Consider the following 56,766-nt stretch of genomic DNA (forward strand, 5'->3'; position numbering starts at 1 on the left):
ATTTCCGTTTTAACAGAAGGGGGCATATGAACTCAATTTTTGATAAACTTATAACCAGAATGACCGAGGCTAAACCCGTAAATTACAAAATGATTAAATGCGAACTAAATACATAATCCTATTAAAATATTACGATGGGATTTCAAAATGGCGGAGATTTTTTTATCGAGGAAAATTCAGTCATTAGATCTTTCCTATTTTACTAACGTTTCTGGTGAAAAAAGCCTGAATGCCTTCTTTGGGCTTGACTCATTAAAATTAAAGAGAATTGAAGGGTATGATGAAAAAATTTCAAAATACATTTTGCGTCACACTATGCTTATGCCTAGAGATATCATAAATATTGGTAATATATATTGTGAAAAGAAAAAGTATGACTCAAAGGATGTAGGAAATGAAGAAATTTTACGAAGGTCCGTTAAGCACGTTGCTAAAAATATTGCTGATGAACAAATGAACATATGCGCCATTTTAATATCTACGAAGTGGATTTATAGCGGTGTAGTCGAAAGTGGCAATTTAAACATCTATACGGATACAGATACAATTAATTCTATTAAGTATAATCTATGTACTATCGTTCAAAAAATAGGTCAAGACAGATTTACCGATCGAGATATAAAAAGAATCTTAAATAATATCGAAAAATATGGCTTTCATGTCCGCGAGAACCCGTTTAATGCGTTGTTTTTAGCGGGGTTACTAGGTTACGTTCAGATAGATTCTGAAGGCAATAAATCAGAAATATTTTTCTCAGAATCAAGAATATCCAATTATATTTTGCCATTATATTTAAAAGAATTTGTTTTTCGTTCAAGTTTAATCGACTATTTAGAAATTAAAGCCATAGGGGTTCCAGTATATGCATAGTATTAAATTTAAAAATTGGGAAGAAGCTAAATTAAATTTAGTAAAAAAATTATTAGCAAGTTCAGGAAAATCAAGTATCCATTCCTTTTTATTTAGAGGACAGGCTAACTCCACCTGGAAATTACTGTCATCATTTGATCGGATGGAACGTGATAAATCGAAATACGACATTTTACTAAAAAACTTCCAGGAAATTTGTCAAACATATAATTACAAAGATGAACTATTTCCGAGGCAAGACACAGAACTGATTGCCGCTTACGCCCAGCATTATGGATTGCCTACTAGATTATTAGACTGGACAACTAGTCCCTATTTCGCCGCTTTTTTTTGCATTTTCTACTGCATTATCAATAAAAACAAAAAATAATTCATGTACGGTGTATGCCATAAATAAAGATTCTGAGTCACTTAGAAAACATAAGGGGCTAAAATTCATAACCCTTTCAAGTAACAAGTACAACTACAGAATGAAAAATCAATTGGGGAATTTTACATTATCAGAACATACTGAGGATTCCATTGACGATTTCGACATTGCCCTTCAAAAGTCAACAACAATCAATGATTTAATATGGAAAATCGATATCAATTATGTTGATAAACTTGATCTAGAAGAAATTTTATCAGATTTAGAAATCATGGGCATCACTCATAGTATCGCTTATCCAGATATTGAAGGTTATATTGAAGAAGCAATTTATAAAACTCAGTTATCCAAATAACCTTTTATGAAATTTAGTTTTGAAATTACGTCTTATGAAAAAATCAATCCTGATTTTTTATTTGATTTTTTATTTGATTTTTAGCGATATTAATATTCAAAATCTGAAATAACCGCAGCGGATATGTATTGTGCCAGACTATCTAGTTGCCCAAAAATTAACACTTCCCAAAAAACTTTAATCCTTCTCCTGTACCAAAAAGATTACGCACATCCCTTCCCCATACTCCGTTTAAAACCATAAATTTGCCCCGCAAAACGTATATATCCATATGAGTTTCAGAACCGAATATGATACCATGGGCGCGGTACAGGTACCGGCCGACAAATACTGGGGCGCACAAACCGAACGCAGCCGCAACAACTTCAAAATTGGCCCCGAGGCTTCTATGCCAAAGGAAATTATCGAAGCATTTGCTTACCTTAAAAAAGCCGCTGCTTACACCAATACCGATTGCGGCGTACTTCCCGCCGAAAAACGCGATATGATTGCCGCCGTTTGCGACGAGATCTTAGCCGGCAAGTTGGATGGTGAATTCCCCTTGGTGATTTGGCAAACCGGCTCGGGCACGCAATCTAACATGAATGTGAACGAGGTGGTGGCCAACCGTAGTCATGTTTTACAAGGCAACGTTTTGGGCGAAGGCAAAACCTTTATACACCCCAACGATGATGTAAACAAATCGCAATCATCAAACGATACTTACCCAACGGCAATGCACATTGCTGCTTACAAAATACTGATTGATGTTACCATCCCCGGGATAGAAAAACTGCGCGATACCCTGCAGGCCAAAAGCGAAGCTTTTAAAGCAGTGGTAAAAATTGGCCGCACCCACCTGATGGATGCCACGCCGCTTACCCTTGGCCAGGAGTTCTCGGGTTATGTATCGCAGCTTAACCATGGCCTGAAGGCCTTACGCAATACCTTCGAGCACCTGAGCGAACTTGCCCTTGGTGGCACCGCAGTAGGTACCGGCATCAACACGCCAAAAGGGTATGATGTAAAAGTCGCCGAATACATCGCCCAATTCACCAACCTGCCGTTCATCACTGCCGAGAATAAGTTCGAGGCACTGGCCGCTCACGATGCTATCGTAGAAAGCCACGGCGCTTTAAAGCAAATAGCGGTATCGCTGATGAAGATTGCCAACGATATCCGTATGCTGGCTTCGGGTCCGCGCTCGGGCATCGGCGAGATACATATCCCCGATAACGAACCTGGTTCATCCATCATGCCGGGCAAGGTTAACCCAACCCAAAACGAGGCGGTAACCATGGTTGCGGCACAGGTAATGGGCAACGATGTAGCTATCTCTATCGGCGGCAGCAACGGCCATTACGAACTCAACGTATTTAAACCGGTTATGGCAGCAAACTTTTTGCAGTCGGCCCGCCTTATTGGCGATGCCTGCGTATCCTTTAACGACCATTGCGCCGTTGGCATCGAGCCGAATTACGAAGGCATCAAAAAACACCTTGCAAATTCGCTGATGCTGGTAACCGCACTTAACCCGCACATTGGCTACGATGCTGCTGCAAAAATTGCCAAAACCGCGCTGAAAGAAAATAAATCGCTGCGTGAAACAGCTGTTGGCCTAGGCTACCTTACCAACGAGCAATTTGACCAGTGGGTGCGCCCCGAAGATATGATAGGCGGGCTGAAATAACAGATGCCCCCCAGCCCCCTAAAGGGGGAGCAGAAATTGCACAACACAACCCTCTCCAGCAATTGCGGAGAGGGGCTTTTATTTGATATGCAAAAGTCCTTTCCCCCGTATTTTATTGTCATCCTGTTAGCTGTGTGCTGCCTGCCAAATGCTGCTTGCAGGTTTAACCCCAATATGCAGGGGCCGGGCGTAGCTGCGCTGCAAGGCGAATGGCAGCAGGATACCACGGCACTACAGAAAAAGTTGCTTAATTACTCCTTGTATCACTTCCGGTTTAGTTGCGATTCGTTCTTTGTAAGCGTTAATTCTTTCAGTAAAGCCAATGGCGGCTACCCCGATAGCTGCGTAAAGAACGGGCGCTGGGGAGAATACGCTAAAGGCGTGTACACGCAAAAGAACGATACCCTACAGCTTAAGGGCCTGTTTTGCAATGCCAATTTCAGCTACAAAAACGAGGGGGGCTGTTTTCGCTCCGGCAATTACGAGGAAGTTTTTAAGCTGAGCCAAAAAGCCGATTCGTCCATTCAATTTTCACCCACCTCAAGTGTTATTCCTTTTAATGCACGCTTAATAAAACGCATTACCTGTAATCCAAAACCGCTATAAAAATGAAAAACATATTCAAAACACTGCTGCTGGCAGCCGCATTTTACCTGCCTGTTCAATGCATGGCATGGGGCACACAGGGGCACCGCATTACCGGGCAAATTGCTTACAGTTACCTTACGCCAAAAGCCAAGGCAGCCATCAAAGCCATACTGGGCGATGAGTCGTTGGCGCTGGCCGGCAACTGGGCGGATTTTGAACGCTCAAACCCCGAGTATAAATTCACAGAGGTTTGGCACTATGTAAATTTGGATAAAGGCTATACGCTGCCCGAGATTAAAGCCTACCTGGCACAGGATACCGTTACTGATGCCTACACTAAACTGAATTTTTTGATTGGCGAACTAAAAAAGAAAACCCTGGGCAAAAATCAGAAAGCCTTTTGCCTGCACATGCTGATACACCTGGTGGAGGACATACACCAACCCATGCACACAGCGCACAGCTTTGATAAAGGCGGTAACGACGTACACGTTACCTGGTTTAATAACCCTACCAACCTGCACACCATCTGGGATTCGCAGCTGATAGATTTTCAGCAAATGAGTTTCACAGAATACGCAGCTGAGATAAACCACACCACTGCTGCGCAACGCGCCGAGTGGCAAAAAGCCCCTATCTCGCAATGGCTATATGAATCGAACGCTATTTGCCAGGATATTTACGCTTACAGCAAAGATGGCGACAAGATAAGCGGCTACACCTACAATTTTAAATTCATAGCCACTGTAAACCAACGCCTGCTACAAGGCGGCGTAAGGCTGGCGGGCGTGTTGAATCAATTGTTTAGTTAACGTTAGAAAGGTTGGAGCAGTTGAAAAGGTTAGAAAAGTTGAAAAAAGCCAGAAGCGTTTGCCTTTATTGCTTCAACTTCTCTAACCTTTTTAACCCTTTTAACATGTAAAACCCTTTTCAACTTAAATGAAGCTACTAATGATTTGCCTGGGCAATATTTGCCGTTCGCCGCTGGCGGAGGGTATTATGCAGCACCTGGCCGATAAGGAAGGCTTGGATTGGGAAGTCGATTCGGCAGGCACTGGCCATTGGCACGTAGGCTCACCGCCGGATAGGCGCTCCATCCGCGCAGCGGCCGACCAGGGTGTAGACATCAGCAAACAGGTTTGTCGCTTGTTCCGCACAAGCGATTTCGATGAGTTCGACCTGATATTGGTAATGGATAAAAGCAACCTCAATGATATTTTAGCAAAAGCACGCAATAACGCCGACCGCAGCAAGGTGAAGATGCTATTGGGCGATAAGATAGTGCCAGACCCTTATTACGATGATGCCCAATTTGCGCCGGTGTTTAAATTGATTGAAGCCGGTTGCAAGGAAATCATCAGACAATATAAAAACAAGTAATTCGTATATTTGGGAGTACCGGTTAAAAATCCATATACATGAAAGCACTTATTTTAAGCATCATTCTCGCATTCGGCATCGTAACCGTTAATGCCCAGCAGATAAACAGCGTTGATAATGTAACCGCGCATTACATCGGCCTGAAAGAGGCCCTGGTAAACAGCAACGCCGAACTAGCCAAAAGCAAATCTGGCGAATTGCTGGCTGCGTTAACAGCATTCCCTGTAAAAACGCTCCAGCCCAAACAGCAGAAAATACTTGCCACTTACCTGACTAAGTTGAAATACGACAGCCGCCACATCAGCGAAACTACGGTTATCGACCATCAGCGCGAGCATTTCCAAAGCCTGTCGAAAAACATGTATGCACTGCTATCAGGCCTCAACCTAAACAGTTCGCCGCTTTACCAGCAATATTGCCCCATGAAAAAGGCCTACTGGCTAAGCGAAAGCACCGATATCCGCAACCCGTATTATGGCTCGGACATGATGGAATGCGGCAAGGTAACCGCTACACTGAAAGCAGGGAAATAAGCTAAGTTGAGCTTAATCCAAATCTTATAACGTAAAAAAGCGGCGACTGCCGCTTTTTTACGTTATCTACAGCGCGTCATTGCGAGGCACGAAGCAATCTCTACGAAGGACAGTCCTACATGCAGATCGCTCTGCCTACCGGGAGATTGCTTCGTTCCTCGCAATGACGATAGGTGAGTGTTGCATGTGTACGACTAATCTATCCACTCAAACCTGGTATAAGGCACCAGCACCTCAGGTATCTTGATGCCGTTCTCGGTTTGATTATTTTCCAGCAATGTGGCTACTATACGCGGCAGGGCCAATGCGCTACCGTTAAGCGTGTGGGCCAATTGCGTTTTGCCCTCTGCGTTGCGGAAACGCAGTTTGAGGCGGTTACTTTGGAAAGTTTCGAAGTTGGATACAGACGATACTTCCAACCAACGGCCCTGGGCGGCGCTCCAGGTCTCCATATCGTAAGTAAGAGCGGCCGTAAAGCTCATATCGCCGCCGCAAAGGCGCAGTACGCGGTATGGCAAGCCAAGTTTTTGAAGCAATCCTTGCACGTGCGCACTCATCTGCTCCAGCACATCGTAAGAAGTATCGGGGTGTACTACCTGTACCAATTCTACTTTATCAAACTGGTGTAAACGGTTCAACCCGCGTACATGGGCACCATATGAGCCTGCCTCGCGGCGGAAGCATGGCGTATAGCCCGTGTTCCGTACAGGCAGTTCATCGCCTTTCAATATCACGTCGCGGTAAAGGTTGGTAATGGGCACTTCGGCGGTAGGTATCAGGTACAGGTTATCCTGACCAACAAAATACATCTGCCCTTCTTTATCGGGCAATTGCCCGGTGCCAAAGCCCGATGCTTCATTCACCATCAGCGGCAACATTACTTCTTCGTAACCGGCTTTTTCGGCTTCATCCAAAAAGAAAGCGATAAGTGCACGCTGCAATTTGGCACCCTTGCCCTTGTATACGGGGAAACCCGCGCCGGTTATCTTAACGCCCAGTTCAAAATCTATCAGGTTGTATTTGGTTGCCAGTTCCCAATGCGGCAAAGAGCCGGTCGGCAAAGCAGGGATGGCACCATGCTCCAATACCACTTCATTTTCCTCGGGCGTGATGCCTTTGGGAACAGATGCATGCGGCAGGTTGGGCAGTAAAACGATCTTGTCCTGCAGTTCCTGCTCAACCGCGCCAAGCAGTTCGCTCAACTGTTTGCCTTCTTCTTTCCATTTGCCGGTGTTGGCTTTAATGGCTTCCGCTTCTTCTTTTTTGCCGTTGCGCATCAGTTCGCCAATTTGTTTGGCAGCTGCGTTGGATTGGGCCGAAACGTTGTCCAGTTGCGTTTGAGTTTGGCGGCGCTTATCGTCAAGGCCAATTACCTCATCTACCAATTCGGGCTGTTTGAAATTTTTTACAGCCAAACGTTCTAAAACCTGTTCCCTGTTATCGCGGATATAACTAACTTGCAGCATTATTATAATTTTAGGCAAAGATATAACAGTTTGCAGTTTGCGGTGGGCAGTTTGCAGTTTTTTTGAAACTAAAGCCATTGCTGACTGCCAACTGAAAACTGTTAACTGAAAACTGAATGCCCGGCAAACTCTACTTAGTACCCACCCCTATAGGCAACCTGGAGGATATGACCTTCCGTGCTATCCGCGTATTGAAGGAGGCCGACCTGATACTGGCCGAAGATACCCGCACCTCTGCACCCATGTTGAAGCACTTCGATATACAAAACAAGGTATTTGCGCATCACCAACACAACGAGCACCAAAGCAGTAACGAAATCATCAAATTCCTGCTGATGGGGCAAAACGTGGCGCTGATATCTGATGCGGGAACCCCCGCCATATCCGACCCGGGATTTTTCCTGGTGCGCGAGGCCCTCAAGTTCAACATCGCGGTTGAATGCCTGCCGGGTGCAACGGCTTTTGTGCCGGCACTGGTCAACTCCGGCTTCCCTACAGATAAGTTTTGCTTTGAAGGCTTTTTGCCCTTAAAGAAAGGCCGCCAAACGCGCTACAAACAATTGGCAACCGAAGAGCGCACGCTGATACTTTATGAATCGCCGCACCGTTTATTAAAAACGCTGGAAGAAATGGCCACCTTTTGGGGTGCCGACCGCCAGGTGTCCGTATCGCGCGAGCTGACTAAAATGTTCGAAGAAACGGTACGCGGCACGGTTACGGAGGTAAAAACCTATTTCGAAACACATCCGCTGAAGGGCGAGTTCGTGATGTGCGTGGCCGGAGCCGCACCGGTTGAGCCCGATAAGAAAAAGCGGAAATACCAGGACGACGAAGACGAAGATTAAAAATATACCGGCATGCACACTTACCTGCAAAGCGCACGCAAACAATTCGAGTATTATAAATCGGTAGGCGAACGGGCCATGGCCCAGGTTAACGACGGTGCTTTATTTTGGCAGCAAAACGCCGAATGTAATAGCATCGCAACCATTATCAAGCATCTACAAGGCAATATGCTATCGCGATGGACGGACTTTTTAACCACCGATGGCGAAAAGCCCTGGCGGCAACGCGATGCCGAGTTTGAGAGCGATACGCATAGCCGCGAAGATTTACTAACCAAATGGAACGAAGGCTGGATTTGCCTTTTTGACGCGCTCGATTCGGTTAATGAAAGCAACTGGCACAACGATATCTTTATCCGCGGCGAAAAGCATACCGTGGTGGATGCCATAAACCGGCAGCTGGCGCATATCCCCTATCACGTTGGGCAAATCGTGTTTATCGACAAGTTGCATGCTGGCGAGGACTGGGCGTCGCTTACCGTACCGCGCGGCAAGAGCGCTGAATTCAATGTACAGAAATTTGCCGAAGAAGCGGCAAAAAAAACCTCCTGATGAAAAAAAACCTCCTCTTATCTATATCCTCGGGCCTATTGCTTTGGCTTGCCTGGCCACCAACGCCTTATACTACGATCCTGCTGTTTGTTGGTTTTGTGCCCATGCTGCTGGCCATGGAAAACATCATTCAATCCAATTCCACAAAAAAGGGAAAGCACATTTTCAACACCACCTTCATAGGGTTTGTGATCTGGAACACGCTGTGTGTTTACTGGGTGTATAATTCGCTTAAGATCATCGGTCCGGTAGTGGCTGTGCCCATTTCGCTAATACCGTATACATTGGGGCCTGCGCTGATGAGTACGGCCTGCTGGCTCTACTACCGCCTGCGTTTAAAAACCAACCGCACCGTGGGCCTTATTGGCCTGGTTTGTTTTTGGATAGCCTACGAATACCTGCACCAAAGCTGGGATCTCAACTTCCCCTGGATGACGCTGGGCAATGGCTTCGCTGTATCGCACCAATGGGTGCAATGGTACGAGTACACCGGCGTTTACGGAGGCACCATTTGGGTATGGGCGGCCAACATCCTGCTATTCTTAATTTATGTGGGCATCCGCGAGGCACAAGCCAAAAAATTGCGCATGAGGCTCATCATCGCCCTTGCTTTGGTACTGGTGATACCCATGGGCATATCAATAAATAGGTATTATGGGTACGAAGAACAGGTAAACCCAGCCAACATTATTGTTGCCCAACCCAATATCGACCCTTATGAAAAGGGGGGAACTATCCCGGTGTTTAAGCAGATTGAAACGCTTACCAAACTTTCCGATTCGCTGGCACAGCCCAACACCGAGTTTTTTATCTGGCCGGAAACCGCTATCCCTGATTATATTGACGAGAACCACATCCTAACCAATAATTACTACTTACAGGTGAGGCGCTTCTTGGATAAATACAAAAACGGCAACGTACTTACAGGCGGCGAAACTTACCGTATGTATGATACCCGCGCAACCAAAACGGCTTCGCCTATCCCTGGCGGCGGCTTTTGGGATCATTACAGCTCGGCTATCAATATCGAGAATTCGGCCAAGGTGCAGTTCTATCATAAATCGCGGCTGGTACCCGGCGCCGAATCTTTGCCTTTCGGCAATGCCTTGTCGTTCCTGAAACCTGTTTTTGAGCACCTGGGCGGTGCAACAGGAGCATACACCATGCAGGCCGAACCGGGCGTGCTCTACGCCCAAAGCGGTGTTGGCGTAACACCGGTTATCTGCTACGAATCCATATGGGGCGAATGGGTTGCCAAATCGGTTAGGCAGGGTTCGCAATTCATCGCGATAATTACCAACGACGGTTGGTGGGAAAACACCTCGGGTAAAGACCAGCACCTGGACTACGCCAAGCTGCGCGCTATCGAAACCCGCCGCTGGGTATGCCGCTCGGCCAATACGGGCATCTCGGCATTCATCAACCAGCGCGGCGATATAGTGCAGCATAGTGCCTGGTGGGTACGCACGGCCTTAAAGCAGGATATCAACCTCAACAGTGATATTACTTTTTATGTAGAATACGGCGATTATTTGCCAAAACTTGGTAGTGTTTTGGCTGTGTTGGGGATATTGTTTTTGTTGGCAATTCAAATGAAGTCAGGTATTTTAGCGAAAAAATAATCTAATATGAGGCGCTTATACAATTTTAAAATAAATTACCTACAGCTTTTTGCGTTCACAATGCTTATTTTGTTGTCATCCTGCACAAACCAAGACAAAGCGGAATCGTTAGCAAAAGACTACCTAAAAAGCAAATTGAACGACCCGGATAGTTACAGTGGCGTTAGCTTCACGACATTAAAACCATCATATGAGAGTTATGAGAACAGTGGAACATCTGAATATAAAAGGCTAAAAGCAAAGCTTTCTAATGCCGATAGTGTAATGATGCATTATTCCTTTATTGCCGATGACTTGGAACCATTCGGACCCGAAAAGGAATATAAAGCAGCAAGAAAAACTGAAGCCTATTGGAAGAAAAAAAAGGATAGTATTATAGTTGTAATTGATAGGAATGCTGAAAATTATCATGGCAAACTAACCGGATACGAACTTAACCATAGTTTTAGGGCAAAAAACAGCTTTGGTGCGGTTATGTTAAAAAACGCTACTTTTTATTATAATGAAACCCTTTCTGAGGTTTTATTTGCAACCGGCATTGATTAATCTCAAATTTGTTTTTTTCATCATCGTCCGTAATTTATAGAACCTACATTCTCCAGAGAATCTACTACTTATTATTCTCCGCCCTGCGTTTTATGGGGTTTTGATGAGTGTTACTATTGGTATCAATCTGTCGGTAAACCAATACCACTATCTGATTGGCCAACTGCTTAACCTCCGTCAGCTCTAATGAGTGGCGGTTTTGAGTTGATGGAAGAATGATTTGCCGCCTGCAACGATAGCCGGGTTTAATAAAACGCGTATCTCGTCAACCAGGCCCGAATCCAGCAGGGCAGCAGCAAAATCCGCCCCGCCTACTATTTGGATATCCTTGCCTGCGGCGGCCTTCAGCTTCGTGATTTCTGTTACCAGGTCGCCATTATTGATGGTAGTATTTCCCCAGCCGGACTCTTTGAGGGTTTTCGAGAATACGATATGAGGCGTTATCTCCGCCAGCTTTGCGTACGCTACTTCGTGGTAAGAAAACTTCTCCGGCTCGGCCAATGCCCTCTTCCAATAGTTGCGGTATTCTGCCCACATGCAGCGGCCCAGTAGGAACAAATCTACGCTATCCTTCAGCATGCCGAACAAATCGTCCCAGGTATCATCGTCATCCGGCTGCATCCAGCTCATGTCGCCGTTCTTGCCTTCTATATAGCCATCGAGCGAGGCGTTCATTGATAAAATCAGCTTTCTCATTATATTGGTGTTTAATGATGTAAATATCAGCATGTAGGAAATTGTTTAGGGGACGCGATAACGACAATTTGGAGGTGGATTTACGACTGCAAGGTTACTTTTTGTTAGTGTAACGTATTAATGGCAAACTTTATGAAAGCCAAGTTATTTGTACTCATCCTGCCAATGATAGTTGTTAGCATTTTCATAAGTAGCTGCGACTACTACAACCATAAGCTAAAACTTCATAACAAATCAAAGGAAATCGTTACTGTAGGACATACAGACAGGGAATTACCCGACGAGATGAATAATGTGGAATATTACATTGCTGACTATAGCGCAATTATGCCGGATTCTACCTACGATATAGTTATTGCCGGAAAAGACAATGCCTGGCATTGGTACATTGACCACAGCCCCAGGAAAAAGTTATTTGTTTATGTTTTCTCGGTGAAAGAAATCAGTCAGTACCGAGGCGATGTTATGGGAGACATCATCCGAGCAGGCAAGTATTTGAAGCGTTTTGAGTACACCGAACAAGAACTCATCGACCATAACTGGACAATAACTTACAACGGTAATTAATTCTTTAGCTTGGCGGCTCTTCTGATGGGGTGCTGAAAAAATTTCTCCGAAGGAGTCCTGTGGCAGCGTGACGAACTCATCAACGCAATCATTTAATCATTAAAACGGCGAAGCATTCTTGAGCGCCTTTAAAAACGATTAAACTACGAAAAATCATTGGTCACTGTCCGTTCCGCTCGATGATAAATTGCAGCAAATCGTTGATGGGTTGTTTGATGATTTTGCCTATGTGAACATCGTTGGCTTCGCAAACGGCTTTCAGCTCATCGGCAAATACGTAAGCTATCGAACCTACGAAGTTGCATTTGAACTTATTGTACTGCGGATACGATTTTATATTGGTATCTACAAACTCCTGGAAAAGGTTTCTCAGCAAATCCTGCACGTAAGTAGTATCGCGTATATCAAACAGGAATTTTGAGAATGTGGCCAGATAGGTGTTTGCAGACGGCTTTTGGTACACGTTTTTAATCACTACCTCTTTATCCAGGTGATAGGCATCGTTGAACAGCGTGCTGATATCCGTCGGCATTCGACCGTACAGAAAATCGGTAATCAGCGTTTTGCCTATGATGGTGCCCGCACCTTCATCGCCTAAAACGTAGCCGAGGCCGTGTTGGCCATCATGGATTTCCTCCCCATCGAAAAAGGAAATATTGGAGCCTGTGCCTAATATACAGCAAAAGCCTTTCTCGTGCCCGCAGGTGGCGTATGCCGAAGCCAAAAGATCGCTATCTACGCTGATGTATGATTTCGGAAAAAGTGCCGTGAGCGCGTTAGAAATAATTTCGTGCCTGTCGGGACTGGAACAGCCAGCGCCAAAAAAGTATATTTCGCTTATCTGGGGGGCATAGGGTATCAGGTCGGCTATCTGCTCCTGTAGTATTTTGGTTATCTCTTGCTGATTAAGGAAGTACGGGTTCAATCCAACCGAACGGAAGGCCTTTGGTTCGCCTTCTGTATCGGAAAGCAACCAATCTGTTTTGGACGATCCGCTATCTGCTACTAATATCATGTGCTAAGTTCTTCGAGCGCCTCGTAGGTAAGGGGTTTGTGAATAAATTGCGCTACGTGCCTGCTGTTGAGCGAAAGATCCATGTCGGTAGGATCCAGCGATGACGAAAGCATAAAAATCTTTACCGGGTGCTCCGGGTCGGGTTCAAGCTTATCGTATTCTTCCAAAAACTCAAAACCCGTCATGCCGGGCATCCGCACGTCTAAAAAAATAACGTCGGGTTTTAACGAGCCGTTTTTTAAGGCCAATAACGCATCGCCGGGCGATTGCTGGATGATGATCTTTTCCGCAAAGTTGCCGCTCTCTAAAATCTTGCGCGTCACAAAATTGTCGATATAGTTATCGTCAATCAGCAAGCAAAGTTTATAGCGGACAGGCATGTCCAAAAATAATCTTTTAAAGCAATTAAAGCTACTTTATTGAATATTTATACTGTTAGTTATCTGCTTTAAAGTAACCTCGGCCATTTTGCTCTGGTACTGCGCCGAAAAGAAGGTAGACTGTGCATCCAGGTAGTTCCTTTGCGCCTCGCGTATCTCCAGCGGGGTAATGTTGCCCAGGCGGTATTTCTCTAAGGATATCTCCAGGTTTTTGCGCGCCAGGTCTACATTAGACTCCCCTATTTTTATCAAATCCAACCCCGACAAATAGGAAACATAAAAACTGCTGATCTGCGCTTCAACTTCCTGCATGGTCTTCTTATAATCCAGGTCGGCATTATCTATCTGCAATTTGGCATTACGCTCCCTGCGCCACTGGTTAAGCCCGTCAAATATGTTTACCGATGCGACCACGCCATAGGCAAAGCCATGTGCATTCTGTTGCAGCGTAAAGCCCGCGGGGGTTTTGTTGCGGGTAAAGGTATAGCCCGATGTTAGCCCCACTGTAGGGTAGCGCGTGCTGCGTACCTGTTTCAGGTTTATATCGGCCAGGCGCTTGTTTATCTGCGAGGATAGTATGCCCGGGTTTTGGGTTTGTGCCTTACTCAGTATATCGCCCAATACCAGCGAGCGGTCTACTACGATGGTGTCGCCCACGGTAAAATCGGTTTGCAGATCGCGCACCAGCAGCTGGTTCATCTGTATCTTGGTATTTTTGAATTGCTGCAGCTGGGTAATCAATGCGGCGGTATCGGTATTCAGGTTCACCTGTGCATTGTACACATCCAGCCGGGAAACACGGCCTACAGTAAACTTATCGTTGGCGTAGCGCACCTGCGTACGCGATATATCTATGGCCCCGCGCAGGGCTTTTATCTGCTCATTTTGGCTGATAAGGCTGTAATAGGTATTGATAACGCTGGCAACAGTGCTTTGAATGGTATCCTGCATGCGTATGGCACCGAGCTTATCCAGCTGTTTCAGCTGGTCATAAGTGGCAAACATGGCAAAGCCGTCAAAAACTGTCCAGTTGAGGTTTACGCCATAGTTCAAATTACTGTTATGAGCGTTTTTGATATCGTTCACCGTACCGTCGCTGCGGGTTTGCTTGGTGGTTTGCACGCTGCTGTTTTGGGTAAGGTTGCCCGTTACCGTAGGCAAAAAGCCGGCGTTGCCCAGTGTAACGTTATTACCCTGTATGGCTGCGTTGTTTTGCGATAGCCTGATGTTGTAATTATTCTTCAGGGCTATTTCTACCGCATCTTTCAGCGTAAGTAAGGGGGCATCCTGTGCATGCAGCCCGGTAAAAGGCAGCGTGCAAAAAATTAAGCCCATTATATATTTGATTTTCATTGCTGCTTAATGTTTGGGGACGATAATGTGCGTTGGATGGATGGCCTTAGCCTCTTCTTCGGTTTCTTCATCAGGGTCCTTACGCGTTTTAGAGCCTAACACCATATACATGGTAGGGATTACGTACAAGGTAAGTACCAGCGAGAAAAGCATCCCCCCGATGATAACGATACCCAGCGACATACGGCTTTTTGCACCGGCACCCAAAGCTAATGCAATAGGTACGGAACCTAACACCACGGCCAAACTGGTCATTAATATGGGGCGCAGGCGCGATGTTGCGGCCTCAACCACGGCTTCGTATTTATTCAGGCCATGTTCCATGCGCTGGTTGGCAAACTCCACAATCAAAATACCGTTTTTGGTTACCAGCCCCACCAGCGTAATGATACCTATCTGGCTGAAGATATTGAACGTTTGATCGAACAACCAGAGCGACAGGAAGGCCCCCGAAATGGCCAGCGGCACGGTGAGCATCACAATAAAAGGATCTACGAAGCTCTCGAACTGGGCGGCAAGCACTAAATAGATCAACAACAGCGCGAACAGGAATGCAAATGCGATGTTGGATGAACCCTCGGCGTAATCTCTCGATGGGCCGCTCAATGCGGTGCTAAAGGTTTCATCGAGCATGCCTTTAGAGATGCGGTTCATCTCGGCAATGCCATCGCCTATGGTTTTACCCGGCGCAAGGCCCGCCTGCACCGTTGCCGATTTATAACGGTTAAAGTGGTAAATAGAAGGAGGCGTGGCGCTTTCCTGTATCTTCACCACGTTATCCAGCTGCACCAGGTTACCTTTTGAACTGCGCACGTAAACCGATTTCAGATCCAGCGGCTGATCGCGGTTGCCGCGGTCTACCTGGGCTATTACCTGATATTGTTTACCGTTGATGAGGAAGTAATCGAGCCGCCCCCCGCTATAATAAAGTTGCAGCGTCTGGGCAATATCTTCTACCGAAACGCCGAGGTCGCGTGCACGGTCGCGGTCTGTCGTTACACGCAACTCGGGTTTGGTGAATTTAAGGTTAATGTCTGTCCCCTGGAAAACCGGGCTTTTTGATACTTCTGCAAAAAACTCCGGCAGTACCTTGCGTATCTTCTCGAAATCCTGGTTTTGGATAACGAACTGCACCGGCAGCGAAGTACGCGCACCGCTCCCCCCCCCGCTTATGGTTTGCTCCTGCACCACAATGGCACGGGCATCGGGCATGGCGCGTAATTTCTTGTTCAGGAAATCGGCAATTTGCTGCTGGCTGCGCTTACGCTGATCTGGTGGTACCAAACCCACACGGCCAAAGCCCGAGTTTGCCGAACCACCACCACCAAACGATGGTGACACGATCTCCAAATTCACATTTGCCTCAGGTACCGAATCGGCTACGATCTGGGCTACCTTATCCATATAGCGCGTCATAAACTCATAGGTTGCACCTTCAGAGCCGGTTACCGCATACCGTAGCAGGCTGCGATCGTCAAGCGGGGCCAGCTCCGATGGAGTTATTTTGAATAACACGCCAGTAAGCAATAGCGAACCGCCTAATATTACAAATGATACCCATTTCTTTTTCATGAAATTCACCAGCGTTTCGGTGTACCCGTTGGTCATGTTCACAAAGAACGGTTCGGTTTTTTCGTAGAACTTAGATTTTTTCTGGCTCTTGCGAATCAATTTCACATTCAGCATCGGGGTTAGAGACAGCGATACGAATGCCGAGATGAGCACCGAACCCGCCACCACTACCGCAAATTCGCGGAATAGCCTGCCCGTAAAGCCTTGTAAAAACATGATGGGCAGAAACACCGCCGCCAATGTAACTGAGGTTGATACCACCGCGAAGAATATCTCTGCCGAGCCCTGGAACGCTGCCTGCCGTATGGCCATGCCGCCCTCTACTTTTTTGTAGATATTCTCCGTTACTACAATACCATCATCTACCACCAGGCCCGTTGCCAGCACAATGCCCAGCAGGGTAAGGATATTGATGGAGTAACCGAACACGTACATGATAAAGAATGCCCCTATCAATGATACCGGGATATCTATCAGCGGGCGGAAGGCGATGAGCCAATCGCGGAAGAAAAGGTAGATGATGATGACCACCAGCACGAAAGATACCAGCAGAGTTTCTTTTACTTCTATGATGGAGTTATTGATGAATTTGGTGTTATCCAGCGCCACTTTTACGTGTATGTCCGGTGGCAAATCTTTTTGTATTTGTGCCAGCCTTACATAAAAATCCTTGGCTATCTGCACGTAGTTGGCACCCGGTTGCGGCACCACGTTGAGGCTCACCATCGGCACGAAAGATTCTTTAAGCGAGGTTTCCTCGTTGGCAGAACCCAGCACAGCGTAGCCAATATCGCTCAGCCTGATTACCCGGTTGCTATCCGCCCGGATGATAAGGTTATTGAAATCCTTCTCATTCGTGAGCTTGCCCAGCGCGCGGATGGTGATCTCGGTATTGTTACCTTCTATTTTACCGGCCGGTAGCTCCACGTTCTCGCGGTTAAGTGCCGTACCTATATCTGTAGCGGTAAGCCCCAGTGCCGAAAGCTTATTAGGATCTATCCATAAACGCATGGCGTACTGGCGCTGGCCCTGTATATTAATGGTACTTACACCGGGAATGGTTTGCAGGCCTTCCTGCAATACGTTCTCGGCATAATCGTTCACTTGCATAATGTTGCGCTTATCGCTGCTTACGGTTAGGGTGATGATGTTGTCTGCACTGGCATCGGCCTTGGTAACTACCGGCGGCGCGTTGATATCCTGCGGCAGTTGGCGTTGCGCCTGGCTTACCTTGTCGCGCACGTCGTTAGCGGCGGTTTCCAGGTCGGCATCCAGGTTAAATTCTACGGTGATATTGCTGCTACCAACCGAACTGGTAGAGGATATATTGCGGATGCCCGGCACACCATTAATGGCTTTCTCCAGCGGCTCGGTTATCTGCGATTCTACCACATCGGCGTTAGCACCCGAGTAACTGGTAGATACGGATATGATAGGCGGGTCTACAGAGGGGAAATCTCGCACACCCAAAAAGGTATAGCCAATTACCCCGAAAACCACGATGACAACCGACATAACCGTTGCCAATACCGGCCTTTTTATACTTACGGACGATAAACTCATAGGGTTATTGTATAACTTTTTTAATCTTCAAAGGCGATTTGGGGCGTATCTGTATCAGGCCCGATACCACTACGCTGTCGCCTTGTTTCAAGCCATCTACTATCTGTATCTTGGTATCGGTACGCAGGTCGGTTTTCACAAAACGGGCTTCGGCAATGCCGTTGTGGTACACATATACCTTGCTGCTCTTTAAGTCGGGGATAACGGCTTCGGTGGGCAGCATTATCGTTTTAGGTATCTGATCCAGCGTAAGGTTTATCTTGGCAAAAGAACCCGCAGTAAGCAGGTTGCCCACGTTAGGAGCCGTTGCACGCACGGTTATGGTGCGCGATGCGGCATCTAAAGCAGGCTCTATGGCGTAAACCGTAGCGCTGAATTCTTTCAAGGAGCTTTCAATAGTGAACTTTACCTTGCTGCCTTTGCCTATAATGGGCAGGTAACGTTCGGGCACAGAAAAAGTAAGCTTTGCCGGGTCGATATTCACAATGGTTGCTATCGGTGTAGATGGTGACAGGTAGCCGCCCGGACTTACGTTACGCAACCCAATGGTACCCGAGAATGGCGCGCGAATTTCGGTGCGGGAAATCTGTGCCCTTATCACATCTGCCTGCGCCTTTATAGAGTTGAGCGATGATAACGAGGTTTCGTACTCCTCCTTGCTCACGGCCTCTTTCTCTAATAATATCTTATTGCGATTATTGATGTCTTTTGCCAGTATCATTTGCGCATTCACCTGCTGCAAGGATGCCTGCAGATCCTGGTTGTAAACTTTTACCAGCAACTGGCCCTTGGTCACCCTGGTGCCCTCGGTAAAATATATGCCGGTGATGTTGCCGGCCGTCTGGCTTATCAGGCTTACTTTTTCGTTGGCATCAATAGTACCCGTAATGTCTATCTGGTTGTTTACGGCGGTATCTTTTACCACCAGCAGCGTTACCGATACGGGCGGGCTTTGCTTGCCCCCCTTGGCATCTTTGCCCCCTTTAGCACCACCACCACCCGGGCCTGCGGTTAGCGCATCACGTTCTTTAGCATGCTCGCTAAAAAATTTGTTGTAAATAAGGAACGCCACCAATAAAGCCAGCAGCGTATAGATAATGTATTTAGTTTTCATGTTGGGCGTGTGGCGGGGGTGTTACGATGTTTATGGGTACAATAGTCATTTTAAAATTCAGTGCTGCTTTGGGGCTAATGGCAGCCGGCTCATCATATCCCGCAAATATCAAACTATTGGCGTATAAACAGCTGCTTTTAATTCCCGCAAAACTAACCGCTTAGGCTTTATTTTGCTTGCTTGTATCAACCATTTTACAACCCGGCTATTTTTTGCTTTGCAATTAAAAAAGGTAAAATTTTATAACTTGCACCATGAAAAATCTTAAACCAATAGCCCTGGCTTATTTAATACTGTTATTTATGAAGATCACACCGGCCAGTGCAGCTGTAGTATCACCAAAAATCGCTTACAAAGTTTCCTTCCCCGAGGCGCAGGCACACTACGTAGATGTAGAGATGACCCTTAGCGGCCTCAAGCAAGCTTCCATTGAATTAAAAATGCCCGTTTGGACACCCGGCTCATACCTGGTAAGGGAGTTTGCCAAAAATATTGAATCGCTTACCGCTACTGCCAACGGCAAAGATGTTGCCGCACCAAAGCTTAACAAGAACACCTGGCATATCAATACCGCCGGTGTTTCAACTGTGGTGGTTAAATACAAAGTTTATGCGTTCGAGGTATCGGTACGTACCAGCTTTGTGGATGTATCGCATGGCTTTTTATCCACTACCGGCGTATTCCTATATCCAAAAGGCATGCTTAACGAGCCATCTACCATCAAAATCACCCCTTATAAAGATTGGACCACCGTATCTACCAGTTTGGAAAAAATAGGCGGCGACCAATTTACACTTACAGCGCCAAACTTCGATATCCTGTTCGATTCGCCTATAGAAGTGGGCACACAGGATGTTTTTGGTTTTGATGCAGCCGGCGTAAAATATGAAGTGGCCATGTACGGCGGCGGCAATTACGATAAAGAACGCCTGAAGAAAGATATGGCCAAGATCATCGAAGCCGAAACTGCTGTTTTTGGCGAAAACCCCAATAAGCATTACACCTTCATTGTGCATAACCGCCAGCGCGGTGGTGGCGGCCTGGAGCATTTAAGCTCTACCGTGCTGGGTGCCGGTCGCGAGCAATATGGCAACGAAAGCGGCTACATGGGCTTTTTGGGGCTGGTAGCGCACGAGCATTTCCACTTGTGGAATGTAAAACGCCTGCGTCCTATTGTTTTAGGTCCGTTTGATTACGACAACGAGAACTACACCACCAACCTTTGGATAGCAGAGGGATTTACGGCTTATTACCAGAATCTGGCCCGCCGCCATGCCGATATTTACTCGGCCGATGCCTTTTTAGAGGATGCCCTGGGCGATATCAACACCGTAGAGAACCAGCCCGGCACTAAAGTGCAGCCATTGGCCGAAGCCAGCTTTGATGCCTGGATAAAAGCCTACCGCCCTAACGAAAACTCGTACAATACCGGCATATCTTACTACGACAAAGGCGCCGTTGTGGGCATGCTGCTCGATCTTGAGATCATCAACGCTACCAACGGCAAAAAATCATTAGACGATGTAATGAAGTACATGTACGATACCTATTATAAAGGCAAAAAACGCGGTTATACCGATGCGGAGTTTAAAGCCGGTTTCGAGAAATTTGCACGGAAGAACCTGGATGATTTTTATGCCAAATACATCAACGGCCTGGCAGCCTTTGATTATAACAAATACCTGGCCTACGCCGGCTACAAAATTACCGACCAGCTGGCCGATAGCAACAGCCCCACCCTTGGCATAGGCACCAGCAACCAGGCAAACGGTAAAAAAACCATTAGCATGGTATTACGCGGCGGCGCAGGCTGGATAGACGGCCTGAACGTTGGCGACGAAATTGTATCAATAGATGGCGCACCGGTAACCGACCTGGCAGCCGCCATAGCAGCCCATAAAGTTGGCGATAAAATTACCGTTGCCGTTAACCGCGATGGCAAGCCCTACACCCTGCCGGTCACCCTGCTGCGCAATAACCGTGTGCAATACAAAGCCGAAGAATTGCCAAACCCAACTGCCCAGCAATTGGCGGTACGCAAAAAATGGTTAAAGCTATAACAAGATTAACTTATTCCATAAAAACCCCTTTCAGCTATGCGCTTAAAGGGGTTTTTGCTTTTTGGCAGAGGGATTTATAAATACTTTACCCCCCCACCGTCATGCCGAATTTATTTCGGCACCCCACACGGCAGGTAACCGGCGTGCAAAGCGGCTTTGCATGTTGGCAACTTTTATGATGGGGTCTTGAAACAAGTTCAAGATGACGTTTCATTGCCACGTCATGCCGAAATCCTTTCGGCACCCCACACGGCAGGTCTAAAACGTGCAAAGCGGGTAAGCATTTTGGCTACTTTTATGAGGGGATATTGAAACAGGTGCACCATGACGGTTTTATTGTTTTGGATATGCAAGGTTGATAACGCATCACTTACAACCCTATATCAGCTTACTGCCGTTTGGAACCGGTTTATCAACAGTTGCCAAAACAATATCGCCGTTTTCATCGGCAAAGCCGGTTACCAAAAACTCCGACATAAAATTGGCTATCTGTTTCTTCGGGAAATTAACCACGCCGATGATCTGCCTGCCGGGCAGTTCTTCTTTGGTATAGTGTTTGGTTATCTGCGCGCTGGATTGCCTGATGCCCAGCGGCCCGAAATCGACCTTGAGTTTATAGGCCGGCTTACGTGCCTCAGGAAAATCGGTAGCTTCTAAAATAGTACCTGCGCGTAACTCTACTTTTTCGAAATCGTTCCAGGTGATGGTTTCCATAGGGGTAAAAATTATTGAGGCTCGAATTTCACTAATTATACCGAAATACACGAATGGAAATAGAACGGCGTAGTATTTCTGTACCTGCAAAATACAAGGGCATCTTTACCGTTATCATCCTAAACCTTTAACCCATCCATGAGACCTAAACTTCTCGCTCTGTTAATATTTCTATCACTGTGTTGCACCATCGCCATTGCTGATACGCCGCATATCGATATTACCCGCACACGCGAAAAGGCCAAACAGGCTTTGCTGTATTCTAAAAAGCGGGGCTACAATTTGCGGTATTATATTTTGATCGATATGAGCCTGCCCAGCGGTGTCAAGCGTTTTATAGTGTGGGATTTTAAGAAAGATAAGGCCATCACATCAGGATTGGTAAGCCACGGCTGCGGGGTTAGTCCGTGGTCGGGAGAGTGGAGCAAGGACAAACCAGTCTTTAGCAATGCCGACGGCAGCCACTGCACGGCCCTGGGCAAATACGCCATCGGCGCACGCGATTACAGTGCCTGGGGCATCAACGTAAAATATTATTTAACCGGATTAGATGCCACCAACAGCAATGCCTACGCCCGGCAAATCGTTTTTCATTCCTGGGAAAAAGTGAGCGAAACGGAAGTGTACCCCAACGGTACGCCCGAAGGCTGGGGCTGCCCCGCTATTTCCAACCAAACCATGAAAACGGTAGATGCGCTGTTGAAAAAACAGAAGAAAAAGGTTTTGATGTGGGTGTATAATTGATAAATTGCAACATTCAACGTAAACCTGTAACTCAAAATCACACCTAAAATGGCTAAGCGCATTCATCCTAATTTCGCTATTTATATTGCTCCTGATATTCTTGGCTTTTACATCGAAAATATCCCGGAAGCGTTTGATGAAAAAAAACAAATGATACTTAATCCAAATTTGATTAATGACAAAATATTAATTTATGAAAGGCAGGTTAAGGGTTGGTTTTTAAACAACGCCACAAGAATGATAAAAAGCAAGGGCAATGGATTTATAGTGCTTATGATTTGTATGTCCTACTTAGAGGGCATACAACAATATATTCAAGGCGAAAGCAGCCGTAACCGCAGCGGAACTTTTTTCAAAAATTCCATTCATAGAATTTATCCTAACGCTTATTCGGATTCGGATTTAGATAATTTATATAGTGCTGCAAGGTGCGGATTATTTCACAATGGTATGGTTGACGGAAGAATTATAATAAACACGTCGTATTTGCATCCAATCGAGTTTATTGGGACTGATGATATTAGAATAAATCCCAAACATTTATTAATTGATATCAAAAACGACTTCAACGATTATTTGAAATCACTTAGAAACCCAAGCAATACTATTCGAAGACAAAACTTTGATAGCATGTTTTCGAACATATAATTCGGACTTAAAACTATTTCCTCTTCAACGTCTCCTCAAATAATTTAAAAATGCGTTTATACTCATCCGTCCAGCTGCTGGGTTGTACAAAGCCGTGGTCTTCTACGGGGTACGATGCCAGTTCCCAGTTTTCTTTGTGTAATTCTATCAGTTTTTGGGTAAGGCGGATGATGTCCTGATAGTTCACGTTTTGGTCTACCATGCCATGCAACATCAGTAGCCTGCCTTTAAGGCCATCGGCAAAGTATATGGGCGAGCTTTGGCGGTAAGCGATATCATCCTCAAACGGCTCATTCAAGATATTGGAGGTGTAGCCGTCGTTGTAATGCGCCCAATCGGTAACCGAGCGTATGGCACCACCTGCGGCAAACACATCAGGCTGGGTAAACATCGCCATCAGCGTAATAAAACCACCGTACGAGCCGCCGTACAGGCCAACGTGCTTAGGGTTTACGCCGTATTTATCCACCAGGTATTTCACGCCGTCTACCTGGTCGGTAAGGTCTTTGCCGCCCATGTGGCGGTAAATGCCGGTGCGCATATCGCGACCGTAGCCCGAGCTGGCCGTGTAATCGATATCAATCACCGTATAGCCATTATCGGCCAGCATATTGTTGAACATAAACTCGCGGAAGTAGCTGCTCCACCAATAGTGCACGTTTTGCAGGTAACCCGCACCATGCACAAATACAACGGCAGGCCGGGCAGGGTCGGGCGTTTTGGGCTGGTACACGCGGGCGTAAATATCGCTGCCATAACGGTTCTTGAAACTGATAACCTCCGGTTCCCTCCAGGCGTAGGAGTTAAACTCTGGCGTTGTAGAGTTGGTTACCTGCACTGCTTTTGCGCCGGGTTTATTGGCTTGCACGTATAGTTCCCAAGGCTTGTTAGCGTAAGAGTAGCGTATGGCCAGCCATTTTTCGTCGGGCGAGAGGTCTACTTCATTCCCGCCTTTCATGCCGGTTATCTTCACGGGCGCGCCACCGCTTACGGGGATGCTGTAAAAATGGGTAATACCCGGATGCTCGATATTGGCGGTAAAGTAAAACGTCTTTTTATCGTTAGATAGTTTGAGCGTTTGCACCTCCCATTTACCTGCCGTAAGCTGTTTTTTAGTGCCGCTCACTAAGTCTACCATGTACAAGTGCGAGTAGCCGCTGGCCTCGCTTTGGTAGTAAAAGTGGGTATTATCGGTAAAGCCGAGGCTGCCGTTGGCGAAGAAGCCGCCGGTACCAGGCCCGCCTATCCAGGCTTCATCGCGCTGGCGATCCAGCAGGGTCAGCTTGCCTGTTGCGGCATCCAGCTTCATTATCCAGCGGTCCTTATTATCCTGCGATTCTACCACCACTACCGCGTATTTCCCATCCTGGCTCCATATTGGCTGCCCCACATCCACCTTGCGGTCGGCATCGGCCTTTTTACGGTCTGCCAGCAGCTTGGGGTAATCTTTCAGATAATCGGGCAGCTCTTTTATACCCGGTATTTCTTTGGTCGATATCGCATACACCGTATCCCGCTGCCTGTCGAACACATAACTTACCGATGTTGATAGCGGCGCGCCCACTTTGGTGCGGTTAGGGATATCTTCAGTAAAGCCCGACGCGGTTACGTAATCGGGCACTATGCCGTTGCGCCCGCCATCGGCTGGCTGTATCAGGCGGTAAGTAATGTATCGCCCATCGGGACTCAATTGAACGCCGTTTACGCGCCTATCTCCATAAACGATTTCCTTCAACTTTGGCAATGCCATATTTTCGCGTTCGATACTATCCAACTTGCGGTCTTTATCCTCTACTTTAATAATGTCGAACAGTTCCAATTGCTGCTTTTTCAGGTAGGCTTCCTGTTGGTTGTCGGTGTTCTTTTTGACAGGTTTGCTGGCTGTTTTTACGAAGTTGGTGAGCTGAACCAGCGCGCCTTTGGCCAGGCTTAACTTATAGAGGTTATTATCCTTAACGAACAGGATGGCGCTTTCATCGCCGGTGAATACGGGCAGAGCTTCGCGCTCGGTAGTACTGGTAAGCTGGCTGGTTTTGCCCGTGGCTATATCCAACAGGTAAATGTCACCGTTTTTTTCAAAGGCTTTCAGCGTGTGTTTTTTGTTCCAGCTGCCTGTTTCGGATGGCAGCATGCGTTCCTCGACTGTACCCACCGCTATGGGGCTTATGTTTGTTGGGGTGATGGCAAACAGGCCGTCGCGGTCCTGATTCTTAGGGTTCCAGTTGAAGTATATTTTCCTGCTGTCGTCGCTCCAGCGGATGTTGGATGGCGATACGCCCATCCATTTCGGGTCGCGCATGATTTTATCGATGCTGAGCGTGCCCAATGTTTGGGCCATTGCGCCGGATGCCATCAGTAAGAAAGACAGGGTAAAGATTTTTTTCATCGTAGAAAGTATAAGCAGCCGCAAGTTAACAGTTTAAGTAATATTACTATTTTTAACGATTGGATTGTTACAAATGGAAATAAAAGGCAGCAACTTTACCTTACGCAACTGGCGCGAAAGCGACGCGGCAGACCTGCAGCGGCTTGCCGATAATCCCAACATAGCCGCCAATTTATACGACCGCTTCCCCTCACCATATACTTTTGCCGATGCGGAATGGTTTATAGGCCAAAAGATAGATGAACAGCCGGCTACAAGCCTGGTGATAGAGGTTGACGGAGCGTTCGCTGGTACGATAGGTATTGAGTTCCGCGGGGATGTATTCAGTAAATCGCCGCTATTTGGCTACTGGCTGGGCGAGCCCTACTGGGATCGCAGCATCATGACGGAAGCAGCACGGCTGGTAACGCGGTATGCCTTCGCCACATTCGATATCATTTGCCTGCAAGCGGGAGTGTTCGGTAGCAACCCGGCATCGATGCGGGTATTGGAGAAAGCGGGCTTCGAAAAACAAGGCATCTTGAAAGGCACAGTGTACAAACTAGGGCAGATACTGGACGAACATATTTATGTGTCTTACAGGCCCGTAATTAATTATCTTTAATAATCTATATATTTAACCATGAAAAAGATCGTCCCCGTTTTGTTTGTAGCATTAGCTATAATCGTGGCTTCCTGTGGTAACCAGGCAGCCGACAATGTACAGGCTACTGCCGATTCGTTGAGCAGGCAGGCTACGCAGCTATCGCTTAATAAAAAAATGGTAGCTGAGTTTTATCAGGAGTTTTTTGGCGATAAGAACATAGCAGCGGCAGACCAATACCTGGCCGATAACTATATACAGCACAACCCCGCCCTGCCGGATGGTAAAGCCGCCCTGAAAGATGGCGCCACGCTTTGGTTTAAAGGCGCACCCAAAACCAAAATAGATATCCAGCACCTGAGTGCCGATGGCGACCTGGTGTACATACACACCAAAAGCAAAATGGGCGATAAAACCATTTCGGTTATCGATATCTTCAGGATAGAGAACGGCAAGATAACCGAGCACTGGGACGTGATACAGGAGGTACCCGCAAAATCGGCCAATAATCATCCGATGTTTTAGTAGAGACGCAAAATACCGCGTCTTTACCTTTTGTCATACGAGCGAGCCAGAGCCGCGCATCATGCTAATGGGGTGTCGAGGAATCTTGTGCAATACACAATTCGGGCTTGCATGGCCGCACATAGAGCCGTATAAGTTTTCTCCTCACCCACCTTCACCGCCCGCCCGTCTGTTTGTCGAAATGACATTGTGAAGTTTATCTTGGGTCCGCATTTTTAATATATCTTCCTATAAAACTCCTTCACGGCGCTCTTGGGATCCAAGGCTAAATTTACCGCTGAAGAAACGGCAATGCCATAAATGCCTGTTGCCAAAAGCGGCTCTACATCGGTAAGTTGTACGCCCCCACGGCTATTACGGGGATGTCTATAGGCTGTTTTTCCAAAGCATAATAGCCTGCGTAACCCAGCAAGGGTTTGTCGTTGGGTTTGGTATCGGTGTGGGCGAAGGGGCCATAACCGCAATAATCTACCACGCCGCTATTCTGTACGCGAAGCAATGCCTCGATATTCGTGGCAGATGCGCCTAAAGTTTTTTCATCAGTAATAGCCTCTCGTATGGCAGCAAAATCCGCATCAAAATCTTCTATGTGCACGCCTTGCGCATCTACTTTATCCAGCAAATGATAGTGGTTAGTCAATATCAGCGTGGCTCCCCAATCATCGCAGATGGACGCTATCTGGTGTATCTCGGCAATCAACTCCTCGTCGGTTTTGGTCATGCAGCGATACTGCACCCAGTTGGACCCGGCTTCGCAAGCTATCTGCGCCTGCTCCACGTGGCTACGGTGTGGCAAATCCTGGGTTAAGTAATGGAATTTGGATATGTATTTTCTCAATGTCGGATTTATTATAAAAATAAAGGGGCTGTACAAAAGCACAGCCCCAAAGCTAATCAGTTTTATCGTTACCGAACTAATCTCTAAGGTCCGGCCCCTAATCTCTTATTTCAACACCTCGCCTATGGCGGTGCCGATGTTAGCGCTTGGTGCCTGTATGTGCAACAGGGCTGCGATGGTTGCAGCGATATCTGTCATGTGGGTTTCGCGTACAAGGCTACCATGCTTTATGCCCCAACCCATAAATACCAGCGGTATATGCGCATCGTAGGGGTTCCAGGTGCCATGGGTAGTGCCTGTGCCGCCATGGCCGGAGTAGTACCCTGGTTTCAATACAATTTGTACCGTACCACTGTGCTCAACGCTGTAGCCGTTTATGATACGGGCACGCAATTCCTCTGGGATGTTGGCGGTTTGTGCCCTTTGCATATCTACCACAAAAGCAACGCCGGGTTGTTTTTGCAGGTATTGAATCACGTCTAACTTAAGGGCTTCTTCACTAAGGCCCTCTTTGTTAATAGCTGCGTAGTTAAAGTTTACCTGGTAGTTCTCCAGGCCCAGCACCAGGTTTTTTACCTTGTATTTATTCTCCAGCATAGCGTTCATTTGGGTGCGTGCTGCGCCATCATCCCAATAACCCGCCGGGATGTTGTGGTCAATCAAAAACTGTGGGTTGTGGGCAGCGCCATGGTCGGCTGTTAAGAATACCGTATAGTTTCCTTTTCCTACTTTGGCATCCAGATAACTGAAAAATTCACTCAGGTCCTTATCTAGGCGCAGGTAAGTATCCTCGGCTTCAACCGAATTGGGGCCGAACTGGTGGCCGATGTAATCGGTAGATGATAGGCTGATGGCCAGAAAATCCGTCACTACATTTTTACCGAGTTGCTCTCCGTCTACGGCAGCCCTTGCCAAATCAAGCGTAAGGCTATTACCGTATGGCGTACTGCGAATCATACCCAGGCGGCCTTTGTACAATTCAGATGTTTTCACCGGGAAAGTGGGAGCCTCTGCACCACTATATTTGCCTTCGTAACGTGGGCTATTATCAGGGGCACTTTGTACGTATGTACTGATAGGATAAAGTGTATTCCAATCCTGTTTCAAATATTTCTCGGGATTTTTTTGGCTGTTGAAGGTATTTACCCATGCCGGCAGGGCGTTCATGTAAAACGTGCTGGTGATCCAGTTGCCGCTGGCATCATCAAACCAATAGGCTGCGTTTGCAGCGTGTCCCGCAGGCAGAATACCTCCTCGATCTTTCAGCGCGATGCCGATAACCTTGGAGCGAAAGTTGGTGGCCAGTTTCAATTCATCGGTAACGGTACTGGCCTGTAAATTGCGCGGCGACATTTTCCCCGCAATGGAGTTAGATCCCACGGCAACCACGGTGCTATCATCTGTACAGTACATTACCTTGCCTGTGGCCTGTATAATAAAATCGTTGCCTGCAATGCCGTGTAAAGCAGGTACCGAACCAGTATAAATACAGGTATGCCCGGCAGCGGTAACAGTTGGGATATAAGGTATCAGCGTATTCTCGCAGGTGAAGCCTTCGTTCAGCATACGCTTAAAGCCGCCGGCCTGGTAACGGTCGTAATAGCGGTACAGGTAATCCCAGCGCATTTGATCAACAACCAAACCTACCACCAGTTTGGGGCGGGGCACGCCTGTGGCTGCCGTAGTTACTTTTTTAGATTGGGCTGATGCGCCCGTAGCAATAAGGGTTATAACAAATAACAGATGCCTTAATTTCATAAACAGCGATTTTAAACTGCGCAAATATCTGCATTGCTATTTGTTCGCAATGTGATTTTTGCGTTACGCAATAGTAAATATAATAACCGCTTACCTTTTAAAAGCCTTATAAATGGTTTCGGCCATGAGTTCGCTGCCAACATCGCCCGGATGTTTCCGATCAGACGACATGATGTCGGCATCTATAGATGCCTGGCTAAAGTGCGGGAAAACCTTCGCAAAATCTATAAAGGCAGCATGATTAGCCAGTGCCAACCTAAAAAGCATATCCGCGTAGTTCGCTATTTTATATTTGCGGGGTTGTTCGGTTTCATACAGGGTCTCTGGCGGGCACATGAGCATGATATCACAGTTGGGCTGGGCCTGCTTCAATTGATCAATGATATGCTGGATGTTTTTCTTCATATCCGCAGGATCAACGTTTCCGTCCATCTCGTTAGTGCCAAACATAATAATTGCGCCTTTTGGCTCCAGCAGCTTTACAGATTGTTCCCAAAGCGGGTTATGTGCAAAATAATCGGCGGTGGTGCCCGAGCTGCCCACTTTATGCATGGTGAGCACTTCACCATCGCCGTCCCTGTGCCCTGCTACGCCGCAAAACACTTCGCCTGCAGCCAGGGGTTCTATCTCCAAATCGATATTATCGCCGGCAGCCGAAACGTCTACCACCACATTGCCAATATCTTCGGTAGAATTGGCCGTACTTACAGTTGTCCGCGCGCCGCCGTTTACCCGGTACCTAAAGCTACCGCCACCTGCATGCCTTTGGTAAATTATGGTCATGGTATTAAGTAGTACTTTCGAGTTTACAGTTATGAGGGCGTTAGGGGCGTTATTGGTAACATTGCCGCATGGGCCATAATAGTTGCCCGGGCTGGTATCCCATAGCAGTGGGTCGTAATCAAAGGTTAGTTCCTGCAGATCCATCGATGCATCTATTGAAAACATAAACATCGGATCCCAACGGCCGAAGCTGTCATAGCCAGGCCCGCCATCAGTAAAACCATCGGTTAGTAATTTCCCGCGTAAACGCCAGCTATAAAAATTGCCTTGTGTGTAAGAGTCTCCTATCAGCAACAAATCGTATCGGCCACTGGCGCTCGTTTTAAAAGCGTTCCAGGCCTTAAGCTGATTAAAGTTCGCCGAGGCAGGTGTGATAGTATCTGTTATAACGGTGTCTGTTGCACCCGATGGCGGCGGCGTAACGTGGTGGGAGGTATCTCCCGGCGCGGGATGGAGCAACGAATCGGGGATTATGGGCGCATCGAGCTTACAGCTTTGGATGACAAAGAAAACAACGAATAGTACCGGAAGAAGAAAAGCATGCTTGCGGTATGTTTTTGCCTTGTTGATGCAACGGAGGCTGTTAGGCATTTTATTCATGGGTGTTTAAAGCTACGCACATAGTCTATACGCATGCTAAATATATGAAAAACATAGCATTATGCGAATGATACTGCACCGGCACAGGAAATAAAACCTATACTAACCCGGTAATGGCGAAACAAGCCAATACCAGACCGGCTTTTGCACCCCATCAATCCATAAACGTAAGCAACGCATGCTGGCTGGCGGTATGCAAATCTCGCCATACCCGGTTAATCTCCGTATCCGGCGATGCAGCCAACAAGCCGCAATACGGGTACAGCGCGCCTACGCACTCGCGGGCGGTTTTGGCTAACACGCGACTAGTGTGGCTTACCTGCGTCAACAAGGCCTCATCATCAGGCTGCTGCCAGGAGGCTTCTACCGCTTCACGAAAAGCCGCCCGGCTTTGATTGAGTATTGTAGTTTGCACCTCAAGTGCATCCATCATCGTGGCAACATGGGCCGGGCTTACCCTGCGCAGGTTGGTGGCCTTGTTCGCGAAGGCGGGCACGCAAAGATCGGTGAAATGCAGGGCCATACCGGCCAGGTTGGCGGCAAGTGTAGCCTCGGCCAGCTGCATAAAAGGGTAGCGATATAGCTGCGTATCTATTACCGCAGCTTCGGCATCTATCTTAAAACAATGGCTTTTATCTACATAAACACCGGTTATCTCATAGGCATCGCTACCGGTAGCTATCATGCCCATGTATTTCCAGCCGGTTAACAGGGCAACATCCGCACGCTTGATAATGAAGGGTAAGATCAGTTCCGTTCCGTCGGCATTAAGGACGGGTACACCCGAAGAAGTAATTACGCAGTTAACGGTGATATAGGTAGCATGGTGCACACCGCTGGCGTATTTCCAACTACCGTTGATGATGTAGCCTTCGCCCGTAATTTCCGCAGTCCCGGTTGCGGCACCGCTGCCGGCAATACAGCACTGCCCATCCGCATAAACCTGTCGGGCCATACCCGGCTCTAAAAATCCAACAAACCAGCCCGCGCCGCAGCAAAGCGTAACCACCCAACCCAGGCTGCCGTCGGCCCAGCTGAGGGCCTCTTCTATGGCCACCAGTTGGGGGAGAGGCGTTTGCAGCCCACCATATGTAGCGGGTGCAAGCAGGTTGAACCATTGCTGCTGATACACCAGTTCCAACTGCGCAGGGTGCAGCTTACCCAATTGCTCAGCTTCGGCTGTGTAGGCGCGTATGGTATCAACCCAATGGGGTAGTAAAAGTGTAGAGGGGTGGTCCATATCAGCTTTCATTGGCTGTTAAACGTTCTTTGATGATGATCTTTCGCCAATCGCAATACCCAAAAATGGCCACCACAAACAGTATGAGTGTAAGCATGGCAAACATCACCAGGTTTTTGTGGTAAAGTAACGGAATGGCAAACAGGTTGCTGATGTTCAGCAGCAACCAGTTCTCTATCTTGCGCCGCGCCAGCAGCCACATCCCCGCCCAGGCGGTTGATGATATCCAGGCATCCCAAACCGGCACCGTAGATGGCGTAAACTTTGCCAGCAAAAAGTACAACAGGCCCCAGCCTACGAATACGATGAGCAGGGTTATTAGCCATTCGCGGCGGTTGGCGTAGGCTACTTTAACGGGAGGTTGCCCTTGCTTTTTCACCCAATAATACCAGCCGTAAACGCTCATCACCACATAATAGCCATTGAGTAGACTTTCGGCATATAAGGCCACTTTAAGCAACAGGAAAATGGATATCAAGGTTGCGGCTATACCCGTTGGGTATAGCCACACCTTATTGGCGCGCGCCAGCAATACTTCGGCTATGCCTAATATCACCGCAAGCCATTCGGGCCAGGTGGTTGCCTTAAGCTGTTCCATAAAAAGGTCTATCCAGCTATGCATCCGCCTAAAAGCTTAAACTTACCGAGGCCATGAAGTTTCGGGTAGCCTGCGGGAAATAATAGTTATAGTTTACTACCTGTCCGCCTTCAATATCGGGATAAGTTGCGCCATTGGCTTCGTATTTTTTACTGAACACGTTGTTCACCTGCAGGCCAAGTCCGATGTTTTTTACTGATTTTACGCTGAAGTTGTACCGCATACGCACGTCGCTCACAAAATAGCTCTTCAATAATCTATCCGTGATGAAGGCATTGCTGCCCGCCGATGTAAAGCCTCCTGGGTTGGTGTTCATGGTATTATCCAGGTATTGCCTGCTGATGTACTTACTGATGAAGGCAATCTCGCCACCTTTGAACGGCGCAAGACTCAACTCGCTGGAGGCAATGAACGATGGCGAATAAGCAATATCCGTTTTCTTCAGCAGGATAAAGGCCTGGCTACCGTCATCGTAATTATTCAAAAACTGCCCGTAGTTTTTTATCTTATTGGTGCTAACGGTTGCCGTTGCCGCCCAGCTGAGCATCCGGGTAATCTGCAGCCTGCCATCTAGTTCTATCCCCGCACGGTAGCTATCCTTTACGTTATTGCGTATCTGCGCGCCAACATCATTTAACGCGCCGGTCAGTATCAGCTGGTTTTTATACAGCATATAGAACAGGTTGATGCCGCCGCGGAAAGCTTCGCTGCTGGTGCGATAGCCTGCCTCAAAATCTTTCAGATTCTCGGCCTTGGGTCGGCTGGCCGGCGTGCTGTTGGTATAATCGTCGCGGTTAGGTTCGTGGTTGCCTACTGCGAAGGAAGCATAGATGTTGTTATTATCGTTAAGCTGGTAGGTGACACCCACTTTAGGATTGAAAAAGTTGAGCGTGGCATTTTGCTGCACGTTGTTCAAATTCCTGTCGAAACCGAGGAACGAATAGTAAATGCGGCGGTACTGCATATCGGCAAACAGGGTAACGTCGCCGGTTTTGTATTCTCCCCTTCCGAAGATATTAAAATCGTTCTTTTTGGCATCGTCACGGTAGTATTCGTAATTGGGCGGTATGCCTGCGCTTTGCGCCGTATAGATAATATTGCCGAAATGCGCACCGTTGTAACGGTTATAAGCACCGCCCAGCGTAAAGTTAAGGTTGCTTTGGGGCTGATACTTCAGCGCGTAAGTAATACCGTAAAAATCGTTATCCAGCCAGCGGCGGCGGGCCAGGTCGGTATTTTTAATGGTATCACCACCAATAACTACCGGGGTTAACCCGTAATTGGCCACTGCAGCATCCGTTTTATACTCCTCGTAATAGCCCTTGCCTTTGGTGTAATGCAAGGCCCCGCTGAAGGATACTTTATCCGATAGCTTTTGGTCGTACAATAACTGGTAGTGGTTTTGGGTATAATCATCTACCTGGTCTTTGTAATAGCTGCCATCAGGTAATATGCCCAGCTCGTTATACGTGCGGTGGTTGGGCAGGTTGTTATTGCTGATGATGTAATCGGGCACGCCGTTCCAGGCCTGGTAGGTACGCTCGTAACCCGAGAAGACGTTGGCCCGCAGGGTGCTGTTGGCGCCATAATAAGCCCCGCTTACGAAGAAGGATTTCAATTGCGAGGATGCCCTATCGATATACCCATCAGATTTGATGCGCGATAAGCGGCCATCCACACTAAAATGCCCCCCCAATAAACCTGTACCCAGGTTGATGGTATTCTTTACCGAACCGTATGAGCCTACCGAGTTATTGATATCGGCATAACCCGTATCGCGACGGGTGGTGGTTTGGATGTTGATGCTGCCGCCAAACGCCCCTGCGCCATTGGTTGATGTACCCACCCCGCGCTGCACCTGTATGTTATTGATGGAAGAGGTGATATCGGGCAGGTCCACAAAGTAGGAGCCCTGGCTTTCCGAATCGTTATACGGGATGCCGTTGATGGTAACGTTTACCCTACTGGCATCGCTGCCACGGATGCGGATGCCGGTATAACCTATGCCCGCCCCTGCATCGGAGGTAATAACTACCGATGGCGTTTGGTTGAGCAAATAAGGCAGATCCTGCCCGAAATTGTTCTTCTCCAACTGTTTTTTGCTGAGGTTAGTAAATGCGGTGGGCGAGTTTTTGCCGGCACGGGTGGCCGTTACCACCACCTCCTCGGCACTGAAAACGCCTGTGGACAAAGTAAAATTAATAGTTTCACTGCTGCTTAACGCAGTTGTTTTGGTAAGCGACTGGTAGCCGATGTAGGTGGCGATTAGCGTATAATTGCCTGCAGGAAGGTTATCAAAACGGTAATTGCCGCTTACGTTGGTTTGTGCGCCCCTGTTTAGATTTACAAGGCTAATGGTTGCGCCGGGCAGTGCTTCGCCGGCTTGATTGATGATTTTTCCGCTGATAGAAAACTGGGCCGATGCCAATACAGGCAACAGCAGGGCGAAGAGCGCCGCAAATAAATTTTTCAAAATGTGTTGAACAATAAATGAGTTAAACCATCTGCCGCCGGGATAAAACGGCAGTACACTTAACTTGTTACCTCTCCCTACGCCGGCATTACCCGGATCAGGTGCATGGGGTTGAATTGTAGAGACACAATATTTAGTGTCTCGGATGCGCTTTATCTGGACACAAAATATTGTGTCTCTACGCGGGAAAATTCAACTCCAATGGGTTTGATCTCAGCCTGTCTTTCAGTTTGGTAAAAACAACCTGCAGTTTGTTTCTATTAGCCAAAGCAAGGCACCCCTTGAGAATTATGTGGCAAATATAGGGATTAGATGTGAGATTTTAGACGTGAGATTTGAGATGGTGCTCAACACGGGCTTCGCCTTTTCGGAACTGGGATTACTTATTCCATAATTGGCTGTTGGCGATTGTCCCAGAAGTATACGACCAGAATGTGGTCTTTCATTATTTCATAGAAAAAGGATGTTTGCTTGCTTACAGTACACTTCCTTAGCTCTTTTTTGATAGACGATGCTTTATACATGTAAGGATGGAGCGAGATGAGTTTCAGTTTCTTTCTAATCTCAGCATCTAGTTTATCTGATGTCTTTTCACCCCATTTTTCCCTTACAAAATCGAGTGTTATCTCTAAAGTTTCATATGCCTTTTCGGTAAAGACAACGTTTAAGCTCATCTTCTTCTGTCTAGGCGGGCAAATACTTCGTCTAATGAAATTACCTTTCCCTCCTCAGCCTGTTTACGGCTTTTCTCTATCCCGTCTTTTACATGCTGAGGCAAGTTTAAATAAAAATCTTCTTCCCTGGTTTTAAACAAGGCTTTAATTTGCTCAATCAAAGTCGTGTCCTCGGTGTCGAGCAGCATTTTTACCAATTCGATTTTTTCCGCCTGAATGTCCATATAACAAATTTACGATTTTACGCGCAAGTAATAATAGTGATCATTAAAAACCTTTAAAGCTTGCTTGTCGATATTTTTTGGCCAGGTACTTTTAATCACCCCGCCCAATTAAACTAATTTATAGCTTTGTAAGGCATGATAACCATTAAACAGCTCGACCAGGGGCGCAACAACAATTTCGATTTGCTGCGGTTCACGGCTGCTGTTATGGTTATTTTCAGCCACACCTACCTCGTCAATGGCCAGTTCAGTAACGAACCACTTCAAAAGCTTATTGGCTTCATTGATTTTGGTGCGCTGGGGGTAAAAATTTTCTTCATCATCAGCGGCTACCTCATCACCAAAAGTCTTTACCGGCAGCCCACTTTAGGCAGCTTTGTATGAGCCCGCGCACTGCGTATATTCCCGGGGTTGCTGGTAGCGGCTTTGCTTTGCGCATTTGTTATTGGCCCGTTTGCCACCACCTTAAGCCTGCACGATTACTTTACCGACTGGCGCGTGTACGATTTTGCGTGGCGGCTTTTTACCGTACACAATCTGGACAATACGCTGCCCGGAGTGTTCGAAACGATACCCTACGCCAAACAGGTAAACGGTAGCCTATGGACGCTGGCAGGAGAACTGCTTTTGTATGCCGTGGTTTTATTGTGGGGCATACTCCTACTATTGTGGCAAAAGCAATTTAAAGCACTAGCGGGGGCCACCCCGGCATTGCTTTTGGTAGCTTTATTTTTTGCGGGCATTATTTATGCGCCCTGGTATATGGCGTTTGTGCTTTCATGGGGGGCGGTGTTTTTTTTAGGTGGCCTCGCTTATTTATTCGGCAATAAAATCATCATCAATATTCCACTGTCCATAGGCTTGTTCGTCATTACGGCGCTACTCTTCCATTACAGGTCGCCGCTGCTGGTTACGTCGTTCAATATCTCGCTGGCCTATGGCATTTTTGCCGTAGCCTATCACCCAGCGCTTCAAGTAAAAGCTTTCCATAAACTGGGCGATTTTTCTTACGGGCTGTACATTTACGCTTTCCCTATACAACAGTTAATGGCACTCAAATTCCCGCAATGGGGCGTAGCGGCCAACTTCGGCGCATCGTTTCTGCTTACGCTGGTGCTGGCGGCCGCATCCTGGTATTGGGTAGAGAAACCCATGCTAAAGCTTAAGATGGCCCAATCCGCAAAGCCGGCATAGTTTGTTTATTGATTATGCTGATTCGCTTCATCTTCAGGCACCGTAAGTTTCCCATCAAAGCTTAATTATCCAATTTGTGCCCATTAAAAGGCCCGTTTTCTGAACTTTCTTCTATCTCAATTCTCATATCTCACATCTCATATCTCAAAAAAATGTACTTTTGCGAACTTTTTAAAAAGGAATTATGCTTAGAACACACACTTGCGGGCAATTAAATATCAGCAATTTAGGGGAAACCATCACCCTTTGCGGATGGGTACAGAAATCACGCGATTTGGGCGGCACCACTTTTATCGACGTACGCGACCGCTACGGCCTTACCCAGCTAGTTTTGAATACCGATACCGACGCTAACCTGCGCGAAGCCGGTCGCCAGCTAGGCCGCGAGTTTGTGATAAGAGTTACCGGCAAGGTAGTAGAGCGTTCTAACAAAAATACCAAAATTGCCACCGGCGAAATTGAAATCACCGTTACCGAACTGGAGATACTGAACGCCGCCAAGATACCTCCCTTTTTAATTGAGGATGAAACCGACGGCGGCGAAGAGCTGCGCGCCAAATACCGCTACCTGGATTTGCGCCGCAACCCTATACGCCAAAACCTGGTGCTTCGCCACAAAATGGCGCAGGAAATACGCAGGTATTTATCTGATTTGGATTTCATTGAGGTGGAAACCCCGGTGCTGATCAAATCGACCCCCGAAGGCGCACGCGACTTTGTGGTACCAAGCCGCATGAACCCGGGCGAGTTTTACGCCCTGCCGCAATCGCCGCAAACCTTTAAGCAATTGCTGATGGTGAGCGGGTTCGACCGTTACTTCCAGATCGTGAAATGCTTTAGGGATGAGGACCTGCGCGCCGACCGCCAGCCGGAGTTTACGCAGATAGACTGCGAGATGTCGTTCATTACCCAGGAGGATATCCTGAATATTTTCGAAGGATTAACCCGCCACTTGTTTAGCAAAGTTAAGGGTCTGGAACTGGGAGATTTCCCACGGATGCAGTATGCTGATGCGATGCGTTTATACGGTTCTGACAAACCCGATACCCGTTTCGGGATGGAATTTGTAGAACTGAACGACATTGTAAAAGGCAAAGGTTTCAGCATTTTTGATAATGCCGAACTGGTTGTGGGCATCAATGCCAAAGGCTGCGCAAGCTATACCCGCAAGCAATTAGACGAACTAACCGAATGGCTTAAACGCCCGCAGATTGGCGCAACCGGCCTGATCTATTGCCGTTACAACACCGATGGCACCCTGAAATCGTCGGTTGACAAATTTTACAGTGAAGACGAACTCACCAACTGGGCTGCATCTTTTGAAGCAGAGCAGGGCGATTTGATTCTCATCCTGGCCGGCCAAACCGATAAGGTACGCAAGCAGATGAACGAGCTACGCCTGGAAATTGGAAGTCGTTTAGGCTTACGCGACAAGAATAAATTCGCACCGCTTTGGGTGTTGGATTTCCCGTTGCTGGAGTGGGACGAAGAAACCGAGCGCTACCACGCCATGCACCACCCGTTCACCTCGCCAAAACCAGAGGATATCGCCCTGCTGGATACCGACCCTAAAAACGTTCGCGCTAATGCCTACGATTTGGTGATCAATGGTACCGAAATTGGTGGCGGCAGCATCCGTATCCACGATAGGGAATTGCAGGCCCTGATGTTCAAGCACCTTGGTTTCTCAAAAGAAGAAGCGCAGAAACAATTCGGCTTTTTGATGGATGCTTTCGAGTACGGCGCACCTCCGCATGGCGGCATTGCGTTCGGTTTTGATAGGCTTACCTCTATCTTCGCCGGACTGGATTCTATCCGCGATGTAATTGCTTTCCCTAAGAACAACTCGGGCCGCGATGTGATGATCGATTCGCCTTCAACCATCGCCGAAGCACAGATGAACGAACTAAAAATAAAAACCACTGTATCATAATACAGCAAATACCCGTTACTATTAACATGAAAAAATATATACTGATCCTGAGTTTATTGGTTGTCGGTTTCTCGGCCTGTAAAAAAGAAGCCAAATTCGATGCGGCAGCACAAGCCGTTGCCGATGATAACGCTATAAAGGCCTACCTGGCAGCAAACACCAGCATTACCGCTACAAAAGATGCATCGGGCATTTATTACCAAATCATTACGCCGGGCAGTGGCACCAACCCTACGGTTAGTTCAAATGTCACCGTTAACTATGTAGGTAAATTACTGGATGGTTCACAGTTCGACAAGGGAACAGCCGTTAGTTTCCCGCTCGCCAATGTAATCCAAGGCTGGCAAAAAGGTATCCCTTTTTTAAAACCGGGTGGCCGTATGGTGCTTATTATACCATCAGCTTTAGCTTATGGCAATAGCTCGCCGGGCGCGGGTATCCCGGCAAATTCGGTATTGGTATTTACCGTCGATTTGCTAAGCGTTACCAACTAAAGTTTACTCATAAAATATTAAGCAAAAAAAGCACGCTGCTATTGGCAACGTGCTTTTTTTGCTTTTGGCAGAATTTCGATTGCTTTAAATATGGCGCAAATGTCCGCATCAGCGTCAGATATCCCGGCCCGAAAGATTCCTATGGATGGTGAGTTAAATCTTGAGGCGTTGGGCAGCTTATTGATTCACCCCAAAAGCTTCCCAACCCGCAGCTGTTGCGCGGGTACAGGTCATGGCTTGGGTACCATTTTCGCTGGAGATAAATTTGCCATTATTGCCTCTAAAGGTAACCTTGCCATCGGTGGTAGGCACCCAGTCGAATTTTTCCCAATCGCCAATGGTGGCGCGGTTACAGGTAATAGCCTGCGTACCATTTTCAGATGAAACGTATTTGTTTTGGCTGCGCAGGGCAACTTTGCCGCCGCCTGCATCAACCACGGTAAACTGCTCCCATGCCGATGCAGTTGGGCGATTGCAGTTCATGGCAGCCGTGCCGTTTTCGCCGCTTACGTATTGATTGTTGAAACCTTTTAACGTAATCGTTTGCCCGATTGGCGCGGTAATACCTGTGCCGCCTGTAATGTTGTACACCCGCACATAATCTACAAACATGCTGGCTGGCAATGCCCCGTTATTGATAGTATTGCCAGGCAAATCGCCGCCGACAGCCAAATTCAGTATGATATAGAACGGAAGTTGGAACTCTTCTGTACCGTTGATGTTATTTTGGATATTACCTGTGTTGAACAGGGTTCCATCCACATACCATTTAATGCTGTTGGCATCCCATTCTACCGCATAAACGTGGTAATCGGTTGCCGTAGCGGTTATGCTGTTGCCGTAATACACGTGGCCGTTGTTGTTCCAATGCATGGTACCTAAAATGGTGTTGTTGGTATTCACCTGCTCCATAATATCAATTTCGCCGCATTGGGGCCAGCCTACGGCACCTATATTTTGGCCCAGCATCCAGAAAGCCGGCCAGCTACCTTGGAAAGCCGGCAGCTTGATGCGCGCCTCTATACGCCCATATTTGATACTGAATTTGCCCGATGTATTCAGCTTGGCCGAAGTGTATGGTTGCCCGCCAACGCTTTGATTTTTGGCAGTGATAACCAAATTGCCGCCGGTTACGGCCGCATTGGCCGCCTGGTAATATTCCTTCTCGTTATTTACGTTGGGGTTGCCGTTATCTATGTTCCATTTACTGCCGTCAACGCCGGTGCCGTTGAACTCGTCTGACCATACCAGCGTCAGCGCCCGTGGCGTTGCGGTTGCAGCGGTGCTGGTGGTTTTATCATCTACCGGAGATTTCACATCCTTTTTACAGGAAACGGCCGTAATGCCCAGCGCCAGCACCAGGCCCGCGCCTTTCATAAAGTTTAATAATTGCTTTTTCATAAAGTTGGTATTTGTAGGTAATTGGTTTTGTGTTAACTAATTGTCTGAACTCGAATGAAACGAATTTTAGGAATGAGCAGAATTTTGTAAGCGGCATTCTCTAATTCTGCTCATTCGGTGTATTCCATTAAAATTCGAGTTCTGACATTCTACTGGTTCACGCCAAATGCTTCCCAGCCGGATGCGGTTGCGCGGGTACAGGTCATGGCCTGTGTGCCGTTCTCGCTGGAGATGAATTTACCGTTGTTGCCCCTGATAGTTACTTTGCCATCAGCAGTTAGCACCCAATCGAATTTCTCCCAGTCGCCTACAGTGGTGCGATTGCAGGTGATGGCCTGTGTGCCGTTTTCGCTGCTTACATACTTACCCATACTTTGCAGGGCTATTTTACCTGCGCCGGCATCTACCACAGTAAATTGTTCCCAGGTACCGGGAGTGGCGCGGTTACAGTTCATAGCTGTAGTGCCGTTTTCACCGCTTACGTATTGGTTATTGAATCCCTTAAGGGTAATGGTTTGGCCAATAGGCGCGCCCGTGCCACCGCCCGGTGTACCGCTCCATTTAAAGGTGACTACCGCGCCTGCTGCCAGGCTGTAGGTGAATGATTCAGTACCCCATTTTACCTTGAAGCTGGTTGTGCTGCTGCCGCTGTTTGATGCGATGAGCACTTTAGTACCGTCGCTATTCTTAAAAGCTACGTTTTGTATGCTGCCGGCAATATTAGATGCTATGCGCACTGCACCGGGGCGCACCAATTTTGATGCATGGGCAATAATATAGTAGCCAACGTTGCGGGTAATAGAAGTTCCGCTTACGGTTATACCGCCCAGGCAAGTGCTGCAACCGCCATTGGTATGCGGGTTGTTGTTAGGGTCGGCGGCCAGGTTCCACTCTAATACATTGCGGCTCCAGTTACGGGTTGCGCCTATGATGAGGGTATTGATGTGCCAGCCCAGGTCGCCGCCAAAATTGCTTGGTGCACCTACCCATTGCTCGGTAAAGTAAACGTTTTTGTTAGGGTAGGCATTGTGTACCCCGGTAAGCGCGCTAATGTCGCCTGCGTAAAGGTGAAAAGCCGAACCATCTACATAAGAGCTAGCGCCGCCCACTACCGTCGTGGCATAACTGGGTACATCGGCATTATGATCGTAAGCGATGATTTTGGTATTGAAGCCTGCTGCCCGTATTTGCGGACCAAGGTTATTGTTGATGAACGTAACCTGCTCATTGGCTTGCATTACCATACTGGGGTTGTTGTAAGGGTTAAGCGGTTCGTTTTGCGGAGTGATGGCATCAATGGTAATGCCCTGCGCCTGCATTGCCTGCAGGTATTTTACGAAGTATCGGGCATAGGCATCATAATATGCGGTATTAAGGCCGCCGCCGGTATAGCCGTTGTTGCCCGTGGTGTTTACCTTCATCCATGTAGGGGCCGTCCAGGGGGTGGCGATGATTTTGATGGACGGGTTGATGGCGATAATCTTCTTAAGGATGGGCAGGAAATCGGTATTCTCCTGCGCCAGGCTAAAGTTGTTCATGTTAACATCGCCCGCCGTTTGATTGTAAGTGAAATCTGACGAGCTTAAGTCCGATGCGCCGATGCTGATGCGCAGGTAGCTAACGCCGATTTGACCAGCGCCAGTGCCGAACAGCTCGTTAAGCACGTTGGCCTGGTTGCCGCCTAAGCCGTTAAGCAAGCTTGCGCTGCCGCCTGTTAGCGTGAAGCCAAAGCCATCTATGCTTTGGTAGGTGGTGCCTTCATCTACGGTAATGGTGTTAGGGTTGGTGCCTGCATCTGCCGCGAAGCTTACGCTACCCTGCGCCAGTTTACTGCTTTGATCGGCAGTGGTGAGATAGGTGGTTACCGCACTGGTAGCGTTGCGTGGCGTGGTGGTGGTTTGGGGCCCGCCGATGGTTTGCGTGTGGGCATCTTTTTTACACGCGTTTGCCAGCAAGGCAAAGGTGATAAACACCGTTGCCAGGAGCTTAATCTTGTAATTGATCTTCATAGTTTTCATTTAAGTTGGTTGGTACTGGGTTTGTTGTATGCGTAAATAGTAAAGCCGTAAATGCCTGCAAGCCATTAACTTTTACGTAAGCCCAAAGGCGTGCTAAAACCAATCGGCGTTAGGCGCATTAAGGAGTTGTCAAGAAAACAGGCAGATGCAGATATAATCGGTTAAGGCAAATTTAATGTAATTTTTACGATACAAGCAAGCGTATTTGTCTATAAAATACTGGTAATTAGACAATTATATAATATTGATACGCTTACTTCACAGGGTTAAAACCAGCAAAACCTGCTTTAAACGCGTTAAAGCAGGTTTTATTAGAAATAAAAAATAGTTGTGATACGCTTGCCTCGCAACTTAATTTTTAAGCAATATAGCTATGGGAGCTAAGCGTTTCATTTGAGAGGACAGAGGCATTAAAAATCGTCATTGCGAGCGCAGCACGGCAATCATCGGGCGGAAGGTCCGGTAAGCAGAGACGCTATGCAAGCCGGAATTCTATAGTCGCTCTGCTTGCCGAGGGTTGCCGCGCTGCGCTCGCTATGACGTTGGGGTTGAGGCTGTAGCGGAGTTTACCACCTATCCCAGAACGCAGGTGGCTCAATACCTAAGGCACGCAGGTAAACGGTGCCCTGGGCGCGATGGTGTATCTCATTGTCGATGAAATAAAGGATACTGTCGATGATAGTGTTCTCAAACTGGCCGAAAGCTTTATCTACCTCGTTAAAACGGCCAGCCGGTATTTGTGGCCAAAGCGTATCAAGTTGAATAGTGACCTCATCCCATGCGGCCAGTAGTTCGGCTTTTGACTTGATGTCGGCTTCGGGGTTAAAGTAATCTAACTCTGGCGTGGTAGACCAATCGCCGGTAACAATGCCGTTTAAACCGCCGCTGGTAAGGCCAATCATTTCTTTTGCCAACTGACTGTAAGTGCGCATTCCGCCTATTGAGAATCCAAAAAGTTCATTCTCCGGGAAAGCATTTAACACTTTGCGACTGAGTTTACGATGACCCTGCCAGTGGTTTAAAAGCGCACCAGCGGTTATTACAGCTACATCGGTGTTGGTGGTTTCGGTTACTTGATTTTCCATGATTGCTTGTTGTTTTTATTTGTTGATACAAAGATGGGATGGGGTAATGACAGCAGTATGTCAGCAGGGACCGTTGATTTTATTGATTAAATGATGACGCTGATTAAAGATATTGTAAATTTTGATATTGCTACTAGAGAATACGTCGTTACTCACCCTATAGTCAACACCGTAGCTTCCAGCCAAATCAATCAACGAAATCATTTAATCAATAAAATCAGCGGTTCAGACCCTACTCCTCCCCCGTATCAATCACCAACTTACTCCAACCCTTACTCCCCGCATTCTTGATTTCTTTTTTGCGGGCCTCCATGGCTTTTTTGATGCGGCTGCTGTAGGCCCAGCAGGTGCTTTGGCGAATGGAGAGTATCTCAGACAGCTTGTGCGACGATATTTTGCCCTTAGTACTGTACATCAAAAATATCATGTAAAAGGCCTTGTTGATAGGGATGCGGGTGTTCTGCAGTATGGTGTATGCGATAACCGATTCCTCGTACCCGCATTTGGAACAGCGGCGGCTATAGGGCAAGTGCCCGTGACCGTAATGCGTGTTGCTGCATTTTTTGCAAGCGTAGCCGTGTTCCCATTTCAAGTCGGCCAGGAATTTGAAGCAGGTTTCGCGATCAGGATAAATACGGCTGAACTCTTCAAAATCCACTTCTGCGCTCATCACCCTATCGTGCGTAACTTTTTCTATATCGCTATGCAGCAATAGGTTGTCTTTTTCCAGCAGCACGTTCATACGCGATATTTCTTCGGCCTGCTGCTGTAATAGCTGGTTTACGGCGATAAGTTCCTCGTTCTGCAGCTCGATGAGCGATGATTTTTCGATGAGTTCGCTGGTACGTTCGGCCACCTGTACCTCCAGGTTGCGGTTCAGCATATCTTTCAGTTCCTCGTTTTGCTGCAGTTGCTTTATCATGCGCAACTGGGCCTGGTCCTTCTCTCGTTTCAGCATGCGCACCCTATCGCCAATGGCAAAAGTGATAAACAGCATCTCCATAATAAAACAGAAGCTGAGGCTGTAGAAGTTAAGCGCGGTAACCGGCAGCCACCATAAATTAAGCGCGATGAGCGATTTAATAATGAAGCCCGTAAACAGAAAGCTGTACCCGATTACGAAAAACCGCGCTGGGCGATAACCTTTGTACAATACATAACATCCCGCAAAAAAGGCCACGGACAAGGGCACTATCTCGATGATCTTATAGGTGAACCAGGTTTTATCAACCATAAGGCACAGCAAGAAGAACGCCGTACGCGCTATAATTACGCCCTTGAGTAATTTATTAAAAAGCGGTGCATTTTCTTTAAGGTTGAGCAAGCTTTGGGCAAAAAGCATGGCAAAGGTGCTGGCCAAAAACAGGGCGATGCCGTATGCGTAGTGGTTCCATTGCGGGGCGGATTGCCACAGGTATTGGTAGGCAATGCCATCGGTACACATTTCGTACAGGCCTATACTGAGGTTGTAAACGATATAATATAGATATTGCCGCTGCCGCATGGCTACGAACATCATGAAGTTGTACAGGCCGAAAACCAGTATCATCCCATAGAATATCCCGAAGTAGAAGTACTCATCCAACGCGTAGCTAATGAACCAGCTTACCGAGCGAAGCACGATGATCACATTGGCCGATTCGTGCGAACGGAGTTTGATGTAGTAGTAATTCTCGCCTTTAACGTCGTTGCTGATGTTGAGCGTGAAGTTCTTATGCGCGTACATCCGCTGGGTAAAGGGGCGGTTACTGCCCAGCAACGTTGCTTTATAGGCACCACCTTTTACGGGTGAGTAAACGGTGATGCTATCGATGGTTTGATCGAAAAACTCCAGTATCCAGTTGTTTTGGGTGGGGATACGCTGATCCAGCCATATGCGGTACCAAAAAGTGGCGGCACCATCCTGTATGTGTGGCGTTGGCAGGGTATTGCTTACGAAACGGCTGCTATGTTTGGTACTTACGTCGGCAAAACTGAGTTTGTTGGTGGTATCGCGCAGCATCTCTAAGTCACCAAACCTAAACACATGTTGCTTGGCTGTATCGGCAACCGGCACAAGCGTTTGGGCAGATGAGGGCCTTGTGGCCGCAAACAGCAAAACAAACAGGCATACAAACTTCAAGTACAGTTTATACATAAGCATCTGAAAAAATTAGCCCTTGCGCCGGAGGGACGCAAGGGTAAGCGTTTATAATCCTATCGCAAGTTAAGCGATTTATCCGTTTAAACCTAAACCAACATCGCTACCCAAGAGGCGACCGTTTTGGCAAGTGGTTTTTCCAGGTTTTTATTTTATAGAAATTCGGAAACACTCTATCGAACTCGGGTCATTTAAGAGACGCTCCTACGCCGGTTTTTCATTTCTTTTTTCTCCCTGAATTTGCTAAAACACCCGAAAAAAATCGGCGTTTTTCTGTGCTTTTCTTTGCTTTTTAGCTGTCTTGGGGCTTTTCCTATAATCAATCAAAAACGCTATCGCTTTCCAAAGAATTCCAGTTTTTTTCAGACTCCCAGCCTCCTGAAACCGGTTTCCCGGGAGGTGGCTAACTTTGCTTATTTCACCGGCACCTTTAGGCCGAGGGCTTCTACGTAGCCCCGCTGCGGCGTGCAGTTGGCAAATTTGCAGTTCTCTAAAAAGACGTATAGTGCTTGTTTGATCTTAGCCCGGTCGGCAGGGGCAGCTTTGCGTATCTCATCAAAGTTGGCGCGTGGCTTTTCGGTGTAGTCTACAATTTCCTTGTAGCCATCGGGTACGTTAAAGCTCATGAAACCGCGTGTGTTATCCAGCTTTTTGTAGGGCCAGTAATGCCAGCCAATATTGTTCTGCTCGCATACGATGCGGAAATCGCGCACCCATTCATCGGTATTTTCGCCGGTTTCGCCCACGTAGATGGGAACGTTGTATTTATCGCGGAAGTCGATGTATTCCTGCACGACTTGTTTGGTGGCATCGGTCCAGTATTTGTGGAAGGTGTAAACCAGCTTGCTATCGAACGGCTTGCCGAAGGGTTTGAAGTTGCTATCCCACTGCGCGCCGCCTAAAAAGATGAGGTGGTTTTTGTCTACCGTGCGCACGGCGGCGGTAATTTGCTTATAGGTTGGCTCCAGGTGCGGATTCAGCTCATCTACCTTAAAATAATGGGCAATGGGCTCGTTTAACAGGTCGTACCCTAAAATGATGGTTTCGTTTTTGTAATGGTTTGCAATGCGCTTCCATATGTCGGCAGTTTGTGCGCGACTGGCGGCGCTGGTGAACAGGAAGGGGTAACCCACGCCATCATCTATATTATCGCCGGTTTGGCCGCCGGGTGCGCAGTGCATATCCAGCATAACATACAGCTTTGCCTGTTTGCACCAACCGATCACCCTATCCAGCAGTTCGAAGCCGCGGTTGGGGTTGTTCATGCCCATATAGGTTTCGGTAGTGAATAATTTATAGTTGAACGGGATACGGATAGAGTTTGCACCCGATGCCTTGATGAATTGGATATCGGCCCGGGTAATGTAGCCATCCTGGAATTTCTTCCAAAAAAGCTTCGTTTCTTCCGGACCGATCAGTTCTTCGAATGCCTGGTTGATGAGCCTTTGAGAATTCACGGATTTGAACCCGAACATGTACCCCTCGGGTACCAGCCAGTTGCCCAGGTTGGTGCCGCGGATAAGGAAGGGTTTGCCCTCGGTACCGATGATTTCCTTGCCTTTGGTAGTGATGAATTTAGGCGCTTGCGCATGCAAGGCCCCGATGCCCGCGGTGAGAAACGCGAGCAGGATAATTGCTTTTTTCATGTTGTGAGATATAATGAGATTTAGTTGATTGCTTGTTAGGATTGCCCCACAGGCAAACAAATGTAATCTATTTATATCAGGATAATTAACAGCGAATATTTGTGCGGGCGTGTTCAATATCCGTAATTTGCCTAAAGCGGCAGATTCGCCATTGATCAAAAGGAGAACAGCATATGCATATTGGTAAGGCTTTTAAACAGACGGCAAGAGCGCTGCTATGCGGTATGGCTATGCTGGTTATAGCTCCTGCCAGCCTTTTTGCACAACAAGTACGAATTGCCATTGCAGCCAACCTACAGCCGGTGATAAAAGCCCTTCAGCAGGATTTTAAACAGCGCACGGGCATCGAGACTGAGGCGATCCCGGGTCCATCCGGCGCATTGGCCACACAAATAAAGAACGGGGCACCTTACGATGTATTCCTATCGGCCGATACTACTTTCCCCAACCAACTTTTCAAAAGCGGTTTCGCTACCGCTAAGCCGGTGATATATGCACAAGGTGCGCTCATCATCTGCAGCACTCAAAATCTGGATGTTGCGCACTGGCAAACGTTGCTGAAGAGTGTATCGGTACAGAAAATAGCCATTGGCAACCCGGCTATTGCCCCCTACGGAAAAGCCGCAGAAGAAGCACTGAAGCATGAGCATGTTTATGCCAATGTACAAGCTAAGCTTGTATTGGGCGAGAGCATAGCGCAGGTGAATACATACATTACCACGGGCGTAGTGCAGGCAGGTTTTACCACGTTATCGTTGGTGAAAGACACGATAAATAAAACGCCCTTTTACTACCAGCTGATCAATCCGAGGTTTTACAAGCCTATTGAGCAGGGTATGGTGCTGATAAAACAAGCCACGCCCAATACCAATGCCGGGAAATTTTACCGCTACATACTAAGCCCGGCGGCAAAAAAAATATTCATCAGCTATGGCTACCAGGTAAAATAACCAATACGATATGGATCTGCAACCCATTTGGCTCAGCCTTAAATTAGCCGGTGTAACCACCCTGCTGTTGCTGGTTATTGGTTTGCCGCTGGCCTGGTGGCTGGCCAAAAAGCAATCGGTTATTCGGCTGATGATAGAGGCATTGCTCACCATGCCGCTGGTGCTGCCGCCATCTGTACTGGGCTTTTATTTGTTGCTTGCTTTTAGTCCGCAAGGCGGGTTGGGTAAATGGCTGCACGAGGTGTTCAACCTGCAATTTGTGTTCAGCTTTACGGGACTGGTGCTGGCATCGGTAATCTATAGCATCCCGTTTATGGTGAGCCCGGTTAAATCTGCATTTCAGCAATTGCCGCCATCGCTGTCGCAGGCATCTTACACCCTGGGGAAAACCCCATGGCAAACTTTTTGGCGTGTGCTGTTACCCAATATCAAGCCATCGCTGCTTACCGCAACGGTGCTTACCTTTGCGCACACGCTGGGCGAATTCGGTGTGGTACTGATGATCGGCGGCAACATCCCCGGCGTTACGCGGGTAGCCTCTATAGCGGTGTATAACGCGGTAGAACAGCAGGATTATGCATCGGCCAATAATTACGCATTAGTTTTGTTCGCCATTACCTTCGTGCTGGTTGCCGGCGTTTTTGTGTACAATAAATACCAGGTAAAAAGCCCCCTCGTATGATCCGCATCCACATAGAAAAAAGGCTGAAAGCTTATAATGGCATACAGGTATTGCGGATAGAAAAGACCGTTACGCCCGGCAGCATCCTGCGGGTTACCGGCCCATCCGGCGCGGGCAAAACCACCTTGCTGAAGATGATTGCCGGATTGATAGCACCCGATGCCGGAACGATTGCCGTTGGGGATGCGGTTTGGTACGAATCGGCAATGAAGATTAACTTCAGCCCGCAGCAAAGGCAGCCTGGCTTCGTTTTCCAGGATTATGCGCTGTTCCCGAACATGACTGTGCTGCAGCACCTGCAATACGCCACGCAGGATGCCGCATGGATCACCCGGTTATTGGCCATAGGGCAGCTGCAAACATTTGCCCATCATAAACCGGCACACTTATCGGGCGGGCAGCAGCAACGGCTGGCCATACTGCGGGCATTGGCTATCAGGCCCCGGTTATTGCTGATGGACGAGCCTTTTAGTGCATTGGATGTAAAAATGAAAACGCGGCTGATAGCCGATTTGCTTTTGGTCATTAAAGAATTAAATGCAACGGCCATCATTGTGAGCCACAACCAGCAGGAGTTGGATGGCATATGCAACGATGAACTGGTGCTGGGTGGCGAGGAATAGGCCGGTGGCTGGCATGCCCGGAGGTTATCGCTCGCATAGTTAACTCACCTTCCATTGGGAGGGCGAGTTAACTATTCAAGCGATAAGAAACGAAATTAAGGCATCGCCTACATATCCATGTCCATCATTTTATCCATCTTAGGTTTGCCGCCCATTTTCATCAGCGCGGGCGTAACCCGCAAATACACCTGGAACCCAATTGGCGTACTGCCATATAAAGGCCTCAATGCTGCCGGCGAGAAATTCGCGGTCGCCTGCAGGCCGGCTGTTAGGTTGGTTTGTTTAAAGTTGGCCAAAAGGCGGTTATAGCCCAGCGTAAAGGCATTGATGTTAAAGCGAGGGTCGGTGGGGTAAAGCGCTTCCAGGTCCAATTCGCCGGCATCTTTCTGCACATACTCATACCTGCCATAAATAGCGTTTTTGTGGAACTGATAACTGTTTTCTATCAGTATAGCCGGCTCATTAGCGCCGCTGCTGCTGTGATGGTTTTGCCCAAAAACCAATGTGGTGGCTACAAAACTATCATCGCCCAGCATTTTGGTATGGATGGCAGATGCTGTGAAACGGTCTACATTATCCAAAGGCTCGGCTTCCTCGGGGCCGTGCAGCCATCCGTTTGATACCTGTAAGGCCCATTCTTTTGATGGATTTACCGATAAGCGTACCGAATAAGAATCGAACCGCGCCTTATCGAAGCCATAGCGGTACTCATCAGGCTCGCGGCCGGTAAATACCGAACCTTCCAGCTTTACGTTTTTATACCTAAAGCCCAGGGTCGCTGTACCAAAGTCGATATGTGTGGCATCGGCATAGTGGTGGCTGATGGGCGCATCGGGGTTATTCATGGCCGATAAGCGGTGCATAAAAACCGGAGGGCCTAAAGCAGGCTCTCCCGGGTAACCTACCGACAGGGATATATCTGTGTTTTTGGCTACACGCTGGGTGTAGGCCACGCTTAGCTCGGCAAATAAATCGTGCGGATGCTGCCTATCAACCAGTTTATTGCCCTTATACGATTCCCCGGTTTGGTACAGCAGCGGGTACCCACCTGCGCCAACCGTAAATGGGTCGAATGAAAACATGGTATTGATAGCGAACAGGCCGTTTTTCCCCACCTTACGCTGGGCCATATACATCAGCCAGTTGGGTGCATCGGCCTGGGTACCGCCACGGCTCCCTTTATTAAACAAATCCTGTTTGTTGTAGCGCAAAAAAATACTGCCGTGTACCATGTGCATCCATTTTTTGCCATGTATCATGTACATATACATGGGCGTTTCGTCGGGCAGCCACGATGTACCTGAGCCATCGCGGTTCATGGGCAAATCCAGCGAGAACTGGCTGCTCATCATACCCATTTTATGGGTGGTATCCGGTTGCATGCCGCGCATCATGGCGGCATGGTCGTGTTTTAGGGGCTTTTTCGCTGCCGTATCTTTTTGCATGTGCATATTGCCCATATCCTGTGCCCCCGCCGTTATTACAAAAACCGACAGGGCTAAAAATATTATATATTTTTTCATTGATTGATAATGTGTTTTGTAGAGACGCGATACTTCGCGTCTCTTTTGCTTGATTGGATTTGCACATGGGAGACGCGAAGTATCGCGTCTCTACCTTGCTACAGATTAAAAAAGTTATACTCGAAACGCACCAGGTACATGTTTTTGCTGAAGCGTTCCATAGAGTTGAACAGCGGTGCCCGATACGAAAAATCGAGTCGGCAAACACTATTGAAGATAAACTGCACAGCAGGTGCCACATCCAGATAGCTTTGCGCATAGCCGGGGTTGCTTTTGCCAAGCAGTTCGGCATAAACGTTTACGTTTACCTGCTTGTAGCTATGATAGTTTTTAGGGAGCAATAAGTAGCCGGCAGATAAGCTGTACGCAAGCGCATTTTTTGCGCCCGCAATGGGTGGCGCGCTGCCGTTGTTATCAAACGCCCGCAGGTAACTTGCCGAACCTGATAAGGCCAACTTGTGGATAAGCTTAGTGAAGATAAGCCCGCCTTGCCAGCCGCTGTTATCACCCTCTAAAGCAATCTCCTGCGTATTGAAGGGGTTGTTGCTGATAGCCGCCTTGCCAAACACTGCCCCACGGAAATGCGATTGCACAGTATCTACCGATAAGAAACGATACTTGGCGTAAACACTACCACCCTCCAGATGCTGGCTTTGCCGGTAAAAATCTGATACATAACCAGACGCGTGTAGCATTAGCTTACCGGTTGCGCCATACATCATCTCTAAGGTGGTGCGGTTTTTAAATTCCGGCGAAGAGAAACCCTGGTTCTCTAAACGGATGCCGAGGGAATGCGCAGCCATGTTGCTGGCCGGCTCGGTGTTAACATATAGCTCCTGCCCAAAAGCGGTGGACGCAGCTGCCATAAGGCAACAGGCCAATAAAATAGCTTTCATAAAATACGGATTTTAAGAAGCTGCTTAAATAGCTACGTGATAAGTTTTGCCCGATGCTGCAGGGGTATCTACCGTTTTGCCCAGGTACTTTTTAGATACCGAATTAGGCGCGAAGCCTTTATCCACAACGGTAAGCAACACTTCACCGTTAAGTGGCTTATCGGCATTTACAATCCGGTAGGTATTACCGCCGTAAGTGAATGCATTTTCGGCCACAGTAGTATTAGCGAAGTTGTAGGTAGTCTTAAAGTAATTCACAAAAAAGCCCGCACCTTTTATCTTTTTGGTGATCTGTTCAAAATCTACCGGAACGCCCTCTTTAAAGGTAATATTGAATACGTTGCGGATAAGATCGGGCTTTATTTCGCTCACGAATGGCAGTGCTTTAATGGCTTTTTCGGTAGAATTTGCGCAAAGCGAGCAGGTAAGACCGCTAACCTGTAGTTCGGCTTTGGTGAATTGGGCTTTGGCAACAGAAACGGTTGCTACGAATAGTAGGATATAAATTTTAAGAGTTTTCATGATTTTAAGAATTGAATTTTTACGGATGATTAATTAATGCGGTGATTAATCAATCTATCAAATCCTAAAAACACAATTCCTGATGAAAACGGCAATACCGCCGCCAGCGAGGCCGGGGGGCCCACGGTCTGAAATACTTGCCGATGCCGGCGCATGTGCGAAAAACAGGAAATCGGCCCAGGCAAATTTCGGCAAATCGAAAACAAACAACTTGGAGAAAAACGAGGTGGCCTCTTTCTGATGGTCGTCTTTAACTTTCACATCCAGCTTGCTATCCTTGCAGCAATTCATTTTGCCTTTGGCCATAGGCTGGGCGCAAGCTTTTGCGGGGGCATTTATCTCCACATCGGCAACGTAATTACCGCAGTAATGCAGGTTCAAGGCAAAGCCAGCCACTGTAACTATGTACAGTAACGCCAATAACAATGCTCCTTGCCTTTTTACCATGCCTCAAAAATACGGTTTAACTTATTGATTACAAACACCCAATTAGCGATTTTATTTTTCCTGTTGTTTGCAAATCAAAAAACAATCTGCTTTATTTGTAATTAGATTTAATCTAAATAATTAATGAAAAAGTTATCCCTAATCCTCCTAATCTGTTTTGTTGCGATAAGCGCATTTTCACAATCTAAACTTGAACAAGACAGGCAAGCCATCAAATCCCTGGCTGGCTTTTATAAAGTTACGTTCAATTACGCCGAAACCTTCGCGCCCGATACCGCCTATAAGTTCCATCCGCGTTACCACTCCTGGGGGTATGAGTGGGCTGTTATTGTTGAAGATTCACCAAAAAAAATAGTGATACAGCACCTGTTGGTTGTTGGCGACAGCACCGTTATCAAACACTGGCGCGAAGACTGGGTTTACGAGCAGCCTACCGTTTTAGCCTACGATAAAGACAACACCTGGAAAAAAACAAGTCTTGCCGCTGCTGATGTAAAAGGCCGCTGGGTACAAAAAGTATTGCAGGTAGATGAAAGTCCGCGTTACGAAAGCATTGGCACCTGGGTACATGTAGATGGCCGCCACCAATGGCAAAGCGAAACCGATTCGCCCCTGCCCCGCCGCGAGTTTACCAAACGCAACGATTACAACGTACTGCACCGCGGCAACCGCATTTACATTACCCCACAAGGCTGGATGTTTGAGCAGGACAATAAAAAAGTGATCCGCAGCGCGGATGGCGATAAACTGCTTGCACAGGAAAAAGGCTACGAAGAGTTTACCCGGGTTGATGAAGGCAAATTTGCCTACGCCAAAACCTGGTGGGCAAGCCAGAAGAGCTACTGGACCGATGTGCGCACCGTATGGGACGATGTCTTCACCAAGAACGCTACCATTAAACTAGCGGGCAAAAAAGATGGGAAGCTGCTGTTCGAAAGGTTGTTCGAGTTGGGCGACCAATCGGTAAAAGAAAAGTGGACCGCCGCAAAAAATAAAGAAGCAATACTGATAGCGATAAGGTTTTACCTGACATCGTAAACTTCATTAATTAAAAGCAAGAGCGGCACATCCGGGTAAGGGTATGCCGCTTTTTTGTTTGGGTAGATTCGCACCGATTCGGGAGCAAAATCACACGCACCTTTTCTGACAAATTCCCTACCTTGCCAATGACCAAATGACTCAATAACCAAAATGAAAACCGAACTTCAGAAAATGCTCGATGGTGAACTGTACGTCGCCGGCGATAAAGAACTTGTGGACATGCGCGATAACGCCCGCGTATTGCTTAGCCAATACAACCAAATGATGGCCGAGCCACTGGAAAAGAAGAACGCAGTGCTTAAACAGCTTTTGGGCAAATGCAGCACCATAGATATACAGCCACCCTTCTTTTGCGATTATGGAAAGCATATCATCGCAGGCGAGAACTTCTTCATGAACTTTAACTGCGTGATATTAGATTGCGCCCTGGTAACCATAGGCGATAACGTAATGTGCGGCCCATACGTGCAGATATATACCGCCTACCACCCGCTTGCGGCCGAGGAACGCATCAAAGGCCCGGAATTAGCTGCACCCATCACCATCGGCGATAATGTTTGGCTGGGCGGCGGTGCCATTATTTGCCCCGGCGTAACCATAGGCAGCAATACCACTATAGGTGCGGGCAGCGTGGTAACTAAAGATATTCCGTCAGGCGTGTTTGCAGCTGGAAACCCTTGCAGGGTGATCAGGACGATTTAAAAGAATATCGAATGACGGATTTCGAACGCCGAATTTCGAAGTTAAATCATTACTTCATCATTCAGTATTGGGCGTTCGATATTCGACATTCTTTTATTTATTATCTTTCCTGCCGAAAATAGAACAACAAGCCATGCAAGAACCCAACGCCCTCAACCAGGTAGCCGAATTCCATAAAACCTTTAAACACCCGATAGTAAGCAGTCCTGCTATACCCTCCAAAGAGCGCTGCGCCCTGCGTGTTTCGCTGCTGGCCGAGGAGGTAAAAGAACTACAGGAAGCCATAGCAGATAACAACCTGGTAGAGATAGCCGATGCCCTTGCCGATATACAATACGTGCTTGCCGGTGCAATACTAGAGTTTGGCCTGGGCGAAAAATTCAAATCGCTGTTTGATGAAGTACACCGCTCTAATATGAGCAAGGCCTGCAAAACCATAGAAGAAGCCGAGCAAACCATTGCGCACTACAAAGCCAAAGACGGCAGCGAAGCTTACCACAAAGAAGAAGACGGCCTGTTTTTAGTTTACCGAACGCAGGATAACAAAACGCTGAAATCCATTAATTACTCGCCTGCTGATTTAGGTGGGGTGTTGTTGTAGGAATTAGATTGTAATGCTCTGCGTATTTAATTACTGCTATATTTATAACTTTCAGTAAGAATGACCTTTAAATGCACTACGACATCCCTTTACTGCCACCTAAGCAAGATTTAGAAACAAAAGCAATTTTAAAAAAGCTTCCTTCTGCCCACAGAAGATTAGCTGAATTAAAGGGCATTGCGGCGACTATACCCAATGAAAGTATATTGATTAATACTTTGGCATTGCAAGAAGCCAAAGACAGTTCAGCAATTGAGAATATAATCACTACCCATGATGAACTTTATAAAGCACAACTTTTTGAAGAACTTATAACAACCGCGTCAGCAAAGGAGGTGAATAATTATGCAGAAGCGTTAAAACACGGCTTTGATTTAGTCAGAAGAAACAAAATTCTAACAACCAGTTACATTGTAGAAATTCAAAAAATCCTAGAACAAAACGATGCCGGTTTTCGAAAATTACCTGGGACAGAATTGGTGAATCAATCTACCGGTGAAAGTGTTTATAAACCGCCGCAATCTTACGATGTTATTGTCGAATTAATAGACAATATGGTAAAGTTTATGAACGATGCTATTGTAAGTGATATAGATCCGCTTATCAAAATGGCTGTAATTCATCACCAATTCGAAAGCATCCACCCGTTTTATGACGGCAACGGGCGAACTGGTCGTATTTTAAATATTTTGTATCTGGTTATTCAAGATTTGCTTGATTTACCAATACTATATTTAAGTAGATATATAATCAGTTAGAATAAGGCGCCTGGGTATTGCTAATAATTTTAGTATATTTAACCTATAGATACCAAACAAGCTAAAATTATGTTTCAAGGATTAAATAGGGCCTGGTGAATATCGTATATATAATTGATTGTTAGTATATTATATAATAAATTCCTTTTAAAAGTGCAAAGGTTTTAGTATTTTAGGGTCATAATCCTTGCACTAATGATCAAGTA

Annotated in this window: 55 protein-coding genes; 29 read left to right on the forward strand and 26 right to left on the reverse strand. The window is 47.2% G+C overall.

Features of this window, described 5'->3' with window-relative positions; translation table 11 throughout:
- The first annotated feature begins 147 nt into the window (after window positions 1-147).
- The 8 genes from E2R66_RS23235 (at window position 148) to E2R66_RS23270 (ending at window position 5,765) form a co-directional block, all read left to right on the forward strand.
- Window positions 148-870, forward strand: a complete 723-nt coding sequence (locus E2R66_RS23235) for a hypothetical protein (protein ID WP_133235517.1) — start codon at window positions 148-150, stop codon at window positions 868-870.
- Window positions 863-1,240 carry an FRG domain-containing protein gene (locus E2R66_RS23240; protein WP_133235515.1) on the forward strand — a complete coding sequence of 126 codons (378 nt, stop codon included), beginning with the start codon at window positions 863-865 and terminating at the stop codon, window positions 1,238-1,240. The genes E2R66_RS23235 and E2R66_RS23240 overlap by 8 nt, the downstream gene beginning before the upstream one ends.
- Window positions 1,241-1,340: 100 nt before the next feature.
- A complete protein-coding gene (locus E2R66_RS23245; RefSeq protein ID WP_133235513.1) occupies window positions 1,341-1,595 on the forward strand; it encodes a hypothetical protein in 255 nt (84 codons plus the stop codon).
- 271 nt (window positions 1,596-1,866) lie between these two features.
- A complete protein-coding gene (gene fumC / locus E2R66_RS23250; RefSeq protein WP_133235511.1) occupies window positions 1,867-3,264 on the forward strand; it encodes a class II fumarate hydratase in 1,398 nt (465 codons plus the stop codon).
- A gap of 87 nt (window positions 3,265-3,351) precedes the next feature.
- Window positions 3,352-3,870 carry a fumarate hydratase gene (locus tag E2R66_RS23255; RefSeq protein ID WP_133235509.1) on the forward strand — a complete coding sequence of 173 codons (519 nt, stop codon included), beginning with the start codon at window positions 3,352-3,354 and terminating at the stop codon, window positions 3,868-3,870.
- A gap of 2 nt (window positions 3,871-3,872) precedes the next feature.
- A complete protein-coding gene (locus E2R66_RS23260; RefSeq protein ID WP_133235507.1) occupies window positions 3,873-4,664 on the forward strand; it encodes a S1/P1 nuclease in 792 nt (263 codons plus the stop codon).
- A gap of 127 nt (window positions 4,665-4,791) precedes the next feature.
- Complete coding sequence (locus E2R66_RS23265; RefSeq protein ID WP_133235505.1) at window positions 4,792-5,232, forward strand: low molecular weight protein-tyrosine-phosphatase; 441 nt, start codon at window positions 4,792-4,794, stop codon at window positions 5,230-5,232.
- Between the two features lie 38 nt (window positions 5,233-5,270).
- On the forward strand, window positions 5,271-5,765 hold the full coding sequence (locus E2R66_RS23270; RefSeq protein WP_133235503.1) for a DUF3347 domain-containing protein: 495 nt from the start codon (window positions 5,271-5,273) through the stop codon (window positions 5,763-5,765).
- A gap of 194 nt (window positions 5,766-5,959) precedes the next feature.
- Here the strand turns inward: E2R66_RS23270 and serS are convergent, their stop codons facing one another.
- Complete coding sequence (gene serS / locus E2R66_RS23275) at window positions 5,960-7,231, reverse strand: serine--tRNA ligase (RefSeq protein ID WP_133235501.1); 1,272 nt, start codon at window positions 7,229-7,231, stop codon at window positions 5,960-5,962.
- 116 nt (window positions 7,232-7,347) lie between these two features.
- Between serS and rsmI the strand changes: the two genes are divergently transcribed.
- From rsmI to E2R66_RS23295, 4 genes are all read left to right on the forward strand, one after another.
- Complete coding sequence (rsmI, locus tag E2R66_RS23280) at window positions 7,348-8,076, forward strand: 16S rRNA (cytidine(1402)-2'-O)-methyltransferase (RefSeq protein WP_133235499.1); 729 nt, start codon at window positions 7,348-7,350, stop codon at window positions 8,074-8,076.
- 12 nt (window positions 8,077-8,088) lie between these two features.
- A complete protein-coding gene (locus E2R66_RS23285; RefSeq protein ID WP_133235497.1) occupies window positions 8,089-8,628 on the forward strand; it encodes a DUF1572 family protein in 540 nt (179 codons plus the stop codon).
- Window positions 8,628-10,250: an apolipoprotein N-acyltransferase gene (lnt, locus tag E2R66_RS23290; protein ID WP_133235495.1), complete on the forward strand. Its 1,623-nt coding sequence runs from the start codon at window positions 8,628-8,630 to the stop codon at window positions 10,248-10,250. The genes E2R66_RS23285 and lnt overlap by 1 nt, the downstream gene beginning before the upstream one ends.
- Window positions 10,251-10,385: 135 nt before the next feature.
- Window positions 10,386-10,796 (forward strand): hypothetical protein, encoded by a 411-nt coding sequence (locus E2R66_RS23295; RefSeq protein WP_134737955.1) that lies wholly within the window; start codon window positions 10,386-10,388, stop codon window positions 10,794-10,796.
- 183 nt (window positions 10,797-10,979) lie between these two features.
- On the opposite strand, the gene E2R66_RS23300 is transcribed toward E2R66_RS23295, so the two are convergent.
- Window positions 10,980-11,492 carry a dihydrofolate reductase family protein gene (locus tag E2R66_RS23300; RefSeq protein WP_158288491.1) on the reverse strand — a complete coding sequence of 171 codons (513 nt, stop codon included), beginning with the start codon at window positions 11,490-11,492 and terminating at the stop codon, window positions 10,980-10,982.
- 120 nt (window positions 11,493-11,612) lie between these two features.
- Between E2R66_RS23300 and E2R66_RS23305 the strand changes: the two genes are divergently transcribed.
- The gene (locus E2R66_RS23305; protein WP_158288492.1) at window positions 11,613-12,059 is read left to right on the forward strand and encodes a hypothetical protein; all 447 of its coding nucleotides are present in this window, start codon (window positions 11,613-11,615) and stop codon (window positions 12,057-12,059) included.
- A 160-nt stretch (window positions 12,060-12,219) separates the two neighbouring features.
- Here E2R66_RS23305 and E2R66_RS23310 read toward each other — a convergent pair whose 3' ends face one another.
- The 5 genes from E2R66_RS23310 to E2R66_RS23330 are packed head-to-tail and all read right to left on the reverse strand — an operon-like array spanning window position 12,220 to window position 19,056.
- Complete coding sequence (locus E2R66_RS23310) at window positions 12,220-13,074, reverse strand: N-acetylglucosamine kinase (RefSeq protein ID WP_133235487.1); 855 nt, start codon at window positions 13,072-13,074, stop codon at window positions 12,220-12,222.
- Window positions 13,071-13,454, reverse strand: coding sequence for a response regulator (locus E2R66_RS23315; protein WP_133235485.1), 384 nt, complete (start codon window positions 13,452-13,454; stop codon window positions 13,071-13,073). The genes E2R66_RS23310 and E2R66_RS23315 overlap by 4 nt, the downstream gene beginning before the upstream one ends.
- A gap of 36 nt (window positions 13,455-13,490) precedes the next feature.
- On the reverse strand, window positions 13,491-14,807 hold the full coding sequence (locus E2R66_RS23320; RefSeq protein WP_133235483.1) for a TolC family protein: 1,317 nt from the start codon (window positions 14,805-14,807) through the stop codon (window positions 13,491-13,493).
- A gap of 6 nt (window positions 14,808-14,813) precedes the next feature.
- Entirely contained in the window at window positions 14,814-17,942 is a 3,129-nt protein-coding gene (locus tag E2R66_RS23325; protein ID WP_133235481.1) for an efflux RND transporter permease subunit, read from the reverse strand.
- A 4-nt stretch (window positions 17,943-17,946) separates the two neighbouring features.
- Complete coding sequence (locus E2R66_RS23330; protein ID WP_133235479.1) at window positions 17,947-19,056, reverse strand: efflux RND transporter periplasmic adaptor subunit; 1,110 nt, start codon at window positions 19,054-19,056, stop codon at window positions 17,947-17,949.
- Window positions 19,057-19,310: 254 nt separating this feature from the next.
- On the opposite strand from E2R66_RS23330, the gene E2R66_RS23335 reads away from it, so the two are divergent.
- The gene (locus E2R66_RS23335) at window positions 19,311-21,116 is read left to right on the forward strand and encodes a M61 family metallopeptidase (protein WP_133235477.1); all 1,806 of its coding nucleotides are present in this window, start codon (window positions 19,311-19,313) and stop codon (window positions 21,114-21,116) included.
- Window positions 21,117-21,494: 378 nt separating this feature from the next.
- Here E2R66_RS23335 and E2R66_RS23340 read toward each other — a convergent pair whose 3' ends face one another.
- A complete protein-coding gene (locus E2R66_RS23340; protein ID WP_133235475.1) occupies window positions 21,495-21,830 on the reverse strand; it encodes a tRNA-binding protein in 336 nt (111 codons plus the stop codon).
- Window positions 21,831-21,968: 138 nt separating this feature from the next.
- On the opposite strand from E2R66_RS23340, the gene E2R66_RS23345 reads away from it, so the two are divergent.
- Both E2R66_RS23345 and E2R66_RS23350 read left to right on the forward strand, forming a co-directional pair.
- Window positions 21,969-22,574, forward strand: coding sequence for a murein L,D-transpeptidase catalytic domain-containing protein (locus E2R66_RS23345; RefSeq protein WP_133235473.1), 606 nt, complete (start codon window positions 21,969-21,971; stop codon window positions 22,572-22,574).
- 48 nt (window positions 22,575-22,622) lie between these two features.
- The gene (locus tag E2R66_RS23350) at window positions 22,623-23,222 is read left to right on the forward strand and encodes a hypothetical protein (protein ID WP_133235471.1); all 600 of its coding nucleotides are present in this window, start codon (window positions 22,623-22,625) and stop codon (window positions 23,220-23,222) included.
- A 13-nt stretch (window positions 23,223-23,235) separates the two neighbouring features.
- Here the strand turns inward: E2R66_RS23350 and E2R66_RS23355 are convergent, their stop codons facing one another.
- A complete protein-coding gene (locus E2R66_RS23355) occupies window positions 23,236-25,608 on the reverse strand; it encodes a S9 family peptidase (protein ID WP_133235469.1) in 2,373 nt (790 codons plus the stop codon).
- A gap of 73 nt (window positions 25,609-25,681) precedes the next feature.
- Between E2R66_RS23355 and E2R66_RS23360 the strand changes: the two genes are divergently transcribed.
- Together E2R66_RS23360 and E2R66_RS23365 are read left to right on the forward strand one after the other, a co-directional pair.
- Window positions 25,682-26,212 (forward strand): GNAT family N-acetyltransferase, encoded by a 531-nt coding sequence (locus E2R66_RS23360; RefSeq protein WP_133235467.1) that lies wholly within the window; start codon window positions 25,682-25,684, stop codon window positions 26,210-26,212.
- Between the two features lie 18 nt (window positions 26,213-26,230).
- A complete protein-coding gene (locus E2R66_RS23365) occupies window positions 26,231-26,716 on the forward strand; it encodes a nuclear transport factor 2 family protein (protein ID WP_133235465.1) in 486 nt (161 codons plus the stop codon).
- 322 nt (window positions 26,717-27,038) lie between these two features.
- Here the strand turns inward: E2R66_RS23365 and E2R66_RS23370 are convergent, their stop codons facing one another.
- From E2R66_RS23370 to E2R66_RS23405, 8 genes are all read right to left on the reverse strand, one after another.
- Window positions 27,039-27,554, reverse strand: a complete 516-nt coding sequence (locus E2R66_RS23370; protein WP_240049463.1) for a thiamine phosphate synthase — start codon at window positions 27,552-27,554, stop codon at window positions 27,039-27,041.
- A gap of 105 nt (window positions 27,555-27,659) precedes the next feature.
- A complete protein-coding gene (gene pafA / locus E2R66_RS23375) occupies window positions 27,660-29,312 on the reverse strand; it encodes an alkaline phosphatase PafA (RefSeq protein ID WP_133235463.1) in 1,653 nt (550 codons plus the stop codon).
- Window positions 29,313-29,402: 90 nt separating this feature from the next.
- Window positions 29,403-30,686: an SGNH/GDSL hydrolase family protein gene (locus E2R66_RS23380; RefSeq protein ID WP_158288493.1), complete on the reverse strand. Its 1,284-nt coding sequence runs from the start codon at window positions 30,684-30,686 to the stop codon at window positions 29,403-29,405.
- Between the two features lie 163 nt (window positions 30,687-30,849).
- Window positions 30,850-31,947, reverse strand: a complete 1,098-nt coding sequence (locus E2R66_RS23385) for an acyl-CoA dehydrogenase family protein (protein WP_240049464.1) — start codon at window positions 31,945-31,947, stop codon at window positions 30,850-30,852.
- Window positions 31,937-32,557 carry a nicotinamide riboside transporter PnuC gene (pnuC, locus tag E2R66_RS23390; protein WP_133235459.1) on the reverse strand — a complete coding sequence of 207 codons (621 nt, stop codon included), beginning with the start codon at window positions 32,555-32,557 and terminating at the stop codon, window positions 31,937-31,939. The genes E2R66_RS23385 and pnuC overlap by 11 nt, the downstream gene beginning before the upstream one ends.
- 4 nt (window positions 32,558-32,561) lie before the next feature.
- The gene (locus E2R66_RS23395) at window positions 32,562-35,006 is read right to left on the reverse strand and encodes a TonB-dependent receptor (protein WP_240049465.1); all 2,445 of its coding nucleotides are present in this window, start codon (window positions 35,004-35,006) and stop codon (window positions 32,562-32,564) included.
- A 383-nt stretch (window positions 35,007-35,389) separates the two neighbouring features.
- Window positions 35,390-35,680: a type II toxin-antitoxin system RelE/ParE family toxin gene (locus E2R66_RS23400; protein WP_133235457.1), complete on the reverse strand. Its 291-nt coding sequence runs from the start codon at window positions 35,678-35,680 to the stop codon at window positions 35,390-35,392.
- The gene (locus tag E2R66_RS23405) at window positions 35,677-35,904 is read right to left on the reverse strand and encodes a hypothetical protein (protein ID WP_133235455.1); all 228 of its coding nucleotides are present in this window, start codon (window positions 35,902-35,904) and stop codon (window positions 35,677-35,679) included. Before E2R66_RS23405 ends, E2R66_RS23400 begins: the two co-directional genes overlap by 4 nt.
- 135 nt (window positions 35,905-36,039) lie before the next feature.
- Here E2R66_RS23405 and E2R66_RS23410 point away from each other — a divergent pair, with 135 nt between their 5' ends.
- The 4 genes from E2R66_RS23410 (at window position 36,040) to E2R66_RS23425 (ending at window position 39,525) form a co-directional block, all read left to right on the forward strand.
- A complete protein-coding gene (locus E2R66_RS23410; RefSeq protein ID WP_133235453.1) occupies window positions 36,040-36,288 on the forward strand; it encodes an acyltransferase family protein in 249 nt (82 codons plus the stop codon).
- A gap of 27 nt (window positions 36,289-36,315) precedes the next feature.
- A complete protein-coding gene (locus E2R66_RS23415) occupies window positions 36,316-37,098 on the forward strand; it encodes an acyltransferase family protein (protein WP_133235451.1) in 783 nt (260 codons plus the stop codon).
- A gap of 184 nt (window positions 37,099-37,282) precedes the next feature.
- Window positions 37,283-39,031, forward strand: a complete 1,749-nt coding sequence (gene aspS / locus E2R66_RS23420; RefSeq protein ID WP_133235449.1) for an aspartate--tRNA ligase — start codon at window positions 37,283-37,285, stop codon at window positions 39,029-39,031.
- Between the two features lie 26 nt (window positions 39,032-39,057).
- Complete coding sequence (locus tag E2R66_RS23425) at window positions 39,058-39,525, forward strand: FKBP-type peptidyl-prolyl cis-trans isomerase (RefSeq protein WP_133235447.1); 468 nt, start codon at window positions 39,058-39,060, stop codon at window positions 39,523-39,525.
- A gap of 177 nt (window positions 39,526-39,702) precedes the next feature.
- Here the strand turns inward: E2R66_RS23425 and E2R66_RS23430 are convergent, their stop codons facing one another.
- The 5 genes from E2R66_RS23430 to E2R66_RS23450 all read right to left on the reverse strand — a co-directional run bounded on the left by E2R66_RS23430 (window position 39,703) and on the right by E2R66_RS23450 (window position 47,815).
- A complete protein-coding gene (locus tag E2R66_RS23430) occupies window positions 39,703-40,926 on the reverse strand; it encodes a family 16 glycosylhydrolase (RefSeq protein ID WP_204985985.1) in 1,224 nt (407 codons plus the stop codon).
- A 149-nt stretch (window positions 40,927-41,075) separates the two neighbouring features.
- Window positions 41,076-42,935 carry a glycoside hydrolase family 30 beta sandwich domain-containing protein gene (locus E2R66_RS23435; protein WP_133235445.1) on the reverse strand — a complete coding sequence of 620 codons (1,860 nt, stop codon included), beginning with the start codon at window positions 42,933-42,935 and terminating at the stop codon, window positions 41,076-41,078.
- Window positions 42,936-43,510: 575 nt separating this feature from the next.
- On the reverse strand, window positions 43,511-44,029 hold the full coding sequence (locus tag E2R66_RS23440; protein ID WP_133235443.1) for a DinB family protein: 519 nt from the start codon (window positions 44,027-44,029) through the stop codon (window positions 43,511-43,513).
- 232 nt (window positions 44,030-44,261) lie between these two features.
- A complete protein-coding gene (locus E2R66_RS23445; protein WP_240049466.1) occupies window positions 44,262-46,166 on the reverse strand; it encodes a 7TM diverse intracellular signaling domain-containing protein in 1,905 nt (634 codons plus the stop codon).
- A 416-nt stretch (window positions 46,167-46,582) separates the two neighbouring features.
- On the reverse strand, window positions 46,583-47,815 hold the full coding sequence (locus E2R66_RS23450) for a glycoside hydrolase family 5 protein (protein WP_133235439.1): 1,233 nt from the start codon (window positions 47,813-47,815) through the stop codon (window positions 46,583-46,585).
- A 173-nt stretch (window positions 47,816-47,988) separates the two neighbouring features.
- On the opposite strand from E2R66_RS23450, the gene modA reads away from it, so the two are divergent.
- Genes modA through E2R66_RS23465 form a run of 3 tightly spaced genes read left to right on the forward strand, consistent with a single transcriptional unit; the run spans window position 47,989 to window position 50,070 of the window.
- Window positions 47,989-48,765: a molybdate ABC transporter substrate-binding protein gene (gene modA / locus E2R66_RS23455; RefSeq protein WP_240049467.1), complete on the forward strand. Its 777-nt coding sequence runs from the start codon at window positions 47,989-47,991 to the stop codon at window positions 48,763-48,765.
- A 10-nt stretch (window positions 48,766-48,775) separates the two neighbouring features.
- Window positions 48,776-49,447 (forward strand): molybdate ABC transporter permease subunit, encoded by a 672-nt coding sequence (gene modB / locus E2R66_RS23460; RefSeq protein WP_133235437.1) that lies wholly within the window; start codon window positions 48,776-48,778, stop codon window positions 49,445-49,447.
- Complete coding sequence (locus E2R66_RS23465) at window positions 49,444-50,070, forward strand: sulfate/molybdate ABC transporter ATP-binding protein (protein WP_133235435.1); 627 nt, start codon at window positions 49,444-49,446, stop codon at window positions 50,068-50,070. Before modB ends, E2R66_RS23465 begins: the two co-directional genes overlap by 4 nt.
- Window positions 50,071-50,177: 107 nt before the next feature.
- On the opposite strand, the gene E2R66_RS23470 is transcribed toward E2R66_RS23465, so the two are convergent.
- The 4 genes from E2R66_RS23470 to E2R66_RS23485 all read right to left on the reverse strand — a co-directional run bounded on the left by E2R66_RS23470 (window position 50,178) and on the right by E2R66_RS23485 (window position 53,458).
- On the reverse strand, window positions 50,178-51,593 hold the full coding sequence (locus E2R66_RS23470) for a hypothetical protein (RefSeq protein WP_133235433.1): 1,416 nt from the start codon (window positions 51,591-51,593) through the stop codon (window positions 50,178-50,180).
- Between the two features lie 98 nt (window positions 51,594-51,691).
- On the reverse strand, window positions 51,692-52,489 hold the full coding sequence (locus E2R66_RS23475; RefSeq protein ID WP_133235431.1) for a hypothetical protein: 798 nt from the start codon (window positions 52,487-52,489) through the stop codon (window positions 51,692-51,694).
- A gap of 24 nt (window positions 52,490-52,513) precedes the next feature.
- Window positions 52,514-53,011 carry a heavy-metal-associated domain-containing protein gene (locus E2R66_RS23480; RefSeq protein ID WP_133235429.1) on the reverse strand — a complete coding sequence of 166 codons (498 nt, stop codon included), beginning with the start codon at window positions 53,009-53,011 and terminating at the stop codon, window positions 52,514-52,516.
- Window positions 53,012-53,068: 57 nt separating this feature from the next.
- Entirely contained in the window at window positions 53,069-53,458 is a 390-nt protein-coding gene (locus E2R66_RS23485; RefSeq protein WP_133235427.1) for an HYC_CC_PP family protein, read from the reverse strand.
- A 123-nt stretch (window positions 53,459-53,581) separates the two neighbouring features.
- On the opposite strand from E2R66_RS23485, the gene E2R66_RS23490 reads away from it, so the two are divergent.
- From E2R66_RS23490 to E2R66_RS23505, 4 genes are all read left to right on the forward strand, one after another.
- Window positions 53,582-54,496, forward strand: coding sequence for a DUF6607 family protein (locus E2R66_RS23490; protein WP_133235425.1), 915 nt, complete (start codon window positions 53,582-53,584; stop codon window positions 54,494-54,496).
- A 153-nt stretch (window positions 54,497-54,649) separates the two neighbouring features.
- Window positions 54,650-55,201, forward strand: coding sequence for a sugar O-acetyltransferase (locus E2R66_RS23495; RefSeq protein WP_133235423.1), 552 nt, complete (start codon window positions 54,650-54,652; stop codon window positions 55,199-55,201).
- Between the two features lie 133 nt (window positions 55,202-55,334).
- Window positions 55,335-55,802, forward strand: a complete 468-nt coding sequence (locus E2R66_RS23500) for a pyrophosphohydrolase domain-containing protein (RefSeq protein WP_133235421.1) — start codon at window positions 55,335-55,337, stop codon at window positions 55,800-55,802.
- A 71-nt stretch (window positions 55,803-55,873) separates the two neighbouring features.
- On the forward strand, window positions 55,874-56,560 hold the full coding sequence (locus tag E2R66_RS23505) for a Fic family protein (RefSeq protein WP_133235419.1): 687 nt from the start codon (window positions 55,874-55,876) through the stop codon (window positions 56,558-56,560).
- Window positions 56,561-56,766: the final 206 nt, after the last annotated feature.

Origin of the sequence: Mucilaginibacter psychrotolerans (assembly GCF_004519315.1) — a bacterium.
Taxonomy (GTDB): domain Bacteria; phylum Bacteroidota; class Bacteroidia; order Sphingobacteriales; family Sphingobacteriaceae; genus Mucilaginibacter; species Mucilaginibacter psychrotolerans.

What these genes read in the sequence shown, in the direction of transcription:
- E2R66_RS23285 (WP_133235497.1), top strand. Translation starts at nt 8,089, where the DNA reads ATGCACACTTACCTGCAAAGCGCACGCAAACAATTCGAGTATTATAAA.
- E2R66_RS23485 (WP_133235427.1), bottom strand. Translation starts at nt 53,458, where the DNA reads ATGGTAAAAAGGCAAGGAGCATTGTTATTGGCGTTACTGTACATAGTT.
- E2R66_RS23350 (WP_133235471.1), top strand. Translation starts at nt 22,623, where the DNA reads ATGGCTAAGCGCATTCATCCTAATTTCGCTATTTATATTGCTCCTGAT.
- E2R66_RS23335 (WP_133235477.1), top strand. Translation starts at nt 19,311, where the DNA reads ATGAAAAATCTTAAACCAATAGCCCTGGCTTATTTAATACTGTTATTT.
- serS (WP_133235501.1), bottom strand. Translation starts at nt 7,231, where the DNA reads ATGCTGCAAGTTAGTTATATCCGCGATAACAGGGAACAGGTTTTAGAA.
- E2R66_RS23475 (WP_133235431.1), bottom strand. Translation starts at nt 52,489, where the DNA reads ATGAAAGCTATTTTATTGGCCTGTTGCCTTATGGCAGCTGCGTCCACC.
- E2R66_RS23260 (WP_133235507.1), top strand. Translation starts at nt 3,873, where the DNA reads ATGAAAAACATATTCAAAACACTGCTGCTGGCAGCCGCATTTTACCTG.
- E2R66_RS23470 (WP_133235433.1), bottom strand. Translation starts at nt 51,593, where the DNA reads ATGAAAAAATATATAATATTTTTAGCCCTGTCGGTTTTTGTAATAACG.
- E2R66_RS23360 (WP_133235467.1), top strand. Translation starts at nt 25,682, where the DNA reads ATGGAAATAAAAGGCAGCAACTTTACCTTACGCAACTGGCGCGAAAGC.
- E2R66_RS23505 (WP_133235419.1), top strand. Translation starts at nt 55,874, where the DNA reads ATGCACTACGACATCCCTTTACTGCCACCTAAGCAAGATTTAGAAACA.
- E2R66_RS23355 (WP_133235469.1), bottom strand. Translation starts at nt 25,608, where the DNA reads ATGAAAAAAATCTTTACCCTGTCTTTCTTACTGATGGCATCCGGCGCA.
- E2R66_RS23380 (WP_158288493.1), bottom strand. Translation starts at nt 30,686, where the DNA reads ATGCCTAACAGCCTCCGTTGCATCAACAAGGCAAAAACATACCGCAAG.
- E2R66_RS23490 (WP_133235425.1), top strand. Translation starts at nt 53,582, where the DNA reads ATGAAAAAGTTATCCCTAATCCTCCTAATCTGTTTTGTTGCGATAAGC.
- E2R66_RS23255 (WP_133235509.1), top strand. Translation starts at nt 3,352, where the DNA reads ATGCAAAAGTCCTTTCCCCCGTATTTTATTGTCATCCTGTTAGCTGTG.
- E2R66_RS23330 (WP_133235479.1), bottom strand. Translation starts at nt 19,056, where the DNA reads ATGAAAACTAAATACATTATCTATACGCTGCTGGCTTTATTGGTGGCG.
- E2R66_RS23320 (WP_133235483.1), bottom strand. Translation starts at nt 14,807, where the DNA reads ATGAAAATCAAATATATAATGGGCTTAATTTTTTGCACGCTGCCTTTT.
- E2R66_RS23305 (WP_158288492.1), top strand. Translation starts at nt 11,613, where the DNA reads ATGGCAAACTTTATGAAAGCCAAGTTATTTGTACTCATCCTGCCAATG.
- E2R66_RS23410 (WP_133235453.1), top strand. Translation starts at nt 36,040, where the DNA reads ATGATAACCATTAAACAGCTCGACCAGGGGCGCAACAACAATTTCGAT.
- E2R66_RS23240 (WP_133235515.1), top strand. Translation starts at nt 863, where the DNA reads ATGCATAGTATTAAATTTAAAAATTGGGAAGAAGCTAAATTAAATTTA.
- rsmI (WP_133235499.1), top strand. Translation starts at nt 7,348, where the DNA reads ATGCCCGGCAAACTCTACTTAGTACCCACCCCTATAGGCAACCTGGAG.
- modA (WP_240049467.1), top strand. Translation starts at nt 47,989, where the DNA reads ATGCATATTGGTAAGGCTTTTAAACAGACGGCAAGAGCGCTGCTATGC.
- E2R66_RS23300 (WP_158288491.1), bottom strand. Translation starts at nt 11,492, where the DNA reads ATGAGAAAGCTGATTTTATCAATGAACGCCTCGCTCGATGGCTATATA.
- E2R66_RS23265 (WP_133235505.1), top strand. Translation starts at nt 4,792, where the DNA reads ATGAAGCTACTAATGATTTGCCTGGGCAATATTTGCCGTTCGCCGCTG.
- E2R66_RS23495 (WP_133235423.1), top strand. Translation starts at nt 54,650, where the DNA reads ATGAAAACCGAACTTCAGAAAATGCTCGATGGTGAACTGTACGTCGCC.
- E2R66_RS23365 (WP_133235465.1), top strand. Translation starts at nt 26,231, where the DNA reads ATGAAAAAGATCGTCCCCGTTTTGTTTGTAGCATTAGCTATAATCGTG.
- modB (WP_133235437.1), top strand. Translation starts at nt 48,776, where the DNA reads ATGGATCTGCAACCCATTTGGCTCAGCCTTAAATTAGCCGGTGTAACC.
- E2R66_RS23270 (WP_133235503.1), top strand. Translation starts at nt 5,271, where the DNA reads ATGAAAGCACTTATTTTAAGCATCATTCTCGCATTCGGCATCGTAACC.
- E2R66_RS23345 (WP_133235473.1), top strand. Translation starts at nt 21,969, where the DNA reads ATGAGACCTAAACTTCTCGCTCTGTTAATATTTCTATCACTGTGTTGC.
- E2R66_RS23465 (WP_133235435.1), top strand. Translation starts at nt 49,444, where the DNA reads ATGATCCGCATCCACATAGAAAAAAGGCTGAAAGCTTATAATGGCATA.
- E2R66_RS23245 (WP_133235513.1), top strand. Translation starts at nt 1,341, where the DNA reads ATGAAAAATCAATTGGGGAATTTTACATTATCAGAACATACTGAGGAT.
- E2R66_RS23445 (WP_240049466.1), bottom strand. Translation starts at nt 46,166, where the DNA reads ATGTATAAACTGTACTTGAAGTTTGTATGCCTGTTTGTTTTGCTGTTT.
- E2R66_RS23385 (WP_240049464.1), bottom strand. Translation starts at nt 31,947, where the DNA reads ATGAAAGCTGATATGGACCACCCCTCTACACTTTTACTACCCCATTGG.
- E2R66_RS23315 (WP_133235485.1), bottom strand. Translation starts at nt 13,454, where the DNA reads ATGCCTGTCCGCTATAAACTTTGCTTGCTGATTGACGATAACTATATC.
- E2R66_RS23325 (WP_133235481.1), bottom strand. Translation starts at nt 17,942, where the DNA reads ATGAGTTTATCGTCCGTAAGTATAAAAAGGCCGGTATTGGCAACGGTT.
- E2R66_RS23500 (WP_133235421.1), top strand. Translation starts at nt 55,335, where the DNA reads ATGCAAGAACCCAACGCCCTCAACCAGGTAGCCGAATTCCATAAAACC.
- E2R66_RS23235 (WP_133235517.1), top strand. Translation starts at nt 148, where the DNA reads ATGGCGGAGATTTTTTTATCGAGGAAAATTCAGTCATTAGATCTTTCC.
- E2R66_RS23480 (WP_133235429.1), bottom strand. Translation starts at nt 53,011, where the DNA reads ATGAAAACTCTTAAAATTTATATCCTACTATTCGTAGCAACCGTTTCT.
- E2R66_RS23430 (WP_204985985.1), bottom strand. Translation starts at nt 40,926, where the DNA reads ATGAAAAAGCAATTATTAAACTTTATGAAAGGCGCGGGCCTGGTGCTG.
- pafA (WP_133235463.1), bottom strand. Translation starts at nt 29,312, where the DNA reads ATGAAATTAAGGCATCTGTTATTTGTTATAACCCTTATTGCTACGGGC.
- E2R66_RS23405 (WP_133235455.1), bottom strand. Translation starts at nt 35,904, where the DNA reads ATGGACATTCAGGCGGAAAAAATCGAATTGGTAAAAATGCTGCTCGAC.
- E2R66_RS23440 (WP_133235443.1), bottom strand. Translation starts at nt 44,029, where the DNA reads ATGGAAAATCAAGTAACCGAAACCACCAACACCGATGTAGCTGTAATA.
- E2R66_RS23400 (WP_133235457.1), bottom strand. Translation starts at nt 35,680, where the DNA reads ATGAGCTTAAACGTTGTCTTTACCGAAAAGGCATATGAAACTTTAGAG.
- E2R66_RS23450 (WP_133235439.1), bottom strand. Translation starts at nt 47,815, where the DNA reads ATGAAAAAAGCAATTATCCTGCTCGCGTTTCTCACCGCGGGCATCGGG.
- E2R66_RS23310 (WP_133235487.1), bottom strand. Translation starts at nt 13,074, where the DNA reads ATGATATTAGTAGCAGATAGCGGATCGTCCAAAACAGATTGGTTGCTT.
- lnt (WP_133235495.1), top strand. Translation starts at nt 8,628, where the DNA reads ATGAAAAAAAACCTCCTCTTATCTATATCCTCGGGCCTATTGCTTTGG.
- fumC (WP_133235511.1), top strand. Translation starts at nt 1,867, where the DNA reads ATGAGTTTCAGAACCGAATATGATACCATGGGCGCGGTACAGGTACCG.
- E2R66_RS23340 (WP_133235475.1), bottom strand. Translation starts at nt 21,830, where the DNA reads ATGGAAACCATCACCTGGAACGATTTCGAAAAAGTAGAGTTACGCGCA.
- E2R66_RS23435 (WP_133235445.1), bottom strand. Translation starts at nt 42,935, where the DNA reads ATGAAGATCAATTACAAGATTAAGCTCCTGGCAACGGTGTTTATCACC.
- pnuC (WP_133235459.1), bottom strand. Translation starts at nt 32,557, where the DNA reads ATGCATAGCTGGATAGACCTTTTTATGGAACAGCTTAAGGCAACCACC.
- aspS (WP_133235449.1), top strand. Translation starts at nt 37,283, where the DNA reads ATGCTTAGAACACACACTTGCGGGCAATTAAATATCAGCAATTTAGGG.
- E2R66_RS23425 (WP_133235447.1), top strand. Translation starts at nt 39,058, where the DNA reads ATGAAAAAATATATACTGATCCTGAGTTTATTGGTTGTCGGTTTCTCG.